Annotated in this window: 52 protein-coding genes (1 of these 52 cut by a window edge); 31 read left to right on the top strand and 21 right to left on the bottom strand. The window is 66.5% G+C overall.

The genetic code is table 11. The features are described from left to right. Both hemF and QX073_RS22130 read left to right on the top strand, forming a co-directional pair. Positions 1-99 carry the 3' end of an oxygen-dependent coproporphyrinogen oxidase gene (hemF, locus tag QX073_RS22135; RefSeq protein WP_316226362.1) on the top strand. Its footprint begins 789 nt before the window's first position, so 99 of the gene's 888 nt are visible here — the last part of the coding sequence; its start codon lies off the left edge, out of view; it ends in the stop codon at positions 97-99. A gap of 31 nt (positions 100-130) precedes the next feature. After that, the gene (locus QX073_RS22130; RefSeq protein ID WP_315750400.1) at positions 131-859 is read left to right on the top strand and encodes an HAD family hydrolase; all 729 of its coding nucleotides are present in this window, start codon (positions 131-133) and stop codon (positions 857-859) included. Positions 860-877: 18 nt separating this feature from the next. Here the strand turns inward: QX073_RS22130 and QX073_RS22125 are convergent, their stop codons facing one another. Beyond that, entirely contained in the window at positions 878-1792 is a 915-nt protein-coding gene (locus tag QX073_RS22125) for a LysR family transcriptional regulator (RefSeq protein WP_316226361.1), read from the bottom strand. A 119-nt stretch (positions 1793-1911) separates the two neighbouring features. Between QX073_RS22125 and QX073_RS22120 the strand changes: the two genes are divergently transcribed. The 4 genes from QX073_RS22120 (at position 1912) to QX073_RS22105 (ending at position 4043) form a co-directional block, all read left to right on the top strand. Continuing rightward, the gene (locus QX073_RS22120) at positions 1912-2076 is read left to right on the top strand and encodes a hypothetical protein (RefSeq protein ID WP_316226360.1); all 165 of its coding nucleotides are present in this window, start codon (positions 1912-1914) and stop codon (positions 2074-2076) included. A gap of 207 nt (positions 2077-2283) precedes the next feature. Then, a complete protein-coding gene (locus tag QX073_RS22115; protein ID WP_316226359.1) occupies positions 2284-2541 on the top strand; it encodes a hypothetical protein in 258 nt (85 codons plus the stop codon). Between the two features lie 108 nt (positions 2542-2649). Next, complete coding sequence (locus QX073_RS22110; RefSeq protein WP_315717291.1) at positions 2650-3549, top strand: MBL fold metallo-hydrolase; 900 nt, start codon at positions 2650-2652, stop codon at positions 3547-3549. Positions 3550-3620: 71 nt separating this feature from the next. Further along, the gene (locus tag QX073_RS22105; protein ID WP_316159420.1) at positions 3621-4043 is read left to right on the top strand and encodes a diguanylate cyclase; all 423 of its coding nucleotides are present in this window, start codon (positions 3621-3623) and stop codon (positions 4041-4043) included. 10 nt (positions 4044-4053) lie between these two features. On the opposite strand, the gene QX073_RS22100 is transcribed toward QX073_RS22105, so the two are convergent. Genes QX073_RS22100 through QX073_RS22080 form a run of 5 tightly spaced genes read right to left on the bottom strand, consistent with a single transcriptional unit; the run spans position 4054 to position 7604 of the window. Then, entirely contained in the window at positions 4054-4830 is a 777-nt protein-coding gene (locus QX073_RS22100; protein WP_315826988.1) for a TSUP family transporter, read from the bottom strand. Further along, positions 4827-6077 carry a CCA tRNA nucleotidyltransferase gene (locus QX073_RS22095; RefSeq protein ID WP_316226358.1) on the bottom strand — a complete coding sequence of 417 codons (1251 nt, stop codon included), beginning with the start codon at positions 6075-6077 and terminating at the stop codon, positions 4827-4829. Before QX073_RS22095 ends, QX073_RS22100 begins: the two co-directional genes overlap by 4 nt. Beyond that, the gene (locus QX073_RS22090) at positions 6074-6337 is read right to left on the bottom strand and encodes a DUF6111 family protein (RefSeq protein WP_315717295.1); all 264 of its coding nucleotides are present in this window, start codon (positions 6335-6337) and stop codon (positions 6074-6076) included. Before QX073_RS22090 ends, QX073_RS22095 begins: the two co-directional genes overlap by 4 nt. Next, positions 6334-6993, bottom strand: coding sequence for a CoA pyrophosphatase (locus tag QX073_RS22085; protein ID WP_409977949.1), 660 nt, complete (start codon positions 6991-6993; stop codon positions 6334-6336). Before QX073_RS22085 ends, QX073_RS22090 begins: the two co-directional genes overlap by 4 nt. An 8-nt stretch (positions 6994-7001) precedes the next feature. Beyond that, a complete protein-coding gene (locus tag QX073_RS22080; protein WP_315717297.1) occupies positions 7002-7604 on the bottom strand; it encodes a DUF1285 domain-containing protein in 603 nt (200 codons plus the stop codon). 264 nt (positions 7605-7868) lie between these two features. Between QX073_RS22080 and QX073_RS22075 the strand changes: the two genes are divergently transcribed. From QX073_RS22075 to QX073_RS22045, 7 genes are all read left to right on the top strand, one after another. Next, positions 7869-8867 (top strand): MoxR family ATPase, encoded by a 999-nt coding sequence (locus QX073_RS22075; protein ID WP_315717298.1) that lies wholly within the window; start codon positions 7869-7871, stop codon positions 8865-8867. Continuing rightward, the gene (locus QX073_RS22070) at positions 8867-9823 is read left to right on the top strand and encodes a DUF58 domain-containing protein (protein WP_316226357.1); all 957 of its coding nucleotides are present in this window, start codon (positions 8867-8869) and stop codon (positions 9821-9823) included. The genes QX073_RS22075 and QX073_RS22070 overlap by 1 nt, the downstream gene beginning before the upstream one ends. After that, complete coding sequence (locus tag QX073_RS22065) at positions 9820-12642, top strand: DUF4159 domain-containing protein (protein WP_315717300.1); 2823 nt, start codon at positions 9820-9822, stop codon at positions 12640-12642. The genes QX073_RS22070 and QX073_RS22065 overlap by 4 nt, the downstream gene beginning before the upstream one ends. A gap of 2 nt (positions 12643-12644) precedes the next feature. Further along, positions 12645-12791, top strand: a complete 147-nt coding sequence (locus tag QX073_RS22060; protein WP_316226356.1) for a hypothetical protein — start codon at positions 12645-12647, stop codon at positions 12789-12791. After that, complete coding sequence (locus QX073_RS22055; protein ID WP_315717302.1) at positions 12788-14851, top strand: hypothetical protein; 2064 nt, start codon at positions 12788-12790, stop codon at positions 14849-14851. The genes QX073_RS22060 and QX073_RS22055 overlap by 4 nt, the downstream gene beginning before the upstream one ends. A gap of 187 nt (positions 14852-15038) precedes the next feature. Next, positions 15039-15410: a DUF2946 family protein gene (locus QX073_RS22050; RefSeq protein WP_316226355.1), complete on the top strand. Its 372-nt coding sequence runs from the start codon at positions 15039-15041 to the stop codon at positions 15408-15410. Positions 15411-15567: 157 nt separating this feature from the next. Next, positions 15568-17895 (top strand): TonB-dependent receptor, encoded by a 2328-nt coding sequence (locus QX073_RS22045; protein ID WP_316226354.1) that lies wholly within the window; start codon positions 15568-15570, stop codon positions 17893-17895. Positions 17896-18032: 137 nt separating this feature from the next. Here QX073_RS22045 and QX073_RS22040 read toward each other — a convergent pair whose 3' ends face one another. Beyond that, positions 18033-18545, bottom strand: coding sequence for an N-acetyltransferase (locus QX073_RS22040; RefSeq protein ID WP_316226353.1), 513 nt, complete (start codon positions 18543-18545; stop codon positions 18033-18035). 249 nt (positions 18546-18794) lie between these two features. Here QX073_RS22040 and QX073_RS22035 point away from each other — a divergent pair, with 249 nt between their 5' ends. The 4 genes from QX073_RS22035 to QX073_RS22020 all read left to right on the top strand — a co-directional run bounded on the left by QX073_RS22035 (position 18795) and on the right by QX073_RS22020 (position 23584). Next, entirely contained in the window at positions 18795-20195 is a 1401-nt protein-coding gene (locus QX073_RS22035) for an ethanolamine ammonia-lyase subunit EutB (protein ID WP_316226352.1), read from the top strand. Continuing rightward, a complete protein-coding gene (eutC, locus tag QX073_RS22030; RefSeq protein ID WP_315826993.1) occupies positions 20192-20974 on the top strand; it encodes an ethanolamine ammonia-lyase subunit EutC in 783 nt (260 codons plus the stop codon). Before QX073_RS22035 ends, eutC begins: the two co-directional genes overlap by 4 nt. Further along, complete coding sequence (gene eat / locus QX073_RS22025) at positions 20967-22373, top strand: ethanolamine permease (protein ID WP_315826994.1); 1407 nt, start codon at positions 20967-20969, stop codon at positions 22371-22373. Before eutC ends, eat begins: the two co-directional genes overlap by 8 nt. A 149-nt stretch (positions 22374-22522) precedes the next feature. Then, complete coding sequence (locus tag QX073_RS22020) at positions 22523-23584, top strand: AraC family transcriptional regulator (protein ID WP_315717308.1); 1062 nt, start codon at positions 22523-22525, stop codon at positions 23582-23584. Positions 23585-23600: 16 nt separating this feature from the next. Here the strand turns inward: QX073_RS22020 and QX073_RS22015 are convergent, their stop codons facing one another. From QX073_RS22015 to QX073_RS22005, 3 genes are all read right to left on the bottom strand, one after another. After that, a complete protein-coding gene (locus QX073_RS22015; RefSeq protein WP_315826995.1) occupies positions 23601-24773 on the bottom strand; it encodes a M20 aminoacylase family protein in 1173 nt (390 codons plus the stop codon). Positions 24774-24851: 78 nt separating this feature from the next. Further along, positions 24852-25784, bottom strand: coding sequence for a glycosyltransferase family 2 protein (locus QX073_RS22010; RefSeq protein ID WP_316226351.1), 933 nt, complete (start codon positions 25782-25784; stop codon positions 24852-24854). A gap of 49 nt (positions 25785-25833) precedes the next feature. Next, on the bottom strand, positions 25834-26355 hold the full coding sequence (locus QX073_RS22005) for an NUDIX domain-containing protein (RefSeq protein WP_315717312.1): 522 nt from the start codon (positions 26353-26355) through the stop codon (positions 25834-25836). Positions 26356-26482: 127 nt separating this feature from the next. Between QX073_RS22005 and QX073_RS22000 the strand changes: the two genes are divergently transcribed. After that, the gene (locus QX073_RS22000; protein ID WP_315826996.1) at positions 26483-27367 is read left to right on the top strand and encodes a metallophosphoesterase; all 885 of its coding nucleotides are present in this window, start codon (positions 26483-26485) and stop codon (positions 27365-27367) included. 15 nt (positions 27368-27382) lie between these two features. On the opposite strand, the gene QX073_RS21995 is transcribed toward QX073_RS22000, so the two are convergent. Together QX073_RS21995 and QX073_RS21990 are read right to left on the bottom strand one after the other, a co-directional pair. Then, positions 27383-27931 carry a hypothetical protein gene (locus tag QX073_RS21995; RefSeq protein WP_315717314.1) on the bottom strand — a complete coding sequence of 183 codons (549 nt, stop codon included), beginning with the start codon at positions 27929-27931 and terminating at the stop codon, positions 27383-27385. Positions 27932-28163: 232 nt separating this feature from the next. Continuing rightward, positions 28164-28370, bottom strand: a complete 207-nt coding sequence (locus QX073_RS21990; protein WP_315717315.1) for a hypothetical protein — start codon at positions 28368-28370, stop codon at positions 28164-28166. Between the two features lie 195 nt (positions 28371-28565). Between QX073_RS21990 and QX073_RS21985 the strand changes: the two genes are divergently transcribed. Next, on the top strand, positions 28566-30011 hold the full coding sequence (locus QX073_RS21985; RefSeq protein WP_316226350.1) for a short-chain fatty acyl-CoA regulator family protein: 1446 nt from the start codon (positions 28566-28568) through the stop codon (positions 30009-30011). Positions 30012-30934: 923 nt separating this feature from the next. Here QX073_RS21985 and arsA read toward each other — a convergent pair. Next, a complete protein-coding gene (arsA, locus tag QX073_RS21980; protein ID WP_316201123.1) occupies positions 30935-32704 on the bottom strand; it encodes an arsenical pump-driving ATPase in 1770 nt (589 codons plus the stop codon). Between the two features lie 587 nt (positions 32705-33291). Between arsA and QX073_RS21975 the strand changes: the two genes are divergently transcribed. Continuing rightward, positions 33292-34797: a glucan biosynthesis protein G gene (locus QX073_RS21975; protein ID WP_410052245.1), complete on the top strand. Its 1506-nt coding sequence runs from the start codon at positions 33292-33294 to the stop codon at positions 34795-34797. Beyond that, the gene (gene mdoH, locus QX073_RS21970) at positions 34785-36914 is read left to right on the top strand and encodes a glucans biosynthesis glucosyltransferase MdoH (RefSeq protein ID WP_316226349.1); all 2130 of its coding nucleotides are present in this window, start codon (positions 34785-34787) and stop codon (positions 36912-36914) included. Before QX073_RS21975 ends, mdoH begins: the two co-directional genes overlap by 13 nt. Before the next feature lie 18 nt (positions 36915-36932). Here the strand turns inward: mdoH and QX073_RS21965 are convergent, their stop codons facing one another. After that, positions 36933-38231, bottom strand: a complete 1299-nt coding sequence (locus tag QX073_RS21965; protein WP_315717320.1) for a TadE/TadG family type IV pilus assembly protein — start codon at positions 38229-38231, stop codon at positions 36933-36935. A 348-nt stretch (positions 38232-38579) separates the two neighbouring features. Between QX073_RS21965 and QX073_RS21960 the strand changes: the two genes are divergently transcribed. The 3 genes from QX073_RS21960 to QX073_RS21950 all read left to right on the top strand — a co-directional run bounded on the left by QX073_RS21960 (position 38580) and on the right by QX073_RS21950 (position 40826). Then, positions 38580-38987 carry a hypothetical protein gene (locus QX073_RS21960; RefSeq protein ID WP_315717321.1) on the top strand — a complete coding sequence of 136 codons (408 nt, stop codon included), beginning with the start codon at positions 38580-38582 and terminating at the stop codon, positions 38985-38987. Positions 38988-39097: 110 nt separating this feature from the next. Next, positions 39098-40273, top strand: coding sequence for a zinc-dependent alcohol dehydrogenase (locus QX073_RS21955; RefSeq protein WP_316167422.1), 1176 nt, complete (start codon positions 39098-39100; stop codon positions 40271-40273). Positions 40274-40286: 13 nt separating this feature from the next. Continuing rightward, positions 40287-40826, top strand: a complete 540-nt coding sequence (locus tag QX073_RS21950; RefSeq protein WP_315717323.1) for a hypothetical protein — start codon at positions 40287-40289, stop codon at positions 40824-40826. Between the two features lie 26 nt (positions 40827-40852). On the opposite strand, the gene QX073_RS21945 is transcribed toward QX073_RS21950, so the two are convergent. Continuing rightward, the gene (locus QX073_RS21945) at positions 40853-41683 is read right to left on the bottom strand and encodes a hypothetical protein (protein ID WP_315750382.1); all 831 of its coding nucleotides are present in this window, start codon (positions 41681-41683) and stop codon (positions 40853-40855) included. 367 nt (positions 41684-42050) lie between these two features. Here QX073_RS21945 and pgm point away from each other — a divergent pair, with 367 nt between their 5' ends. The 4 genes from pgm to QX073_RS21925 all read left to right on the top strand — a co-directional run bounded on the left by pgm (position 42051) and on the right by QX073_RS21925 (position 47357). After that, positions 42051-43691 carry a phosphoglucomutase (alpha-D-glucose-1,6-bisphosphate-dependent) gene (gene pgm, locus QX073_RS21940; protein WP_316171611.1) on the top strand — a complete coding sequence of 547 codons (1641 nt, stop codon included), beginning with the start codon at positions 42051-42053 and terminating at the stop codon, positions 43689-43691. A 231-nt stretch (positions 43692-43922) separates the two neighbouring features. Then, positions 43923-45158, top strand: a complete 1236-nt coding sequence (locus tag QX073_RS21935; protein ID WP_315750451.1) for a lytic murein transglycosylase — start codon at positions 43923-43925, stop codon at positions 45156-45158. 438 nt (positions 45159-45596) lie between these two features. After that, positions 45597-46100: a DUF1993 domain-containing protein gene (locus QX073_RS21930; protein WP_315717326.1), complete on the top strand. Its 504-nt coding sequence runs from the start codon at positions 45597-45599 to the stop codon at positions 46098-46100. A 159-nt stretch (positions 46101-46259) separates the two neighbouring features. Next, positions 46260-47357, top strand: a complete 1098-nt coding sequence (locus QX073_RS21925; RefSeq protein ID WP_316226348.1) for an alkene reductase — start codon at positions 46260-46262, stop codon at positions 47355-47357. A 174-nt stretch (positions 47358-47531) separates the two neighbouring features. On the opposite strand, the gene QX073_RS21920 is transcribed toward QX073_RS21925, so the two are convergent. Further along, the gene (locus QX073_RS21920) at positions 47532-47948 is read right to left on the bottom strand and encodes a hypothetical protein (RefSeq protein ID WP_316171622.1); all 417 of its coding nucleotides are present in this window, start codon (positions 47946-47948) and stop codon (positions 47532-47534) included. Positions 47949-48464: 516 nt separating this feature from the next. Then, the gene (locus QX073_RS21915) at positions 48465-50858 is read right to left on the bottom strand and encodes a TonB-dependent receptor (protein WP_316175829.1); all 2394 of its coding nucleotides are present in this window, start codon (positions 50856-50858) and stop codon (positions 48465-48467) included. A 312-nt stretch (positions 50859-51170) separates the two neighbouring features. Here QX073_RS21915 and QX073_RS21910 point away from each other — a divergent pair, with 312 nt between their 5' ends. Continuing rightward, positions 51171-51806: a response regulator transcription factor gene (locus QX073_RS21910; protein WP_316226347.1), complete on the top strand. Its 636-nt coding sequence runs from the start codon at positions 51171-51173 to the stop codon at positions 51804-51806. A gap of 126 nt (positions 51807-51932) precedes the next feature. Here QX073_RS21910 and QX073_RS21905 read toward each other — a convergent pair whose 3' ends face one another. Next, positions 51933-52289, bottom strand: coding sequence for an EF-hand domain-containing protein (locus QX073_RS21905; protein WP_316201582.1), 357 nt, complete (start codon positions 52287-52289; stop codon positions 51933-51935). Positions 52290-53246: 957 nt separating this feature from the next. On the opposite strand from QX073_RS21905, the gene QX073_RS21900 reads away from it, so the two are divergent. Together QX073_RS21900 and QX073_RS21895 are read left to right on the top strand one after the other, a co-directional pair. Next, positions 53247-54089 carry a hypothetical protein gene (locus QX073_RS21900; protein ID WP_316226346.1) on the top strand — a complete coding sequence of 281 codons (843 nt, stop codon included), beginning with the start codon at positions 53247-53249 and terminating at the stop codon, positions 54087-54089. A gap of 50 nt (positions 54090-54139) precedes the next feature. After that, positions 54140-54481: a hypothetical protein gene (locus QX073_RS21895; protein ID WP_316171607.1), complete on the top strand. Its 342-nt coding sequence runs from the start codon at positions 54140-54142 to the stop codon at positions 54479-54481. A 23-nt stretch (positions 54482-54504) separates the two neighbouring features. Here the strand turns inward: QX073_RS21895 and QX073_RS21890 are convergent, their stop codons facing one another. Genes QX073_RS21890 through exbB form a run of 3 tightly spaced genes read right to left on the bottom strand, consistent with a single transcriptional unit; the run spans position 54505 to position 56633 of the window. Further along, entirely contained in the window at positions 54505-55431 is a 927-nt protein-coding gene (locus QX073_RS21890) for a TonB family protein (RefSeq protein WP_316226345.1), read from the bottom strand. Continuing rightward, positions 55428-55853 (bottom strand): TonB system transport protein ExbD, encoded by a 426-nt coding sequence (gene exbD / locus QX073_RS21885; RefSeq protein WP_316187207.1) that lies wholly within the window; start codon positions 55851-55853, stop codon positions 55428-55430. Before exbD ends, QX073_RS21890 begins: the two co-directional genes overlap by 4 nt. A 3-nt stretch (positions 55854-55856) precedes the next feature. Beyond that, positions 55857-56633 carry a tonB-system energizer ExbB gene (gene exbB, locus QX073_RS21880; protein ID WP_316226344.1) on the bottom strand — a complete coding sequence of 259 codons (777 nt, stop codon included), beginning with the start codon at positions 56631-56633 and terminating at the stop codon, positions 55857-55859. Positions 56634-56724 lie beyond the last annotated feature (91 nt).

Raw genomic sequence — 56724 nt, 5'->3', positions numbered from 1 at the left:
AACCTGCTTTACGACCGCGGCACCACATTTGGGCTTAAAACCGGCGGCAATGTCGACAGCATTCTGTCCTCGATGCCGCCCGAGGTGAAATGGCCCTGAAACTCGATTTGTTGAACCGCGTAGATTGATCATGACCGCCGCCCTGCCCCGCGCCATGCTGATCGACATGGACGACACCATCCTGTCGGCCTATGGCCGTCCCGAGATCGCCTGGAATATCGTCGCCACCGAGTTTGCCGACGAACTCGCGCCGCATACGCCGCAGGCGGTGGCCGCCGCGATCCTGGCCTCGGCACGCAGCTTCTGGTCGGTCGCCGGCGCCGAATGGCGGATGAAGCTGATCCAGGCGCGGCAGGAGGTGGTGAAGGACGGCTTCGCGGCGCTCGCCGGCCACGGTCCTGCTCTACCGACCGAGCTCGCGATCCGCATCGCCGATCGCTTCACCGGCTATCGCGACGAGCAGATGTTCGTCTTCCCCGGGGCGCATGAGGCGATCGACGCATTCAAGGCGCGCGGCGTCAGGCTGGCGCTCGTCACCAACGGCGAGGCCGGCCAGCAGCGCGCCAAGATCGAGCGCTTCGCGCTGGCGCACCGCTTCGACCACATCCAGATCGAGGGCGAGCACGGCTTCGGCAAGCCCGAGGAGCGCGCTTATTGGCACGCGATGGAGCGGCTCGGCGTCGGCCCGGAAGACACCTGGATGATCGGCGACAATCTCGAATGGGAGATCGTCGCGCCGCAGCGGCTCGGCATCTATTCGATCTGGATCGACGTCCATGGCGACGGCCTGCCGGAAGGCACCGACGTCAAGCCCGACCGCATCATCCGCTCGCTGACCGAGCTGGTGCCGGCGGGCTAGGCCCGCGCGGCGCCGGCGTCACTTCGCGCGCCGCGGACCTCCGGCGACTGCGCGCTTGTGCGCCTCCATCAGCATCGCCACGAAGGCCGTCACCTTCGGCGGGCGAAAGCGCGCCGCTGGGAACACGGCGTGGATGCCTCCGGACGGCAGTGTCCAGGACGGCAGGATGGCCACGAGGCGGCCGGCCGCGAGATCGTCCCTGATCAGGAAATCGGGCAGCACCGCCAGGCCGCCGCCGGCCAGCGTCGCGGCGAGCACCGCCGGCGTGGCGTTGATGGTAAGCGTCTGGCTCATCTCGACGCTCTCGCGCTCGACGTCGCCTTTCATGAACTGCCAGGTGAGCGGCTCCCTCAGCGCGGCATTCGCAATGAACGGCAACGCGGCGAGGTCGCGCGGATGCGCGACGCGCCTGACCACGTTCGGCGCGGCCACCAGCTGCTGCCGGAAGCTGCCGACCCGGCGGGTCTGCAGGGTGGAATCGTCGAGCCATCCCACGCGGATCGAGAGATCGATCTGGCTGGCGACGAGGTCGATCTTGCTGTCGGCGAGGATCAGCTCGACCCGGCAGGCCGGATAGGTCCGCGAGAACTCGGTTGCGATCGCGGCGAGCGTGCAGGTGCCGTAGTCGTTCGGCGCGGCGATGCGCAACAGTCCCATCGGCTCGGCGTTGCTCTGCGCCAGCTCGGCCAATGCGCTCTCGGCCTCGCGCAGGATGGCAGCACAGCGGGCATGCAGCAGGCGACCGGCTTCCGTCGGCTCGACCCTGCGCGTGGTCCGCACCAGCAGGTCGGTCCTGAGCTCGCGCTCGAGCTGGGCGACCTGCTGGCTGACCACGGCTTTGGTGATCCCGAGCCGATCGGCCGCGCGGGTAAAGGACGCTGCGTCCACCACGGCCGCGAAATAGACGAGGCGGTTGAGATTGATCGCCTCCATGCCGGCGGCTCCTTCTATTGTCCATTAACAGCATACAGTCTGTCTCATTATGCTGTATTTATGAACAAACGAGAACCCGCTATCTCGGCGCCATGCCGCTCCAAGACAGGGTTCCGGAAATGCGACTGACCTATCTGTTCGACCCGCTCTGCGGATGGTGCTACGGCGCCGGCCCGGCGGTCGAGACGCTCGCCGCCCACGACGCCATCACGCTCGAGCTGCTGCCCACTGGCCTGTTCGCCGGCCGTGGCGCCGGCAGGATGGATGCGCAATTCTCCGAATAGGCCTGGAGCAACGACCAGCGCATCGCCAAGCAGACCGGCCAGCGTTTCACCGACGCGTACCGCACCCGCATTCTCGGCGCGGGCGGCGCCTTCGATTCGACAGCCGCATCGCTCGGCCTGACGGCGGTCCACGTCACCGACCCCGGCCGTGAGCTCACGGTCCTCAAGGAGCTGCAGCTTGCGCGCTACGTACACGGGCAGGACATCGTGAGCGTCGCGGGCGTCGGCGAAGTCCTTCGAGCGCTGGGCCTTGCGAGCGCCGCCGAGCGGATGCTGGCCCGGGATCACGCGCTGGTCGAGGCCTATGGCCGCCGGCTCCAGACCGCGCATAGCTTGATGCGACGCTACGGCTTGTCCGGTGTCCCGGCCCTGCTGGCGGGTGACGGCGAGCGGCAGAGGCCGCTGCCGGGCAACGCTTTGTACGAACCGCTCGACGGCCTGCTCGCACAACTCGGAGCAGCCTGAGCCGCTCCGTACTCGATGCCTGGCACAATCCACCCAGCCGTCGCACACGGCCGGAGCGCCGCCTGCTGCCCGGCCTCATCGTTTTATCACTCCAAGAAAGAGACTGACATGCCGACACGGAGACAGATCATGACGACAGCGATTGCAGGGACCGCCGCAGCCATTCTCGGTGCATCGGACAGCGGCCGTGCCGCTGGCAGCAAGCTGGTCTGGACACACTTTCCCGCCGGTCCGAACGGCTTCTTCCGCGCGCCCGTGCTGCTGAGGGGCCCCACCGAAGCACTGCTGATCGACGGCGGCTTCAACTATCCGGACGGCCGCGCGGTGGCGGCCGCAATCAAGGCGAGCGGCAAGACGCTGACGGCCATCTACATCAGCCAGTCGGACCCGGACTACTACTTCAGCCTCAAGCCGATCCGCGAGGCCTTTCCCGGCGTGAAGGTGATCGCCGCCACGGCGACCATCGAGGCGATCAAGGGCAATGTCGAGAAGAAGCTCGCCGTCTGGGGCCCGCAGCTGAAGGAGAACGGCCCGCAGACGATGGCCGACATCGTTCTGCCCGAACCGTTCGATGGCCCGTCGCTGTCGGTCGATGGCGAGACGATCGAGATCGTCGCCGCCGAGGGGCTGGCCAATCGGCGCTATCTCTGGGTGCCCTCGCTCGCAGCCGTATTCGGCGGCGTCATGATCTTCTCGGGTGTCCATGTCTGGACGGCCGACACCCAGAGCAAGGAGCAGCGCGCAGCCTGGATCGCGACCCTCGACAAGATCGCTGCACGCGCTCCGACGGTGGTGGTCGCCGGCCATGCCGTGGCGGACGCCGCCACCGACCTGTCGGGTGTTCGGCACACCAAGTCCTATCTCATCGCGTTCGAGGAGGAGCTCGCCAAGGCCAAGGACGCCGCAGCCCTGAAGGCCGCAATGGAGGCGAAGTTCCCCGGCCTCGGCATGGGCGTGGCCCTCGACATCGGCGCCAAGGTGGCGAAGGGCGAGATGAAGTGGGGCTGATGCAGGCCGCGGCCACATCAGGCTGACATGACAGAAGCGCCGGCCCGTCAGGACCGGCGCTTCGGCCTTTCGTGGATGGCCGCGTCGTGCCTCAGGCCGGGCGCTCGGCAACGTTGGGACGCCATTTGATCAGGCGGCTCTCGACGAGGTCGAGCAGCGCGTCGATGCGCGCGGAGGAGCTGCGCGCCCGCGTCGAGGCGCTCAACATCAGCTATGGCGTGGGCATGCTGCCGCGGGTGACGATCTCGGTCGGCGTCGCCGCCTATCCCGAGGCCGGCCTCGATCTGACGGAGATCCTGCGCGTCGCCGACGGCGCGCTGTACCGCGCCAAGCACAAGGGCCGCAACCGGGTCGAGCTCGCCTCCGGCGGCATGGTGCCGCCGCTCGACGAGGTGACCACCCGCGCCGTCGCCGCGCTCGATGCCATCGTGGCACGCGCCGAGACCGGCACCATCACGCCATCCGATCGGGACACGGACCAGCAGGTGGCTTGACGCCGGAAGGCTACGCCGCCGGCAGCAGATGCCGCAGCGCTGATGCGATCATCACGCCGCCGCCGGTGATGACGGCGGCGTCGAGGATGGCGGCGTGGATGTGCACCGGCATGCGGGCGACGAAGGCCTTGGCGAGGAACGCGCCGGGCACCGCGACCGCGCCGATCAGCAGTGCGAACGCCAGGACCTGCACGGTGACCACGCCGGCCAAACCAAACACCGAGATCTTGATGACGCCCGTCGCCACCGAGATCATCGCGTCGGTGGCGATGACCGCGGCGCCTTCGAGGCCGGCGGCCATCAGCAGCGACAGCAGGATCACGCCGGAGCCGGAGGTGCCGCCGACCAGCACGCCATAGCCGACCGCTCCGGCAGCAAGCCCGCCATTGCCGATCCTGACCTCGCGCTTGCGCAGGATCCGCCGCAGCGGAACGCTCATGATGAGCATCGTGCCGATCACGAACGCCGCGCCGGCATTGGTCAGTCGCGTGTAGCCGTAGGCGCCGAGCGCGGTCGTGAGCGCGGCTGCCGCGATGACGATTCCGGCGCGCGTACGGTCGGCATGGCTGATATAGGCGACGACACGGCTGAGATTGGTGAGGATCGCCGAGATCGCGATGATCGGCACGACCGGCTCGGCCCCGACCATCGGCACCAGCACGAGCGGCATGAGAGCGCCGGTGCCGTAGCCGGCAAGACCACCGATGATGGAAGCGAATAGAGCGACGGAAGCGACGAGCAGGAGTTGCAGCAGCGAGATGTCGGCAAAACCTGCCAGAAAATTCATGAACGTCCGTCGCGGTTGACACGCGCCGCCGCCTGATCGGCGATCGCATTCAGCGATGCCTCGTCGAGCGGGAAGTCCGCGGCTAACCAGGCATCCTCTGCGAGGGTAAGCACATGACCGAGAAGCGGCCCCTCCGCAACCCCGCGCGCGATGAAATCGGCCGCCTTCAACGGCAATTTCGGCGGCGTGAAGCGCTGCGGCAACAGCGCACGCTCGCGCCAGCGCCGGTCGTCGCGATCGCGCGCCCGCGCCCAGCCGAGCATCAGGCGGTCGCGATAGACGGTCTCGCCGAGACGATACAGCAGACGCCGGACTCGCGCCTCGTCGGCGGAAGCGAACCGCCACCAGCGATGGCCCATGCCGTCGAGCGCCTTGGTCTCGGCGTTGGAGAGCTTCAGCCTGAAGCCGAGACGGCGCGCATCCTCGGTCACGGCGACCGCGAGCGCCGCGAGACGGCGGACCGGGCTCGGCGAAAGCTCCAGCTCGCGCTCGATGCCGATCATCGCGGCGAACGGACCGAGATAGGCGACGCCGCCGAGGATCGCCGTCAGCAACCCGCCATCCGCCATCGCCGTGACCGCGCCGACAGCGCCGTCGGTGACGAGCAGCTTCAGCATCTCCATGCGCACGCGCTCGGCTGACAGCGTGGCGAGCCCGGCACGGCCGGCGATGCAGGCCAGATAGCCCTCGCAATCGGGGGCGCCGTGACCGAACGCCGAATGGATGCGGAAGAAGCGCAGGATGCGCAGATAGTCCTCGGCGATGCGCTGGGCGGGGTCGCCGATGAAGCGCACGCGGCGCTGGGCGATGTCGGCGAGGCCGCCGACGTGATCATGCACCACGCCATCGGGCCCGACGGAGAGCGCGTTGATGGTGAAGTCGCGCCGGTGCGCGTCGCCGACCCAGTCGCGGCCGAACTCGACCTTGGCCTTGCGGCCGAAGGTCTCGGTGTCCTCGCGCAGGGTCGTGACCTCGAACGGATGGCCGTCCAGCACCAGCGTCACGGTGCCGTGGTCGATGCCGGTCGGCACGCTCTTGATCGACGCCGCCTTGGCACGCCGGAGCACCTCCGCCGGCAGCGCCGTGGTCGCGATGTCGATGTCGCCGATGGCGATGCCGAGCAACGCATTGCGCACGGCGCCGCCGACCACCCGTGCTTCCTCGCCATCGCAATTGAGCAGCGCGAGCACGCGCGCGGCGGGACCGGACGAGAGCCAGGGCGCGTGCAGCACCCGCGCGTCGATCATTTCTCGACCCCTGGAACGAGCCTGCCGTTCTCGACATGAGCGGGGACGTAGGTCGAACGCGGCGGCGCGCCGGAGAACTCGGCGAGCAGGACCAGACTTGCAATCACCAGCACCAGCGCCGCCACCGTCAATTTTGTGGTCAGATGAAAGGGCCAGTTGGCCGGCACCAACAGCCCCGATTTGGTCGCGAGCAAGAACAACACATAAACCGCAAAAGGAATGAGGAAAATTCCGATTTCCGTCAATACGCCACGGATCATGGCCGACCGATCCGCTCGTACAACACCCGAAGGATGCCCGCTGTCGCGCCCCATATGTAGCGCTCGGCGAACGGCATCGCGTAATACGAACGCTCCATGCCGCGAAACTCCTTGGAATGCAGCTGGTGATTGGCGGGGTCCATCAGGAAGGCCAGCGGCACCTCGAAGGCGTCGTCGACCTCGCCCTCGTTGATCTTGAGCGTGAATCCCGGCCGCACCCGCGCCACCGTGGGCAGGATGCGGAAGCCGAAGGCGGTGCCGTAGACGTCGAGATAGCCGATCGGGTCGACGAAGCTGCGGTCGAGCCCGATCTCCTCTTCGGCTTCGCGCAGAGCGGCATCGAGCGGAGAGGCATCGGTGACGTCGATCTTGCCGCCGGGAAAGGCGATCTGTCCGGCATGGCTCGAGAGGTTCGGCGAGCGCTGGGTCAGGAGAACGGTCGGCTCGGGGTGGTCGACCACCGGGATCAGCACCGCCGCGGGGCGGATCGGCTGCTCGCGGGAGATGATCTCGAGCATGCGGTCGGTGCCGGAATCTCCACTGGCCGGAATGACGTCCGGATCCAGCAGGGCCTGCGGAACATCGAAGCGCAGCCGCGCGCGGCCCCGCGCGAAGAAATCGGCCGAACTGAGTTCAGCGGTCCTGTTCCTCACCATGGGCTGGTTCAAAGCGCCGCCCTCACCTCTTCTGCGTCGGCCATGGGGAAGAACGCGCCGCCCGACCCCACGCCGAACATCACATGACCATCGATCATCCGCTCCTCACCCATGTCAACAAGCTCGTAGTACAGCGCCCGCGTCACCTTGGCCCAGAGATCGGCTCGCACATGCAGATAGGGCGTCAGGCCGCCGCTCTCGCCGGGCTCGAAGCGCAGCCGGTGCTCGGCATCGCACGCGACCCAGTCGTCGACATTGGTGCGGAAATGCAGCAGCGGCCCGCGCGCATCGCTCTCCGTCCGCATTTCTACGGCCGTGAAGGGGGCATCATCGACGCGGATGCCGACCTTCTCCACCGGCGTGACCAGAAAATAGCGGTCACCCTCGCGCTTGAGGATCGTCGAGAACAGCCGCACCAGCGCCGGCCGCCCGATTGGCGTGCCCATGTAGTACCAGCTACCATCACCGGCGATTCGCATGTCGAGATCGCCGCAGAATGGCGGATTCCACAAATGCACCGGCGGCAGTCCCTTTGCGGATGTGCCAGCCTGCGTTGCCGCCGACGTCAGCCGATCGAGTCCGTTGTCGGTGGTCTGCCCTTGCTTCGCCATGGTTTGCCTTGAGTTTGCGTCCACCTTGGCACGATTGGTGCAAGATTCCATCGCCGTCGTCTGTGCAAAAGTTCCTGGCGGCCCTGCAGGTCATGTAAGGTCGCCATAACGTGATGCCGTCAATACCCCGTAATGCCGATAATATGGGGATAGTTTAACTCAACGAATACAGCGCCTTCGCATAGGTTGGCATCCGCTTCCCGGCAAACTGGAGCGGAACGTCCGTCCGAAAGTTCAAGATGCGGGGCAGAAGGAGCGACGGAAATGGCTGAGAGTGCCGAGAAGCTCGAGGATGCGATCGTCCGGTCGGCCGAACAGGTCTCCGGCCAGATCCGAGCGGCAAAGGATGCGATCTCCGGCGTCATCTTCGGCCAGGACCGCGTGGTGGAAAACACGTTGGTGACCATCCTGTCCGGCGGCCACGCGCTGCTGATCGGCGTCCCCGGCCTCGCCAAGACCAAGCTGGTCGAGACCTTGGGCGTGACGCTCGGCCTCGATGCGAAGCGCATCCAGTTCACGCCGGACCTGATGCCGTCGGACATTCTGGGCGCTGAGGTGCTGGACGAAAGCGCCGGCGGCAAGCGCTCGTTCCGCTTCATCGCCGGCCCGGTGTTTGCGCAACTCCTGATGGCCGACGAGATCAACCGCGCCAGCCCGCGCACGCAGTCGGCGCTGCTGCAAGCCATGCAGGAGCAGCACATCACGGTTGCAGGCGCCCGCCATGACCTGCCGAAGCCCTTCCACGTGCTCGCGACCCAGAATCCGCTGGAGCAGGAAGGAACCTATCCGCTTCCCGAGGCTCAGCTAGACCGCTTCCTGATGGAGATCGACGTCGACTATCCCGATCGAGATGCCGAGCGCCGCATCCTGTTCGAGACCACCGGCGCCGAGGAGAGTGCCGCCAAGGGCGCGATGACGGCCGATGCGTTGATCGCGGCCCAGCGTCTGGTGCGGCGCCTGCCGGTCGGCGATTCCGTGGTCGAGGCGATCCTGTCGCTGGTGCGCTCGGCGCGTCCCGGTCCCGAGGCCGGAGAGGCCGGCAAGCTGATCGCCTGGGGCCCCGGTCCCCGCGCCAGCCAGTCGCTGATGCTCGCGGTGCGCGCCCGCGCGCTGCTCGACGGCCGGCTCGCGCCCTCGATCGACGACGTGCTCGATCTCGCCGAGCCCGTGCTCAAGCACCGCATGGCGCTGACCTTCCCGGCGCGCGCCGAGGGACGCACCATTCCGGACGTGATCCGGCAATTGAAGAGCCGGATTGGCTGATGGCCGCAGCGACAGGGCACGTCGACAAGGAGATTCTCGCGATACGGCGTGCCGATGGCGAAAGCCGGACGCTGGCATCGTCGCTGCCGCGGCTGGTGTTGGAAGCCCGGCAGATTGCCGCCAACGTCATTCATGGCCTGCATGGAAGGCGCCGCGCCGGCTCCGGCGAAAGCTTCTGGCAGTACCGCCGCTTCGTCTCCGGTGAGCCGTCGCAGCGCGTCGACTGGCGCCGCTCCGCGCGCGATGACCATCTCTATGTCCGCGAGCAGGAATGGGAGGCCGCGCACACGGTGTGGATCTGGCCGGACCGCTCGCCGTCGATGGCCTTCGCGTCGAAGGGCGCGCGCGACAGCAAGCTCGAGCGCGCCCTGATCGTGACCTTTGCCCTGGCCGAGCTGCTGGTGGCCGGCGGCGAACGCGTCGGCATTCCCGGCCTGATCAATCCGACCGGGAGCCGCAACGTGATCGACCGCATTGCGCAGGCGATGCTGCATGATGAGACGATCAGGCCGAGCCTGCCGCCGTCCTTCGTCCCCTCGGCGCTCGCCGAGATCGTCGTGCTGTCGGATTTCTGGTCGCCGATCTCCGAGATCAGCACCATGCTGGCCGGCCTGTCCGCGTCCGGTGCACACGGCACGATGGTGCAGGTGGTCGATCCGGCCGAGGAGACCTTCCCCTATTCGGGCCGCGTCGAGTTCGTCGAGCCGGAAGGCGGCGAGGTGATCACGGCTGGCCGCGCCGAGAGCTGGGCACAGGACTACGTCGCCCGCGTGGCGCTGCATCGCGACCAGATCCGCGCCGAGACCGGCAGGCTCGACTGGCTGTTCACAACCCACACCACCAGCCGCTCGGCCGCCGAGCTGCTGCTGTTCCTGCATGCCGGCATGACCACGGCCAAAGGTAGCGCGCGCGGCGGCGTCAAAGTGGGCGCTGGCCCCGGAGGGCTCGGCGCATGATGGGCCTGCCGCTGTCGTTCGCCGAACCGCTGCTGCTGACCGGTCTCGTCAGCCTGCCGGTGCTGTGGTGGCTGCTGCGGGTGATGCCGCCGCGGCCGCGCCGCATCGAGTTTCCGCCGACCCGGCTGTTGTTCGACATCACGCCCAAGGAAGAGACGCCGTCGCGCTCGCCCTGGTGGCTCACCCTGCTGCGGCTGGTGGCGGCGGCGCTGGTGATCTTCGCCGCAGCCGGCCCGATCTGGAATCCGCGCACCGAAGCCGTCGGCAGCAAGGCGCCGCTGGTGCTGCTGCTCGACGACAGTTGGAGCGCGGCCGCAAGCTGGGACACGCGCATCAGGGCCGCCGACGAGATCATCGCCAACGCCGATGCCGACCGCCGCGGCGTCGCGCTGCTGCCGCTGTCGGAGCCCGCGCGTGACCTCACCTTGATGCCGGCCGGTGCTGCGCGCGTCGCGCTGCGCCAGATCGCGCCCAAGGCCTACACGACCGAGCGCGCCGACGCGCTGCCGCAGCTCGATCGCTTCCTGAAAGCGACCGGCGATGCCGAGATCATGTGGTTCTCCGACGGTGTCGATCCCGGCCGCGGCAGCGAGTTCGTGGGGGGTCTCGCCAAGACGATCGGCGACCGCAGCCTGACCGTGTTCGAAGGCGGCACGCCCTCGCCGCTGGCGCTCGCTGGCGCCGAGAACGCGGCCGCCAAGATGACGGTGAAGGTGCTGCGCGCGGATCTCTCCGTTCCGGGCGGCATCGTGCGGGCGCTCGATGCCAAGGGCTCGCCGCTCGGCGAGGCACAGTTCAGCTTTGCCGCCGGCGCGCACGACGCCGAGGCGAGCTTCGACCTGCCGGTCGAGCTGCGGAACGACATCACCCGGCTCGAGATTGCGGGCGAGCGCTCGGCCGGCGCCGTGCAGTTGCTCGACAAGCGCTGGCGCCGCCGCGCCGTCGGCATCGTCTCCGGCGCCACCAGCGATACCGCGCAGCCGCTGCTCGCACCGACCTTCTATCTCACCCGCGCGCTGTCGCCATTCGCCGATCTCAGGCTCGGCGATCGCGGCGCCCCGCAGCAGGTCATCACCCAGTTCCTCGACCAGAAGGTGCCGATGATCGTGATGGCCGACGTCGGCACGCTGTCGCCGGAGCTGCGCGACCGTCTCAACGGCTGGATCGAGAATGGCGGCGTGCTGGTGCGCTTCGCCGGCCCGCGCCTGGCGCAGGGCGACGACGACCTCGTGCCGGTGAAGCTGCGCCGCGGCGGCCGCACCCTGGGCGGCAGCCTGACATGGGAGAAGCCGCAGCACCTGGCCGCGTTCGCCGCCGACGGCCCGTTCGCCGGCATCACTGTCCCGAAGGATGTCACCGTCAATCGCCAGGTTCTCGCCGAGCCCGACGCCGTGCTGGCGACCAAGAGCTGGGCGTCGCTCGAGGACGGCACGCCGCTCGTCACCGGTGAGCATCGCGGCAAAGGCCTGATCGCGCTGTTCCACGTCAGCGCCGACATGCGCTGGTCCGATCTGCCGATGTCCGGCGCCATGGTCGAGATGCTCCGCCGCATCGTCGACATGTCCGGCTACACCTCGACGCCGGGCCCTGGTCCCGCGGGTGAGACCGCCAAGGCCACGCTGGCGCCGCTGCACATCCTCGACGGCTTCGGCGCCTTCGGACCGCCGCCTTCGACCGCCAAGCCGCTACCGGCTGATTTCAACGACCGGGCTTCGCTGGATCATCCGCCCGGATTCTATGGCCCAGCCGAGGGACCTACCGCAGTGAACACGCTCAGCCCCGCCGATCGCATTCTGCAGCTCGACACGGCAGCGCTGCGCGCCAACCGCGCCAGCTACACCACCGCCGAGCCGCGCGATCTCCGGGGCATCCTGCTGTCGACCGCACTGCTGCTGTTCCTGATCGACGCCGTCATTGTCGCCCTGCTCGGCGGCGTGCTGGCCGCGTTGGCAAGACGACGGCGTGCGGCGCCCGCGGCCATCGCGCTTGCGGTGCTGGCAACCGGCGCCCTGCTCGCGGTCGCGATGCCGACGCCCGCACGCGCCGACGCCGCCAGCGATGATTTCGCGATGCGCGCAGTGTCACAGACGCGGCTTGCCTATGTCGTGACCGGCAATGCCGACGTCGATTCCATCGTCAAGGCCGGGCTGACCGGGCTGACCTTGTTCCTGGCGCAGCGGACTGCGCTTGAAGCCGGCGATCCCGTCGGCGTCGATCCCGCCCATGACGAGCTTGCCTTCTTCCCGCTGATCTATTGGCCGATCGTGCCGGGCGTGCCGAAGCCGCCGCAGGACGCGATCAACAAGATCGACGCCTACATGAAGCAGGGCGGCACGGTGATCTTCGATACCCGCGACGCCGTCGAGGCTCCTCCGGGCGAGAACGGCGCGCAGCAGACCCCGGGCATGCAGTCGCTGCGCGAGATCCTGTCGTCGCTCGATGTGCCCGAGCTCGAGCCGGTGCCGCGCGAGCACGTGCTGACCAAGACGTTCTACCTGCTGCGCGACTTCCCCGGCCGCTTCACCGCGGGCCAGACCTGGGTCGAGGCGCTGCCGAAAGATGAGGACGAGGACAGCGCCTCCCGTCCGGCGCGTGGCGGCGACGGCGTCTCACCGATCATCATCACCTCCAACGATCTCGCCGGCGCCTGGGCCATCCGCCCCGACGGCCAGGCCATGCTGCCGATGGTTCCGGGCGAGCCACGGCAGCGCGAATTCGCCTTCCGCGCCGGCGTCAACATCGTGATGTACACGCTGACCGGCAACTACAAGGCCGACCAGGTGCACGCGCCCGCGCTGATCGAACGGCTCGGGCAGTGACAATGCGCGTCGTCGCTCTCGATATCGCAACAACAATGGTTGTCATGGCCGGGCTTGACCCGGCGATCCACGAGCAGCGACGCACGCTGCGCGACGTGGATGCCCGGCACGAGGCCGGGCATGACGACAACTGCGAGTTTGCCTCATGAACTACGGCATCGCGTTCACACCTCTGGTTCCGCCGATCGTGCTGTGGCTTGCGATCGGCGCGATCGTCGTCATCGCCGCGCTCCTGTTGCTCGGCCGCTCGCGTTCGGCCTGGATCCGCGTCACCGCGCTGGCCTTGATCGCGCTCGCGCTGGCCAATCCGCAGTTCACGCGCGAGGACCGCGAGCCGCTGAGCTCGGTCGCCGCCGTCGTGGTCGACAAGAGCCCGAGCCAGAATTTCGGTGACCGCAACAAGCAGACCCAGGCGGCCCAGGAGTCGCTGGTCGACAGCTTGAAGAAGATCAAGGGACTCGAGGTCCGCGTCGTCGATGCCGGCCAGGCGGACGGCGAGACCGACGGCACGCATCTGTTCAGCGCGCTGACCTCGGCGCTGTCGGACGTCCCCGTCGATCGGGTCGCGGGCGCCTTCATGATCACCGACGGCCGCGTTCACGACATTCCCGGCAACGTGGCCGCACTCGGCTTCCAGGCTCCGCTGCAGGCCCTGATCACGGGCCAGAAGGCCGAGCGCGACCGCCGCATCGCGATCACCGCCGCGCCGCGCTTCGGCATCGTCGGCCAGCCGCAGACCATCAGCTTCCGGCTCGACGACCAGGGCGTCAGCGGCGCCAGCGCGAAGGTCGTGATCCGCCGCGACGGCGAGGTCATCAGCGAGCGCACCTTGACCAGCGGCCAGGCCGCCAATGTCGACGTCGACGTCAAGCACGAAGGTCAGAACATCGTCGAGATCGAAGCCTCGCCGCTCGACAACGAGCTGACCCTCGTCAACAACCGCGCGGTGGTCTCGATCGATGGCGTGCGCGACAAGCTGCGCGTGCTCCTGGTGTCGGGCGAGCCGCATTCGGGCGAGCGCACCTGGCGCAACCTGTTGAAGTCGGACGCCAGCATCGATCTCGTCCACTTCACGATCCTGCGGCCGCCGGAGAAGCAGGACGGCACCCCGATCAACGAGCTGTCGCTGATCGCGTTTCCGACCCGTGAGCTGTTCCAGCAGAAGATCAACGAATTCCAGCTGATCATCTTCGACCGCTACGCCCGCCAGGGCGTGTTGCCGATCGCCTATTTCGACAACATCGCGCGCTACGTCCGCAATGGCGGCGCGGTGCTGGTCTCGGCCGGCCCGGACTACGCCTCCAACACCAGCATCTGGCGCACACCGCTCGATTCGGTGCTGCCCGCCGAGCCGGTCGGCGTCACGGAGAAGCCGTTCTATGCGCATCTGTCTGACGCCGGAAAACGCCATCCGGTGACGCGCGGCCTCGAAGGCTCGGGCTCCGAGCCGCCGCGCTGGAGCCGCTTCTTCCGCACCGTGGAGACGCGCAATGCGGTCAGTCCGCCGGTCATGACCGGCGCCGACGGCAAGCCGCTGCTGCTGCTGTCGCGCTTCGGCGCCGGCCGCGTCGCGCTGCTGCTGTCCGACCACATCTGGCTGTGGGCACGGGGCTACGAGGGCGGCGGACCGCATCTCGACCTGCTCCGGCGCATGTCGCACTGGCTGATGCAGCAGCCGGATCTCGACGAGGAAGCGCTGCGGCTGCAGATTCAAGGCAAGGATCTCGCCGTCATCCGGCAGACGATGGGCGACAGCGTCCCGCCGGTGACCGTGACCTCGCCGTCCGGCCAGACGCGTGAGCTCACTCTGAGCCAGGGCGATCCCGGCGAATGGCGCGCGACCCTTCCCGCCAACGAGCTCGGCCTGTGGCAGGCGACCGACGGCACCTTGAAGGCGCTGATCAATGTCGGCCCGACCAATCCCAAGGAATTCTCCGAGGTCACCTCGACCACCGAAACCCTGAAGCCGCTGGCACAGGCGACGGGCGGCGATGCCCGCCGCATCGGCGACGGCTCGGGCATCGACATGCCGCGCATCGTCCCGGTGAGGTCATCGACCTTGTTCAGCGGCGACGGCTGGATGGGCGTGCGCATGCGCGATGCCAGCGTGGTCAAGGGCGTCGGCGTGCTGCCGATGTTCGCCGGCGTGGTCGGCCTCTTGCTGCTGCTCGGCGCGCTCGCCGCGACCTGGGTGCGCGAGGGGCGCTGACACGAAGACACAAGCACGCACCACCGCGGCGCGCCACGTGGCGCGAAGGGCACAGCGACGGGGATTCCGACCACCGTTGCAGTGCACTGATTGACAGCTGTGAAGCTCCCTTGCGATGTTATATTGTAACAAAGGCTGAGCCTCTCAGCCGAACGGGGTGGCCTATTCATATGAGCCAGAGCTGGCGATGAGCTGGTTTCGCGCAAACATCAAGGATGTCTCGCGGCTCGCGCTGCTGGCGCTGGTGCTGCAATTCGCGCTCGCGTTCGGCCATGTGCATTGGCTCGCCGGACAAGCCCGGGACGGCGGTGGCATCTCCATCGCCGAGCGGCACACTGGTCCCTCTCCCGCTGACCAAGATCCCGATCAACAGCCGTCGCCGGATGGCTGTGCCATCTGCGCCGTCATGGCGATGGCGCAGTCGATCCTGCTGTCACCGGCGCCAGTTCTGGCGCCTCCTGAAGCGGTCGCATTCCGTCTGCCCGATGCGATCACCGCCACTGTCGCGGCTGTCGTCGTCGACACCGCCTTCCAGCCACGCGCTCCTCCCACCGCCTGATCTGAGCCGCTCGAAACGCTGCCCTGCGCGCGAGCGCACGGCGGCCGCGTGAAGGAATGGTCCGTCGCACGACGACGGCAGGCGCATCCCGCCGGCAACGAAAGACGTGGGACGCCTGATCAGGATCAGGAAGTGAAAGATGTTGTCGAGAGCCTTGATGTCGGGCTGCAGCGCCGCAGCCATGTTGTGCGTTTTGGGTGCGCCCGCGCGCGCTGACGATCCTGCGAAGCCGGCGGCCGAACTGCCCGAGGTCACAGTGACCGCACCGAGCCCGATCCGTGCCCGCAAGCCGGTGGTGCCGCGGCCCAATCCCACAGCGCGCGTGGCCCGGAGCGGCCCCCGCACGCCGGCGCCCGCGCGCGAGGCACAGACCGCGCCGCCCCCGCCGCAGCAGGGCGTAACGCCCATCATCACCGACCAGTTCGCGACCGTCACGGTGGTGCCGAACGAGGAGCTCCGCCGCTCCGGCGCCGCCACGCTCGGCGACCTTCTCAATTCGAAACCCGGCATCACCGGATCGAGCTTCGCGCCGGGCGCATCGAGCCGGCCGATCATTCGCGGCCTCGACGTCAACCGCGTCGGCATCGTCGAGAACGGGCTCGGCGGCGGCGGCGCCTCGGATCTCGGCGAGGACCATTTCGTGCCGATCGATCCGCTCACCAGCGACCAGATCGAGGTGGTCCGCGGCCCCGCGGCGCTACGCTACGGCTCGACCTCGATCGGCGGCGTCGTCAGCGCCACCAACAACCGCATTCCGCAGGCTTTGCCGACCTGTTCGACCGCGCCGTTCCAGACCTATGGCCTGCCGGCGAGCGCGCCGGCCGCGGGCAGCGCGCCTTGCGTTACCGCGGAAACGCGCACCTCGTTCAGCTCGGTCGACCGCGGCGTCGAGGGCGGCGTGCTGCTCGATGCCGGCGGCGGCAATTTCGCGCTTCATGCCGATGCCTACGGCCGCAAGACCGGCGACTACTCCATTCCCGGCTACCCCTATCTGTTCGACCAGACCCGCCCGGTGAACGGCCGGCAACCGAACTCCGCCGCGCAGAACGATGGCGCCTCGATCGGCGGCAGCTACTTCTTCTCAGGCGGCTTCGTCGGCGCCGCGATCACGCAGACCGATGCGCTCTACCACATCCCCGGCATCGGCGGCGCCGACAGCCGGACCCGGATCGATGCGCACCAGACCAAGATCACCGCGAAGGGCGAGTATCGCCCGGACTCCGCGGCAATCGACGCGATCCGGTTCTGGGCCGGCGCGACAGACTATCGGCACAATGAGCTCGGCCTTGCAGCCGCCACCGACCCGACCACCGATGGCGTGCGCCAGACCTTCACCAATCGCGAGCAGGAAGCCCGCGTCGAGATGCAGATGATGCCCGTCAATCTGCGCTTCGCCACCCTGACGACCGCCTATGGCGTGCAGGCCGGGCACCAGGAGCTGAATGCGCCGAGCCCCGACAACCCCGGCTCGGTGTTCAACGGCCTGTTCGGCCCCAACACCAACAACCGCGTCGCCGGCTATGTCTTCAACGAGTTCGCCTTCTCGCCCTCGACCAAGGCGCAGGTCGCCGGCCGGATCGAGCACATCGCGTTGAACGGCTCCACGCCGAACTTCCCGGCCGACTATCTGCCGGACGGCACGCCGCAGGCCAACATCGCCCGAAATCCGTCATACACGCCGAAGAGCGCGAGCGTCGGCCTGTTGCAGAACCTGCCGGGCGATCTGGTGGCGAGCGTGACCGCGCAATATGTCGAGCGCGCGCCGAAGCCAGCCGAGCTGTTCTCGCGCGGCGGCCATGATGCGACCGCAACCTTCGACATCGGCAATCCGAACCTGACCATCGAGACCGCCAAGACCGTCGAGGCCGGGCTGCGCAAGGCCACCGGCCCGTTCCGCTTCGAAGCCACTGCCTACTACACGCAGTTCAGCAACTTCATCTATCGCCGGCTGACCGGCGTGATGTGCGGCGACGATTTTGCCTCCTGCGGCACCACCGGCACCGAGCTGAATCAGGCGGTCTACTCGCAGCGCAACGCGCTGTTCCGCGGCTTCGAGTTCCAGAGCCAATTCGATGTTGCTCCGCTCGGCAGCGGCATCTGGGGGATCGAGAACCAGTTCGACGTCGTCCGCGCCACCTTCGCGGACGGCACCAACGTGCCGCGGATTCCGCCGATGCGCGTCGGCGGCGGCCTGTTCTGGCGCGATGCCAACTGGCTGACCCGCATCAACCTGCTGCACGCCTTCGCACAGAACGACATCGCGCCGATCGCGGAGACTCCGACGCCGGGCTACAACCTGCTCAAGGCGGAGGTCAGCTACCGGACCAAACTCGATGCGAACATGTTCGGCGCGCGCGAGATGCTGGTCGGCCTCGTCGGCAACAATCTGCTCAACGAGAAGATCCGTAATTCCGTGTCCTACACCAAGGACGAGGTGCTGCTGCCCGGCATCGGCGTGCGGATCTTTGCCAATCTGAAGTTCTGATTCGAGGAGGGCGCAGAACGCGACCAATCTGCGCCCCCTCCTTCGTCATTGCGAGGAGCGAAGCGACGAAGCAATCCAGAGTCGTGGGCGGATCTCTGGATTGCTTCGCTTCGCTCGCAATGACGGAGAGACCGAGATTACTTCGCGTAATCCCAATCGGGCCGGATCGCACCCTCGACGCCCTCGAACGCGCCCTCGATCAGTTCGTTCACCAGCAGCCGGTTGTAATCCACCGGTCCCGGCATGATCGCCCTGCCCTTCGGCACCGGCTTGAAGCCGACGCGCGCGTAGTAGGCCACGTCACCCACCAGCAGTATCAAGCGGTGGCCCTGCGCCCGCGCGTCCACGACCGAGCGCTCCATCAGCATGCGGCCGATGCCGTGCTTGCGGAACGGCGGCTCGACCGTCAGCGGCCCGAGCATCAGCGCCTTGGTGTCGCCGACGCAGATCGGCAGTTGCCGCACCGAGCCGACCAGCAAAGTGCCGATATGGGCGGTGAACGACAGCGCGAGCAGATGATCGACATGCTCGCGTAAGCGATAGGCGCTCAGCACGAAGCGGCCGGGGCCGAAGGTGCGCTCATGCAGCCGCTCGATCGCCTGCGCGTCGCCCGGCTTTTCGGCGGAGATCGTAATGGACAGGTCACTCATGTGGGGTGGCGAGATAGCATTCCGGAGCGGCGCGGTCCATGGCGGGCCGTCCACGTGTTGACAGCATTCGCCCGCCCCCGGGGTCACCAATGCTGGTTTTTTGAGCATTCGCGCGGCGTGACCGAAGATTGTGCTAAGATGTCAAGTTTCCGGAGCCGCCCTCGCTTAACCTGCCCCAGCTCATGAGCGTTGTGGTCGCCATCGCGGCCGCTTGGACCGCTCTGACGCAGCACGAGCGGCAGGTCGAAGATGACGGGTGCGTTCCGGTCGCGCCATCGCGGCGAAACTCATGTGTTCGATGATCTCAAGACGCTGCTGGCCTGCGCCTCGCCGCGCCGGTCCGGCGATGAGCTGGCTGGCATAGCAGCCGACAGCGCCGCGCGGCGGGTGGCGGCGCGGATGGCGCTCGCCGACGTGCCGCTGCGGCGTTTCCTCGACGAGCCGCTGATTCCCTACGAGAGCGACGAGGTCACGCGCCTCATCCTCGACAGCCACGATGCCGCCGCATTCGCGCCCGTCGCGTCGCTGACCGTCGGAGAATTGCGCGAATGGCTGATGTCCTGGGAGGCGGATGCCAACCGGCTGGCCGCCCTCGCGCCGGGCCTGACGCCGGAGATGGTGGCCGCGGTCTCCAAGCTCTGCGGCAATGGCGATCTCGTCGCCGTCGCCGCCAAATGCCGGGTCGTGACCCGCTTCCGCTCCACCATCGGCCTGGAGGGCCGGCTGTCGTCGCGGCTGCAGCCGAATGATCCGACCGACGACCCCCAGGCGATCGCCGCAGGCACGCTCGATGGTCTGCTGTTCGGCATGGGCGATGCGGTGATCGGCGTCAATCCCGCGACCGACAATGTCGAGGCCTGCATCCGCCTGCTCACGATGCTCGATGATCTCAGGCTCAAATTCGAGGTGCCGACGCAGTCCTGCGTGCTGAGCCACGTCACGACCTCGATCCAGGCGATCGAGAAAGGCGCGCCGCTCGATCTCGTCTTCCAGTCGATCGCCGGCACCGAGGCTGCCAATGCCGGCTTCGGCGTGACCCTGGCGCTGCTGGCCGAGGCGCAGGACGCAGCCTCGTCGCTGAAGCGCGGCACGGTCGGCAACAACGTCATGTATTTCGAGACCGGCCAAGGCGCGGCGCTGTCGGCCGACGCCCATCACGGCCTCGATCAGCAGACCGTCGAGGCCCGCGCCTATGCCGTCGCGCGCGTCTTCTCGCCGCTGCTGGTCAACACCGTCGTCGGCTTCATCGGTCCCGAATATCTCTACGACGCGAAGGAGATCATTCGCGCCGGGCTGGAGGATCATTTCTGCGCCAAGCTGCTCGGCGTGCCCATGGGCTGCGATGTCTGCTACACCAACCACGCCGAGGCCGATCAGGACGATACGGACGATCTGGCGCTGCTGCTCGCGGCGGCCAACGTCAACTTCCTGATCGCCGTGCCGGGCGCCGACGACATCATGCTCAACTATCAGAGCCTGTCGCATCACGACGTGATGCGGCTGCGGCATCTGCTCGGCCGCCGCCCGGCGCCGGAGTTCGAGGCCTGGCTGGCGCGGATGGGCCTGCTCGACCAAAGCGGCCGCGTGCCGCCATTGCCGGGCAGCGCGCCTTCCGTAGTCCGGCTGATCGGCCAGGGAGCGCGGGCATGAGGGAAGATCCGTTCGACCTGCTGCGCGGGATGACGCGCGCCCGCGTCGCACTCGGCCGCGCCGGCGACGGGCTTCCGACGGCCGCGAAGCTGGAATTCCAGATGGCGCATGCGCTCGCGCGCGATGCCGTATGGGGCAAGGTCAATTTCGACGGCATCGCCGACGCGCTCGCGCCGCGGGAGGTGATCGAGGTCGCGAGTGCAGCACCGGACCGCGCCAGCTATCTGCGCCGGCCCGACCTCGGGCGCCGCCTCGCCGCGGAGGAAGCCGCCAGGCTGACATCCGGTCCGTACGATCTCGTCTTCATCATTGCCGACGGGCTGTCGGCGGATGCCGTCGAAAACCATGCCGCCGCTGTCGTGATCGCCACCGAGGCGCGTCTGACGGGCCTGTCCATCGGCCCGATCGTGCTGGCTTCGCAGGCGCGTGTGGCGCTGGGTGACGATGTCGGCGCCACGATGCGCGCACGGCTGGTCGCGGTCCTGATCGGCGAGCGTCCGGGTCTGTCGGCCGCGGACTCCCTTGGAGTGTATCTGACGCTGCACCCGGCGCCGGGCCTGCGCGACAGCGCCCGCAACTGCATTTCCAACATTCACGACCACGGGCTCTCGGCCGAGCGCGCCGCCGACAAGCTGGCCTGGCTGGTGCGCGAGGCGCTGCGGATCGGCGTCACCGGCATCGGCCTCAAGGAGGCGGCGCCGGATGCCGCGATCGAGACGACCACATCGTCATCCCAAATCACCCATCACAAGCAGACAGGAGCGACTGGACATGAGTGACGAGGCCAAACCGACCCTTTCGAAGAGCCTGACCGGACTCCATCTGTGGGGCATCGCGGTCGGGCTGGTGATCTCCGGCGAATATTTCGGCTGGAGCTATGGCTGGGACAAGGCCGGCACGCTCGGCTTCCTCGTCACCACGATCTTCATCGCGGTGATGTATACGACCTTCATCTTCTCCTTCACCGAGCTCACCACCGCGATCCCGCATGCCGGAGGTCCTTTCGCCTATTCCTACCGTGCCTTCGGCCCGCTCGGCGGCTTCGTCGCCGGCTTCGCGACGCTGATCGAGTTCGTGTTCGCTCCGCCTGCCATCGCGCTCGCCATCGGCGCCTATCTCAACGTCCAGTTTCCGGCGCTGTCGCCCAAGACCGCCGCGCTCGGCGCCTATCTGGTGTTCATGGCCCTCAACATCGCCGGCGTATCGATCGCCGCGACGTTCGAGCTGTTCGTGACGGTCCTGGCGATTGCCGAACTCCTGGTGTTCATGGGCGTCGTGTCGCCCGGTTTCTCCTTCGCCAACTTCGCCGCCAACGGCTGGGCCGGTGAGAATTCGTTCTCGCTGACGAGCATCGGCGGCATCGTCGCGGCGATCCCGTTCGCAATCTGGTTCTTCCTGGCGATCGAAGGTGCGGCCATGGCCGCGGAGGAGACCAAGAATCCGACCAAGACGATTCCGCTCGCCTACATCGCCGGGATTCTGACGCTCGTCGTGCTCGCCTTCGGCACCATGATCATGGCCGGCGGCGTCGGCGACTGGTCGAAGCTCGCCAACATCAACGATCCGCTGCCGCAGGCGATGAAGATCGTGGTCGGCGAAAACTCCGGCTGGCTGCACATGCTGGTGTGGATCGGCCTGTTCGGACTGATCGCCTCGTTCCACGGCATCATCATGGGCTACTCGCGGCAGATCTTCGCGCTGTCGCGCGCCGGCTTCCTGCCGGCCAAGCTCGCCGCGCTGCACCCGACCTGCCGCACGCCGCATTGGGCGATCTTGGCCGGCGGCGTGATCGGGATCGCCGCGATCTACTCCGACGAGCTCATCCAGTTCGCCGGGCAGACGCTGACGGCGAACATCGTCACCATGAGCGTGTTCGGCGCGCTCGTGATGTACATCATGAGCATGGCCGCGCTGTTCCGCCTGCGCGCCACCGAGCCCGATCTCATCAGGCCGTTCAAGGCGCCGCTCTATCCCGTGCTTCCGGCCGTGGCGCTGGTGTGTGCGACGCTCTCGCTGCTCACGATGATTTGGTTCAACCTGCAGGTGTTCGCGGCCTTCGTGGTGCTGTTCGCCGCCGGTCTGCTGCTCTATCGTCTGACGGCCGGCAAGCGCGGCAACGCGGCGAGTGACAACCTGCTCGACATCGCCTTGACCGAGGCCCGCGCCATGGCCGACTGATCCGCGAGGACTCGCGAGATCCAAGATCAAGGCAAGCCCTCCGCGTCCCTGCGCGGGGGGCTCTATCGATAGCCCGCTTCGGCAGGCACGTGACTTGCATAACTACGAGGTGTCAACCGACGGCGTACGTCCTCAAAGGCGAGGATTTCATGGCACAGCCTCCCGCAGCCGAACACCAGCATCCGCGCGACCGCAGCCGGAACATTCTGGCCGCTGCTGCGACCGGTGTCGCCGATTTCATCGCCCTGACGGGAGGCCGCCCCGAGGCGGTGTTCGAACGGGTGGGCATCGATGCCGAATGCCTCGGCCAGACCCGCCGCGCGCTCGACCTCGCCGACTACGTCGCGATGATGGAAGATGCCGCGCAGGAGACCGGCAACGACAATTTCGGACTGTGGTTCGGCCAGCGCTACCAGCCGCAGATGCTCGGCCTGATCGGCGAGATCGCACTCGCGGCGCCGACGTTGGGCTCTGCGATCGAGCATCTTGCGCTGTGGTTTCCCTGGCATCAGCAGGCGACCGAAACCCGTCTCACGCGCCATGACGGTTTGCTCCGGCTGGAATATCGCATTCTCGACGGCTCGATCGTCGATCGCCGGCAGGACGCCGAATTGACCATGGGCATGTTCGCGAACGTCTTCCGCGCCTGCCTGCCATCGGGCTGGGCGCCCGACATGGTGCTGTTCGAACATGCCCGGCCGGCCGCCTGGCGCGATCATGAGGCAGCCTTCGATGCCGACGTCGGCTGGTCACAAGGCACCAATGCGCTGGTGTTTCGCGACCGCGGCCTGGACCGCGCGATGCCCCAGGCCAATCTGTCGCGCCTGCAGCGGCTGACGACAGATCTTGCCGGTGTCGCCGGCTCCTGCGGCACGCCCGCGTTCCTCGATTTGGTCCGTGGCGAGATCCGGCGGCGGTTGTCGGCCGGCGCGCTTCATCTCGAGGAGGTCGCCGAGGCGCTGTCGACCACGTCGTGGACGTTGCAGCGCCGGCTTGCCGAGTTCGGCGCCACCTTCTCCGACCTCGTCGAGGTGACGCGGCTCGACCTCGCCCGCCACTATCTGCGCCAAGCGCATCTGCCGCTCGGGGACGTCGCCTTCCTGCTCGGCTACTCCGAAGCCTCAGCCTTCTCCCGCGCGTTCTCGCGCTGGAGCGGCTGCAGCCCGCGGCAGTGGCGACAACGGTCATTGCAGGCGACGGCTCGCAGCTAGCGACTCGCCGCCGGCATCAATCAGCCGGCATCGTCTTCTCGACCAGCCGCACCCAATAGGAGGCGCCGTGGCCGAGAATGTTGTCGTTGAAGCGATAGGCCGGGTGGTGGCAGTCCTTGCCGTCGCCCATGCCGAGGAAGACGAAGGCGCCGGGACGGGCCTGCAGCATGAAGGCGAAATCCTCGGCCCCCATCAGCGGCGGCGCATTGTCGACCACCCGCTCCGCGCCGACAACGTCGCGGGCGACGTCAGCGGCGACGCCGGTCTCGCGCGCATGGTTCATCGTGATCGGGTAGAGCCGCGTGTATTTCGTCGTCGCCTCACCGCCATAGGTGCGGGCGATGCCGTCGGCGACCTCGGCAATGCGGCGCTCCACCAGGTCCTGCACCTCGGGATCGAGCGTGCGCACGGTGCCCTTCAATTCGACGGTCTCCGGAATGACGTTCATCGCCTTGCCGGCCTCGACGACGCAGATCGAGATGACCGCCGACTTGATCGGATCGACGTTGCGCGACACGATCGACTGCAGCGCCGTGATGATGTGCGCGGCGATCAGCACGCTGTCGACCGCCTTGTGAACGCCGGCGCCGGCATGACCGCCCTTGCCGCGGACGGTGATCTCGAGCTGGTCCGATGACGCCAGCATCGGACCCGGCCGCAGCGCGAACACGCCTTCGGGCACGCCCGGCGCATTGTGCAGACCGTAGATCTCCTGGATGCCCCAGCGGGTCATCAATCCATCGTCCACCATCGCCTTGCCGCCGGCGCCGCCCTCCTCGGCGGGCTGGAAGATCACGATCGCGGTGCCGTCGAAATTGCGCGTGTCGGCGAGATGCTTGGCGGCACCCAGCAGCATCGCGGTATGGCCGTCATGGCCGCAGGCATGCATCAGGCCCGGCGTCTTCGACGCATAGGGCACGCCCGAGGCTTCCTCGATCGGCAGCGCGTCCATGTCGGCGCGCAGGCCGATGGTGCGACCTGAACTGGTCCGACGGCCGCGGATGACACCGACCACGCCGGTGCGCCCGATGCCCGTCACCACCTCGTCACAACCGAATTCGCGCAAGCGCTCGGCGACGATGCCGGCGGTGCGGTGCACCTCGTACATCAACTCCGGATGTTCATGGAAATCATGGCGCCAGGCGGCCATGTCGTCGGCGAGCGCGGCGATGCTGTTGAGGATGGGCATGGAGGCGGTGTTCTCGTTCAGGACGTTGACGCCCGAACCATGACCGGAACGGCGGACGGACACAAGCTTCCGCCTGCATCAGCCCTCGATCGGGGCGTGTGACAGGTAGGCCAGCAGCTTCATCTCGCGGCGGCCGCGGGTGACGGTGTCGAGCACCAGGCCCGACGAGGCCGACAGCAGCGCCATGATCATCAGGCCCATCGACAACACGGCGGTCGGCAGCCTCGGCACCAGTCCAGTCTCGATATAGGTGACGAAGATGGGAATCGCGAAGCCGATCGAGACCAGCGCGAGGAAGATGCCGATCGCGCTGAAGAAGCGCAGCGGCTTTTCCGAACGATAGAGCTTCAGGATCGTGCCGAGGATGCGGAAGCCGTCGCGCCAGGTGTTGAGCTTGGAGACGGACCCTTCGGGCCGCGCGTAGTATGGCGTCGCGAGCTCGGCGACCGGCAGCGCCAGCTCCAGCGCATGCACGGTCAGCTCGGTCTCGATCTCGAAGCCGTCGGAGAGCACCGGGAAGGATTTGACGAAACGGCGCGAGAATACGCGGTAGCCGGACAGGATGTCCTTGAAGGCCTGGCCGAACACCTCGGCGAGGAAGCTCGTCAGCATCCAGTTGCCGGTGCGATGGCCCATGCGGTAGGCGGCCTGCTCCTGGTCGACGCGCAGACCCACCACCATGTCGAGCCGCTCGCTCACGAGACGCGCAACCATGCCGGGCGCGCTCGGCGCGTCATAGGTCGCGTCACCATCGACCAGCACGTAGATGTCAGCATCGACATCGGCGAACATGCGCCGGACGACGTGACCCTTGCCCTGCCGCCGCTCAGAGCGCACCTCGGCGCCGGCCGTGCGCGCGACCTCGATGGTGCGGTCCTTGGAATTGTTGTCGTAGACGTAGACGGTGGCCGTCGGCAGCGCCTGCTTGAAATCGCGGACCACGGTGGCGACCGCGGCCTCCTCATTGTAGCAGGGCACCAGCACGGCGATCCGCATCGAAGGTGATATCATCGACCCCTCTCCCACGGGACGGGAGACTGCCCTCATTCGGTGCAGAAATTCATAATGATCCGGCGGCAACGTGCTGTTCCGGCCGCCAGGTGGGAATGATCTTAACGCCGTCTAGCACCTCGCGCAGGCGGGACAGCGTGCCGAGCGTGGTTCCCTCCGGCAGCGCGTCGCGGGCGAAGAAGCCGGTCTCCACGATCTCGAGGTTCGGCTCCGGCGGCCGGTCCTGCGTGAACCTTTTGATAACGAAGACGGCGACGTGGTCGCGCGGCGAGACGTGGCCGTTGAGGAAGATGCCGTGCAGCTCTGGCTCGCCTTCCAGCGCGATCCGGCCCTCCTCGAACAGCTCCCGCGTCAGCGCCTCGATGAACGTCTCGCCGACCTCGACGCCGCCGCCCGGCAGGTGCCAACCCGAGACATAGCCGTGCCGGACCAGGAACACGCGGTTCTCGGCATCCAGCACCACGCCGCGGACGCCGAGCGTCATGCCGCGGGCGAAGCGCCAATAGAGGTGGAAGCCGCGCCGGAGCGCGGGCTCGAGCCGGATCCGCAGCCGGCTCAGATATGTCGTCATCGCTGTCGTCGTCCTGGTTGTTCTTGCGCTCGCTGGCAGGGCTTGTCATGAGAGCCGGGCACCACGAGGGATAGCACGAGATGACATCTGGGCGCGCTTGCATCCGCCATCGGCACCGAGGGGCATAATGGCTGCCTTCACGCTCGCCCATCTGTCCGACCCGCATCTCGCGCCACAGCACAAGCCGCGCCTGTCGGAGCTCGCCGGCAAGCGCGCGCTCGGCTATCTCAACTGGACGCGCAATCGCTACAAGTACCATCGCCGCGACATCCTCGATCTGCTGATCTCCGACCTGCACACGCAGATGCCGGACCAGATCGCCGTCACCGGCGATCTGGTCAATTTCGCGCTGGAATCCGAATTCCCCATCGCCCAGGCCTGGCTGCGGACCGTGGGGCCGCCGGACAGGGTCACCGCGATTCCCGGCAATCACGACGCCTATGTGCGCTCCACGCGGCTGCGCTTCGCCGAGAGCTTTGCCGACTATTTCGGCGGCGATGCCGAGGGACCGGCCACGTTTCCGTCGCTGCGCCGGCGCGGGCCGCTCGCGCTGATCAGCCTGTCCTCTGCCGTGCCTTCGGCGCCGTTCATGGCGACGGGACGGCTCGGCAGCGCACAGCTCGCTGCGCTGGAGCAGATGCTCGAATCGCTGGCGCACGAGCAGCTGTTCCGCGTGCTGCTGGTGCATCATCCGCTGCGCTCGACCCACCGGATGAAGCGGCTGACCGACGCCGGGAAGCTGGTCGGCCTGCTCGCCCGCCACGGCGTCGAGCTGATCCTGCACGGCCACGACCACGTGCATTCGACGATCTGGATCGACGGCCCGGAGCGCAAGATCCCGGTCGTCGGCGTGCCCTCGGCCTCCTCGATCGCACATGGCCACTATCCGGCCGCGGCCTACAACATGTTTGCCATCAGCAGCGACGGCAATCACTGGCGCTGCGACATGACCGTGCGCGCGGTCAACGAGGCGCTGCGCGTGCGCGAGATCCGCGAGGTCCGCCTGCTTTGAGTCGCGGCCAGGCCGTCAGATCTGCTGCAGGCTCGCATAGAATGCGACCCCGAACAGCGACAGCGCGCCGAGCACGAAGCCGAGCACGAACGGCCAGATCCCACCGCGCCGGCGCGGCGCCTCGGCGATCGTCCTCGCCTGAGCCCGCGCGACGCTGAAGGCGCGCTCGCGCTCGACCATGCGGCGGGCGACGTAGTCGGTGACGGCTTTCACGATCGCAGCGATGTCGTGCGACTCGGCGAGCACGATGCGGCCGTTGCGGGTGTCCTGCACAAAGCGGTACTGCCGCTTGTCGCGCCCCATCACGACATGGGCGACGACGTCGATCCACAGCCGCGGCGTCTCACCCTGGCTGATGCCGCGATCGAACAGATCGAGCTGGCTCGGGATCTCCGCGAACAGCGGGTCGAGCGCATCGTTGAGGATCTCCAGCCGCGCCACCTCGGCGTCGCGCAGGTCGACCACCACGCCTGTTCGGTCTGCGGCCTCGATCCGGGCCTGGCGCAGCGCTTCGCGCAGGCGCACGGGGCGGGAGTCTGTGCTGCTATCGGCGGCCTCGGACATCGCTCACGCTTTCACGGTTCGGCCCTGGTTTCGCCAGGTTCCCACCGTGTTAACCTAGCAGTAACCCAGTATTCTGCAATCCCCTTTCATCTTCAATGGGTTATAAGCACGCCGTCGTAACCACAAACGGACGTGGGCGGCCCCCTCCGGAATGACCCGGCTGAGACCGCCCCGTCCTTGGGCTCTTCCTCGAGCTTATTCAAATACCCGGCAATGCATTCCTTATCGGCGGTCAGGCCGCCGGAGCGCGCTGCGGCTCCTCGACGATCGAGAAGCGGACGCCAGCCTTGTGGCGGTTCTCCTCAGACACCTCGCGCCAGCAGTCCTCGGCTTCCTTGCGCGACTTGAACGGACCCTTCACCTGGGCCGAGCCTTCCACCAGCTTGTGGAAATTCATCGAGCCGAACTCGCCGCCGATCACCCAGAAATTGCTGCTCATGAGACTCTCCTTGAACCGTCACAACTTTGACAGTGCATTGCGAATTGCGTGACAGGAGATAAACGCGAATCCGGCTGTTTCGTACAGATCCCTTGTTTTCGAATGGTGATGTCATGTAACATCATCACTTGTCATAAATGTCATTTTGTAATAATTGTCACAGCCCAAGGGCCCGGCTGGCCCCAGGGGATCGAGATGCCCGGCGAATCCGGAAAGAAGCTGTTCGTCGGCCCGCGCTTCAGGCGCATCCGCCAGCAATTGGGGCTGTCGCAGACCCAGCTCGCCGAGGGCCTTGGGATCTCGCCGAGCTATGTCAACCTGATCGAGCGCAACCAGCGCCCGGTCTCTGCCCAGATCCTGCTGCGGCTGGCCGAAACCTACGACCTCGACCTGCGCGACCTCGCCAGCGCCGACGAGGACCGCTTCTTCGCCGAGCTCAACGAGATCTTCTCCGATCCGCTGTTCCGCCAGATCGAGCTGCCCAAGCAGGAGCTGCGCGATCTCGCCGAGCTCTGCCCCGGCGTCACCCACGCGCTGCAGCGGCTGTACGCGGCCTACACCGAGGCGCGCCGCGGCGAGACGCTGGTGGCGGCGCAGATGGCCGACCGCAACGAGGGCGCCCGTTTCGAGGCCAACCCGATCGAGCGGGTGCGCGACCTGATCGAAGCCAACCGCAACTATTTCGCCGAGCTCGAGCAGCAGGCCGAAAGCCTGCGCGACGCGCTCGACGTGCCGGCCGAAGGGCTCTATGCGGCGCTCGCCGCCCGTCTGCGCGAAAAGCATTCGGTGCAGACGCGGGTCATGCCGGTCGACGTCATGCGCGAGACCTTGCGCCGTTACGACCGCCATCGCCGCCAGCTCCTGATCTCCGAACTGGTCGACGGGCCCGGACGCACCTTCCAGCTCGCGGTCCAGCTCGGCATGGCCGAATGCGCAGCCCAGTTCGAGCTCATCATCGGCCGCGCCGGCGCCATCGACGACACCTCGCGCCGGCTCTACCGCATGACGCTCGCGAGCTACTTCGCCGCCGCCGTCATGATGCCCTATGCGCCGTTCCTCACTGCTGCGGAGGCGCTGAGCTACGACATCAACGTGCTGGCGCAGCGCTTCAACACCGGCTTCGAACAGGTCTGCCACCGCCTCACGACCCTGTCGCGCCCGAACGCCCGCGGCATCCCGTTCTTCATGCTGCGCGTCGACAATGCCGGCAACGTCTCCAAGCGCTTCTCGTCGGGCACCTTCCCGTTCTCCAAGTTCGGCGGCACCTGCCCGCTGTGGAACGTGCATTCGACCTTCGACACGCCGGACCGCCTCCTTAAGCAGATCATCGAGCTGCCCGATGGTTCGCGCTATTTCTCGATCGCCCAGATGGTCCGCCGCCCGGTCGCGCCGCATCCGCTGCCGCAGCCACGCTTCGCCATCGGCCTCGGCTGCGAGATCAGGCATGCGTCGCGCCTCGTCTACGCCGCCGGCATGGATCTGGAGAAAACCGAGGGCACTCCGATCGGCGTCAACTGCCGGCTCTGCGAACGCGAAAACTGCGCCCAGCGCGCCGAGCCGCCGATCACGCGGACACTGATTTTGGATGAGACGACGCGGCGGGTGAGCTCGTTCGCGTTCAGCAATGCGCGGGAGCTGTAGAGCCAACGCTCTCCTCCGCGTCATTCCGGGGCGTGCGCGAGCCGCGCCCCGGAATGACACCGAGTTTGTAGCTCCTCTCTCTCCGCCTCATTGCGAGCGAAGCGAAGCAATCCAGAGTCGCGCGCTGAACCCTGGATTGCTTCGGCGCAAGGGCGCCTCGCAATGACGTGGAGAGACATACGATCACCTTCTCGCGGCGCATCGGCGCCCGAGCTTTGCTGTTCGTTTGCCCCCTTGAATACAGAGGGCGCAGGGAAGACCGGGAGCTCGCCGCCCCCATGGCCCCCGTGCGAAAGAAATGCACGGGGCAGGAACCACAGGTTCGGCTGGGACATCCCGGCCTTCCCTGCGCGATGGCTTTACGACTTATTCCGCGCTCTCCCCAGGGACCGGCTGTCTTGCCCCTGTCATCAGCGCCATCGCAGGCGCGAACTTGATCTCAGCACCGGGAGATCAGGACCACACGGCTTGACCGTGCGCATCGAGCTGTTCGTCGGCACGATCGCTCGCGCTGCAGCCCGACACGCCCATCGCATCCCGCACCCAACGCTCGTGACGACCGCGATACGCCCCTCAGATCGAGGCGGGACGAGCGGAGTGAACATCAAATTCTGAAAAATGGAAACAGGAATATTTTTGCCGATGGGACTGGACACGAGTGATCCAGCTGAACTGGCTGACGAAATCAGTCCATCGGCGCACATGGAATTGACAGCTCGACAGGGCATGAGAGGAGAGCGCGCGCCGCAAATCCAACAAATCTGAGCGGCCGATTTGCCCGACGGGCGGGCGGGGATTTTCGCCGTCGCTGCGTCGCAACGACCGCAACAGACTCGGCCCCTGATCTCGCCATATCCTGCGATCGGGCAATGAAGACGTGATCCCGATAGGGGGAGACCAGATCGCGATCGAGCTGAACCTGATCAAGAACTCGGCATCGATAACGTCTCCAGCTCCTCGATGCCAACGGGAGGCTTGCTTCGCCACGCCATGATGAAAGCGCGCTTGGCCAGGCCGTCGTGAACACGAGCGATCTGCGTCCGCTCTCTGGCAATCCGCGCCCGCAGCAGGGGATCGCGAGTTCCGGAGGCGGCGAGGCATTTGTTGATCACCCAACCGAACGGCTCGATGCCGGCGCGCCGCAGGTCCTCCTGGAGAGCGGCGGCCTCCGAAACGGGCGTCGTTTCCGGCAGGGTCACCAGGATGATCTGCGTGTAGGTGGAATCCTGCAACCGCATCAGCGGCGTGATCACCCGGCCGGCACCGCCCGGCTCCAATTGGCTCGTCAACTGGCGATGATAGGCCCCGGTCGCATCGAGTAGGAGCAGGGTATGACCGGTCGGCGCCGTATCGAGCACCACAAAGGCGCTCCGAGCCTCCGCAACCACGTGCGAGAAGGCATGGAAAACGGCGACTTCCTCCGTGCAGGGCGAAGCCAAGTCCTCAAGCAGGAGCGCCCTGCCCTGCTCATCCAGGTCGCGGCCACGGCTCCCCAGTATTTTCGCGACATAGCGCTCCGTCTCGCGCCGAGGATCGATCCGATCCACCGTCAGCCCAGGCATCGCGGCGTCAACGACATCCGTCACGTGAGCCGCTGGATCGGTCGTGCTGAGGTGGACGGCATGCCCGCGCCTCGCGAGGCCGACAGCGATGGCAGCCGCAATCGTCGTCTTCCCGACGCCGCCCTTGCCCATGACCATGATGAGGCCGCGATTGCGGTGAGCGATGTCATCGACCAAACGGTCGAGTCCCTGCACGTCAACCGGCACTCCGACTTGTTCGCCAGTCGACGTCTCAAGCCGTGGACTGGACGACGACAACACTGTCCTGAGCGCCGCGAGACCCACAATGTCGAAGCCAAACAATGGGATTTCGTCCCGCGGCAGCTTCCGCAGCGAATCCGGCATCGAGGCGAGAGCCTCATCCTGATCCCGCTCGAGTGCACTTGCGACAGCGTCGGCAGGGTCTGTGGCGTGAAAGCGTCCGTTCACGGCGAGTGTCTGATTGGAGAGATTGAGCGCATCAAGTTCGCTCGACGTTCGCGCCGCCTCCCGGATTGCGCTCCGGTCGGCACGGGTCACCAGGACCACGGTCGTCCGCCTCGGATCGCCCAGCGCTTGAAGCGCTTGTCGGAAACGATCCTCCTGCATCTTCAAACCGGAATGTGGGCCGAGGCAGGAGGCGCCGCGGTTGTTGTCCTTCAGGAAACCGGTCCAAGCCTTCGGCAAGCTCAGGAGCCGCAGGGTGTGGCCGGTCGGGGCGGTATCGAAGATGATATGGTCGTAACCCGCTCTGTCTCCGTCGAGCAATCCGACGAACTCGTCGAATGCGGCAATCTCGGTGGTGCATGCGCCGGAAAGCTGCTCGCGTATGGTCGATCTCTCCTGATCCGTCACCGTGGGCTCGAGCTGTTCGAGCACGCGAGCTCGGTAGCTCTCGGCTGCGGTCTCAGGGTCGATATTCATGGCGAAGAGCCCTGCCGCGTTCGGCACCGGCACTGGACTGTCAGTTAGTTCAACTTCCAACATCTCGTCGAGGTTCGACGCAGGATCGGTGCTGACCAGAAGGACACGCAATCCCCGGTCCGCGAGACTGATGGCAGTCGCACAAGCGAGCGACGTCTTGCCCACACCGCCCTTGCCAGTGAAAAAGAGAAATGGCGTTGGAGCGTTCAGCGTGCGCAATCGAAGCATTCAAATCCCTTCCAAGTGATTGTGTGCAACATTGCCGACCCGGGAGCCGATACGATTTTTGTCGCCGACGTTCGCTCGATCCTGTGCATAAACCTGGAATGCCCGACTGACTTCGACGTCCTTTCGGGTGACCAGTCATCCTCCCTGCCTGGATCGGTTGCTGCAGACCAATCGACTGGTAGAGCCTCGGCCGGATTCCTTAATTGCGATAGGTCAACAATCGTGCCGCGGAGCGCAACAGTCGTCGGCATTGCGGCAGCTGCTGTCTGCGATTCCACGACGTGGAAGACCGGCGGCCCGGCCCCGGATGCAGCCCCAAGCCTTCCAGCGTGAGCCATGAGAAGCGAAATTGCCGTGGCTGGCGAGCAGGTCGAATGTTCACGTCTCGGCTTCAAGTTTGTCGCGCAGGTCCGTCGCTCACATTGCGTTCAGAACGGCGCGCCCATGATCTGCACGCGCCGGCGGGATCGCCGGAGGCGCATTCAACAGGACGGGACTCCAAAGCAGCCCCTCTTGTTGACTTCCGGTGGAACCGCAGGCCTTCAGAAATGTTGCTCCGCAGTTCCATGCAGCAAAGCGAGAATAAGTTGAATCGCCGTCAGTTCATTCAATCTGCGGCTGCGATCCCGGTCGCCGCATCCTTGACGCGGAGCGCATCAGCCGCGCCGCCTGCGGCGCAGCCGTTCAATGCGGCCTATGTGCGCGACCTCGCGCGCAATCTCGCCGCCAAGCCCTACGCTGCGCCGGATGACAAGCTGCCGGACGCGCTGGCGAAGCTGAACTACGACGCCTACCGCTCGATTCGGTTCTTGCCGGACCATGCGCTGTGGCGCAGTGAGAACCTGCCGTTCCAGGCGCAGTTCTTCCATCGCGGCTCGATCTACAAGGACCGGGTCGAGATCTATGAGGTTGCGGACGGCAAAGCCAGCCCCGTGGCCTATCGACCCGAGGACTTTGCATTCGGTCAGCAAGTCCCGGCCTTCCCGGCGGCCGATCTCGGCTTTGCCGGCTTCCGCGTCCACGCGCCGATGAACCGGCCGGACTACTACGACGAGGTCTGTGTGTTCCTCGGCGCGAGCTATTTTCGCGCCGTCGCCAAGGGTGAGATTTACGGACTGTCGGCGCGCGGGCTCTCGATCGACACCGGCGAGGCCAAGGGCGAGGAGTTTCCGGTGTTCAAGGCGTTCTGGCTGGAGAAGCCGACGCCGGGTGCCACGGCGATGGTGGTGCATGCGCTGCTCGACAGCAAGAGCGCGACGGGCTCCTACCGGTTCACGATCCGCCCTGGCGAGACCACCGTATTCGACGTCGAGGCATCGCTGTATCCGCGCGTCGAGATCGCTCACGCCGGACTGGCGCCGATGACCAGCATGTTCTTCTTCGGACCCAACGACCGCAACGACGTCGACGATTTCCGCCCCGCCGTGCACGATTCCGACGGGCTTGCGATGTTCAACGGCAAGGGCGAGCAGTTGTGGCGCCCCCTCAGCAATCCGCGCGACCTGCAGGTCAGCGTGTTCAACGACCTCAATCCGCGCGGCTTCGGCCTGATGCAGCGGGAACGGACATACACCGCCTATCAGGATCTCGAATCGCATTTCGAACGGCGGCCGAGCCTGTGGATCGAGCCGATCGGCGACTGGGGTGACGGCGCCGTGGTGCTGTTCGAGATTCCCACCAACCAGGAAATCCACGACAACATCGCCGCCTTCTGGCGGCCGAAGACGCCGCTCGCGGCCAAGGGCGAGCACAACATGACCTATCGCCTGCACTGGGGGCCCGATGTGCCGAAGCCGAATACGCTGGCGCGCTTCACGCGCACTGGCGTGGCCACCCGCGGCGAAGGCCGGCTGTTCGTTCTCGAGCTCCAAGGCGACGCCTTGAAGAGCCTCGATCCGAACATCGTCAAGGGCGTGGTCAGCGCGGCGAAATCCGAGGTGACGAACATCGTCGCGCAGCCGAACCCGGAGACGCAAGGTTGGCGGCTCAGCTTCCAATGCGCGGTCGGCGATGCGCCGGTCGAGCTCAGGGCCGAACTGGTTGCCAACGACAAGCCCGTATCCGAAACCTGGGTCTATCGATGGACGCCATGACCGCAGCGCAGCCGCGTCCGACCTATGAGGCTAGCGACGCGGGCTTTCTCCCGGCCGAGGCGCCGCTCGCGATGGTGCCGTCGCCACTCAATCATGCCGCGCCCGGCCGACGTGCCATCACGAGCGGCGGCCGCATCGCATTCCGGCGCGCTCTCATCTTCGCCGGCACCGCGGCGCTGACGCTGGCGGGCTGCTACAAGATGTACGAGGTCGTCGAGGTCGGTGGCGTGACCGTGCTGGAAGGCATGGTACTCGTGCTGTTCTCGATCCTGCTCGCGTGGATCGCCTTTGCCTTCGTTTGTGCGCTGGCCGGCTTCTGCGCCCTGCTGGGGCGGCGGCGCGATACGATCGCGATCGACATCGACGGTCCCCTGCCCTCTTTGTCCGGCCGCACAGCCATGCTGCTGCCGACCTACAATGAGGATCCGGACGCGGTGATGGTGCGGCTGCGCGCCATGATCGAATCGGTCGCCGGGACGGGACAGGCCGAGCGCTTCGACTGGTTTCTGCTCAGCGACACCACCGATCCCGACATCTGGATCGGCGAAGAGGCTGCGTTCGTCGATCTGCGCCAATCCTGCGGCAAAGATCGGGTGTTCTACCGCCACCGGGCCGACAATGTCGCCCGCAAGTCCGGCAACATCGCCGACTGGGTGCAGCGCTTCGGCGCGGCCTACGACTATATGATCATTCTCGATGCCGACAGCCTGATGAGCGGCGCGACCGTGGTCCGGCTGGCCCATGCCATGGAGAACGCGCCGCAGGCGGCGCTGATCCAGACCCTGCCCGTGATCGTCAACGGCACCAGCCTGTTCGCGCGGCTGCAGCAGTTCGCGAGCCGGCTGTACGGCCCGATGATCGCGGCCGGCAATGCATGGTGGTATGGCGCGGAAGGCAATTACTGGGGCCACAATGCGATCATCCGGGTCGCGGCCTTCGCGCAAGACGCGGCGCTGCCCGAGCTCCCCGGGCGCAAGCCGTTCGGCGGACATATCCTGAGCCACGATTTCATCGAGGCCGCCCTGATGCGCCGCGCCGGCTGGGGAATCTACATGACGGTCGATCTCGACGGCAGCTTCGAGGAGGTGCCGCCGTCGCTGATCGATCATGCCGCGCGCGACCGGCGCTGGTGCCAGGGCAATCTGCAGCATCTCGCCGTGCTGCCGGCGCGCGGCCTGCACTGGGTGTCGCGGCTGCATCTGCTGATCGGCATCGGCGCCTATGTCACCGCGCCGTTGTGGTTTGCCTTTCTCGTGCTCGGCATCCTCATCTCGTTGCAGGCCAACTTCGTCAGGCCCGAATATTTCCCCAAGGGCTTTGCGCTGTTTCCGACCTGGCCGGCCCAGGACCCGGTGCTCGCCGCCCAGGTCTTCGCGGCGACGCTCGGCCTGCTCATGGTGCCGAAGCTGCTCGCCTGCCTCGTCACGTTGTTCACGCCGACGCGACGCCGAGGCTTTGGCGGCGGGTTGCGCCTCTGCGTCGCCGTGCTGGCGGAAACGCTGCTCGCGGCCCTGATCGCGCCTTCGATGATGATCTTCCAGTCGATCGCGGTGATCGAAATCCTGATGGGGCGCGACGCCGGCTGGCAGGTGCAGCGCCGCAGCGACGGCGGTGTGAGCCGGCAGGAGATCCTTCGCAAATTCGCCCTGCCGACGGTATGCGGCCTGGTCATGGCGGCGAGCGCCTATGCCGTCTCCGTCCCCCTGCTGGCCTGGATGTCGCCGGTCATCGCCGGCCTCGTGCTGTCGATTCCGATCGGTCTGCTCACGGGCGGCCGCAGCACCGGCGCCCGCCTGTTCACGACGCCCGAGGATCGCGCTCCGCCGCCGGTGCTGTTCCGCGCCAAGCAGCTCGCGGAGAATCTGCGGCCGGATCGCCGGGCGGCGCTGGTCGAACTGCGCCAGAACGCCGGTCTCTGCCGCCAGCACGTTGCGTCCCTGCCGCCGCCTCGGCGTCGCGAGCCGGGCGACATCGACGTCGACCTCGCCACCGCCAAAGCGCGGATCGCGGGGGCCGGCTCGTTCACGCAGGCGATCCGCTTCCTGTCGCGCCGTGAGATCCTGGCCGTGCTCAGGGATGGCGCGACGCTGGAGCAGCTCGTCGCACTTCCCGCATGAGCGCCTGGACGACCTGCCCTATTTGGTCAGATGCGCCGATGCGATCGCCTGCTGGAACAGCGCGGTAAGCGCTGCGCCGATGCTGCCGCTCGAATCGACCTCGTAGTAGTAGCCCGGGCTGGCGCACGATTTCATGATGCCGCTGATCGAATCCCGCCATGGCGCGATATAGGTCGTGTACCAGCTGTTGTTGGTGATCGCGAGATAGGTGGTGTAGAGCACGGCGATCTTGATGCCACGAGCCTTCAACGCATCGCAGGTCGTCGTGTTCAGCGGTTCCTGGCAGCGGCCGCCCGAGAGAACTGTCTTGCTGCAGGTGGTCGGATAGGAATAGTCGGCGACGCCATCGGAGACGAAGAACAGCCATTTCTGCGGGCTGGTCGACGAGCCATCGCCCTGGGTCGGGATGACGCCGTTCATCGCGGACATCGCACCGTCGAAATCGCTGCACATGTCGTTGTTGTAGCCGCTGTAGGGGATCGTCATCAGGTCGAGCGAACCGACCGACGATTTCACCGAGGACATGCTCGAGGACAGGCTGGCGATGGTCGTCAGGCCGAGCGAGCCGCAGTCGCTGCCCAGGCTGTACACCGCCATGCGGTACTGGTTGCTGACGACCTGGCTGGCGGTCGCCGTGTCCGTGAGCGACTGCGTCGCGCTCCGGACGACGTCGATGCGCATCGTCACGCCCTTCTTCTTGGCGATGGAATAATAACTGTTGGTCTGCAGCGTCTTCTTCGAGCTGGACGTATAGGTGTCGTGGCAGGCGAAGGCGCACTTGTCGGACGTCGCATTCTGCAGCGTCGTCATGTCGGCCGTGGTCGCGCCGAGACCCTGCGACGGCGAGTTGTCGAGCAGAACGTAAAAGTCCATGTAGGTCGGGAACGAGGCCGAAGCCGACGACGAGGCCGAGACCGTCATGGTCGGGTAGCCGAACATGTGCATGAAGGCCGTCTTGACCACCACGGTGGCGCTGCCGGTCACGGTCCGCGCGGTGACGCTATCGCTGATATCGATGTTCAGCGAGTCCGCCGCCAGATTGTGCGCCGACATCTGGCCGTTGAACATGTTGGTCGCCGCCGTCTTGGCGTCCGACGCGGCGCCGCGCATGGCGGTGTAGCCGGTCGCGGCCAGCATCGCGGCGTCCATCGAAGCCGACAGCTTCGCCTTGGCGCGCACGGCCATCGAATAGTCGATCGCCGAGCCGACGAAGGCGAGGATCGGGAGCAAAGCAAGCGCGAAGATGATCGCGATGTTGCCGCTCTGGTCGCGACGGAACCGCGACAGTAGCCTGAGGTATCTATTTCCGGCCAGCACGGCCACACTCCAACGAACACGGTGATGTTGCCGGGAATGTTGCGGATCAAGCGTTGCATTGGAATTGATGGAATTGCCGAGAATTGGTTACGTTGCGTTTCCGATTGTCGTAAGCGGCCTTCCTGCGGTGCCGTTGCACCACTCGGAGCGACATGACCGCCATGCGGACGCTTTTTTTTGGCGGGCCCCGGCATCGAATGCCGGACGGATCTCATCGGCCCGCCGCCCCTGATCGGCGCGGCCCCCCTCCTCTGGTACCCCGATTGCAAAGCGGCGGCACCGATTGCATAGTCCGCGCGGTTTGCAGCGCCGGGGCGCGCTGATTCTCTGGGGGAGTTGGGGACGACGATGGCGGATGCCGATCTTGATGCCGTGATCCGGCAACTGGCCAAGCAGCAGAACAAGGCCATTCTGGCAGCGGCGAAGAAGCGCAAGGACCGCTTCAACGGCATGGCCGTCAAGGCCAAGGACAAGGACGCCAAGGAGCGCTTCAAGCTGCTCGCCCGCGAGGCGGTCGAGCAGGCCAATGCCGCTGCCCGACGGCTCCTGATCTCCGCCGACAACGTCGCCGACAGCTACGCTCGCGCGATGCGCCAGGCCGCCGCCGCGGAGCTGCCCAGGAAGCCGGAGACCAAGCAGCCGGAGAAGAAGGCCGACGGTGCGGCGGCCAAGCCGCAAGGCGGCAAACAGGCTGGCAAGGCTGCCAGGAGGGATCCTGCGAGGCCCGCGCCGAAGAAGGCCGCCCGGAAGGCCTGAGCCGGCCATCGAGCGCGGGACGCCGCGCCACTCCGGAAAATTCCGCGCTCGATAGCAACCATCGCCGCGCCCTTCGACTTGCCTCCGCAACATTCTGTCCGGAGGACCGTATGAAGGCGCTGGTTTGGCATGGCAAAGAGGACATTCGCTGCGACACCGTCAGCGATCCCGAGATCGAGCATGACAGGGATGCCATCATCAAGGTGACGAGCTGCGCGATCTGCGGCTCCGACCTGCATCTGTTCCACAACTACATCCCGGCGATGATGCCCGGCGATATCATGGGCCACGAGACCATGGGCGAGGTCGTCGAGGTCGGTTCCGGCGTCAACGGCAAGCTCAAGAAGGGCGACCGCATCGTCGTTCCCTTCACCATCATCTGCGGCGAATGCGAGCAGTGCCGGCGCGGCAATTTCTCGGTTTGTGAGACCACCAACCGCAACAAGCATCTTGCCGAGAAGGTGTTCGGACACACCACTGCGGGCCTGTTCGGCTACACGCATCTCACCGGCGGCTATCCGGGAGGCCAGGCCGAATACCTGCGCGTGCCGTTCGCCGACGCCACGCACATCAAGGTTCCCGACGGCATGACGGACGAGCAGGCACTGTTTCTCAGCGACATCTTCCCGACCGGATGGCAGGCAGCCGCGCAATGCGACATCGAGCCGGACGATACGGTCGCTGTGTGGGGCTGCGGCCCGGTGGGACAGATGGCGATCCGCAGCGCCATCCTGCTCGGCGCCTCCCAGGTGATTGCGATCGACCGCATTCCGGAGCGGCTGGCGATGGCCGAGGCCGGCGGCGCCATCCCCATCAATTTCGACAAGGAGAGCGTGGTCGGGCGGCTGAACGAGCTGACCGACAACAAGGGCCCGGAGAAGTGCATCGATTGCGTCGGCTTCGAGAGCCACGTCACCCTTGCGCAGCCCGACAGCGTGATCGATCGCGCCAAGCAGATGTTCATGCTCGAGAACGACCGGCCGCACGTGCTGCGCGAGATCATCTATGTCTGCCGTCCCGGCGGCATCGTCTCGATCCCCGGCGTCTACAGCGGGCTGTCCGACATGGTGCCAATGGGCGCGCTGATGAACAAGGGCCTGACGATCCGCACCGGCCAGACCCACGTCAACCGCTGGACGGACGACCTCGTGCAGCGCATCGAGGATGGCCAGATCGACCCGTCCTTCGTCATCACCCACACCGTGCCGCTCGCGCAGGGACCTGAGATGTACCGCGCCTTCCGCGACAAGCAGGACAGCTGCGTCAAGGTCGTGCTGAAGCCATAAGGGATCGCATCGCATGTTTCATTTCTCGAATCTCGTGAGATCGAAGGGCGACCCCAAGATCATCTCGACCGGCCCCAGCTCGCTGACGCCGGCCGATCGTCTGGCCCGCGGGCTCGGCTGGTTCAGCATCGTGCTCGGCACGCTGGAGCTGCTGGCGCCGCACCGCGTCACGCATGCGCTCGGCATGGAGGGCCGCGAGGGACTGGTGCGGGCCTATGGCGTGCGCGAGCTGTTCGCCGGCGTGCTCACGCTGTCGGTGGAGAAGCGGGCCGGCCTGCTGAGCCGCGTCGCCGGCGACGGGCTGGACATGCTGACGCTGGCCGGTGAGCTCAGGCCGAGCAATCCGCGCGCGGGCAGCGTGCTGGCGGCGCTGGTCATGGTCGGAGGCATCACGGCGCTGGACTACATGTGCGCCCAGGACGTCAAGAGGCAGCACGATCCGCGACGCGGCCGCAAGCGCCTCTATAGCGACCGCAGCGGCTTTCCCAGGGGAATCGCGGCCGTGAAGGGCGCGGCGCTGCCGCGGCCGTCGCGCAGCACCGCCGCGACCTAGCCCGCCTGTGACAAAGCGTCCTGAAGCTACGGCTTCAGGACGACAGAGAACAGGCGAAAGCCCGCGACCTTCGGAAACGCCTCCGCGGCCTCCGGCGAGACCAGGGCCACCACGGCCGCGCTCACCTCGCCATTGTTCAACCGGGTGATCGCGGTGGCCTGCCCTTCCAGCAGCAGCACCTCCGTCGCACCGGCCGCATTCATGGCCGCGGTGATCTTCGCGTTGGACTTGGCGTAGCGCTCGTCGATCGCGATCACCTTGCCGCTGAGATCGCCCAATCCGCGCACGGTGGGACGCGCCAGCAGCACCGCGACGAGATGACTGTCGGCGGGCCCCTCTGGGACACGCAGCGCGGTCATCCGCTCGGCCAGCTCGGCCGCCACCGTCACAGCAGCCACCATGACGTCGCTCTGGACCTTGGCCGGATTCGGCATATCCGTCGTGACGGAGGGGGTCTTGATCACCGGCGCGGGCGCGCCGTCAGCCGGCGCGACCGGATCGGGCCGCGGCGTTCGCGCCGGTGCCGCGAGCGGCTTTTCGATCGGTTTGTCAATCGCCTTTTCAATCGGCTTTTCAATCGTCTTGGCGGTGACGATTGGCGACTTGACCCGGCGCTTTGCGGCGCGGGCGTGCTTGTGCTGCAGAGCCGCGCGGCGCGCGACCGCGGCTGCAGGCTTGTGGATCGTGTCGGCAGGCTCCAATGATTGCGGCGACTGGTCGGCGACGGGACCGTCCACGCAGGGCCTTCCGCTCAGATCGACGCAAGGCGAGGCCACCTGCGGCGTCACCTGGTGGCTGCAGCCGGCCAGGGCCAAGGTTGAAACGACGGCCAACGCGCCGAGACAAAGCGCTCTCACTTTTCCGCTCCTGACGACTCTCCCGCGCACGAGACGCGCCTCTGCTCCGGCCTGCTATTTCAACGGCCATCCGTTAAACTCAGGCTTAAGCGCCGGTCCCGGCACGCGGACTCAGTGAGGCGTGGTTAATGTCGCGCGCACAAGGCGGCGACATTGGCCGGCCTCGACCGCGAGAACCCGGCATTCCCTCAGCGGATATCAAATAGGCTTCACGCCGCCGCGGGGGGCGTGCACGAATTCCGTTGATCGGATCACCGCGCGCCGCCATGTTGCGGCAGGTTCGTCGCGACGCCCCGCGTTCCCTGCGCCCGCCGCGGCGGAACGAAGCGCCGCCGCAGATGTTTCTCGAACTTGCGAAGGATGCTCCATGGCCAAGACAGACCCCGCAGCCGGCAGGCCGATCGCCAATGCCGCGCTCGCCAACATTCCGCGGCTGATCACGGCCTATTATGCGCTGAAGCCCGACCCGCACGAGCCGACCCAGCGCGTCGCTTTCGGCACGTCGGGGCATCGCGGCTCGTCGTTGAAGACCGGCTTCAACGAGAACCACATTCTCGCCACCAGCCAGGCGCTCTGCGACTACCGCCGCCAGCAGGGCCTCGACGGCCCCCTCTTCGTCGGCATCGACACCCACGCGCTGGCCGAGCCGGCGCTTGCCAGCGCGCTCGAAGTGTTCGGCGCCAATGGCGTCGAGGTGATGGTCGACAAGGACGGCGGCTACACACCGACGCCGGTGATCTCGCACGCCATCATCTCCTACAACAAGGGCCGCACGGCGCATCTCGCCGACGGCGTCGTCATCACGCCGTCGCACAATCCGCCGGAGGATGGCGGCTACAAATACAATCCGTTGCATGGCGGCCCCGCCGACACCGACGCGACGGCCGAGATCGAGCGGCAGGCCAATGTGTATCTGGCCAACGACCTCGATGGCGTATCGCGCATCAGCTACAGCCAGGCCAAGCAGCGCGGCTCGTTGCACGCTTACGACTACATCACGCCCTACGTCGCCGATCTCGCCAACACCGTCGATCTCGACGCCGTCAAGGCGGCCGGGATCAAGATCGGCATCGATCCGCTCGGTGGCGCGGCGATCGCCTACTGGGCGCCGATCATCGAGCGCTACGGTCTCAACGCTGAAATCGTCAACGACGTCGTCGATCCCACCTTCCGCTTCATGACCGCGGACTGGGACGGCAAGATCCGCATGGACTGCTCCTCGCCCTACGCGATGGCGAGCCTGATCGGCATGCGCGAGCGCTTCGACGTCGCGTTTGCCAACGACACCGACGCCGACCGCCATGGCATCGTCACCCGCTCGGGCGGGCTGATGAATCCCAACCACTATCTAGCGACGGCGATCTCCTACCTGTTCGCTCACCGGCCCGGTTGGCGAAGCGATGCCGCGATCGGCAAGACCATCGTGTCGAGCTCGATGATCGACCGCGTCGCGCGCAAGCTCGGCCGCAAGCTCGTCGAAACCCCCGTCGGCTTCAAATGGTTCGTCGAGGGCCTCGGCTCCGGCAGTTTCGGCTTCGCCGGCGAGGAGAGCGCAGGCGCCTCGTTCCTGAAGCGCGACGGCACGGTGTGGACCACCGACAAGGACGGCCTGATCCTCGGGCTGCTCGCGGCCGAGATCATGGCCAGGCGCGGCCGTGACCCGAGCGAGCTCTACAAGGAGCTGACGGCCGAGCTCGGCGCGCCGGTCTATGAGCGCATCGACGTGCCGGCGAGCCCGCCGGCAAAGGCGGCGCTGAAGGCGCTGACGCCGGAAATGCTGAACCTGAAGGAGCTCGCCGGCGATCCCGTTCGCATGGTGCATACGAAGGCTCCGGGCAACGGCCAGTCGTTCGGCGGCATCAAGGTCGAGACCGACTACGGCTGGTTCGCGGCGCGACCCTCCGGCACCGAGGACGTCAACAAGCTCTATGCCGAGAGTTTTCGCGACGCCGAGCATCTCAAGCGGATCCAGAGCGAGGCCCAGGCGGCGCTGGCGAAGGTGGGATGAAAGGGCGAGTAGCGAATAGGGCGTAGCGAATAGGGTTCTTGCCGTTTCCCATTCGCCATTCGCTGTTCGCCCCTGCCCCCTTCCCTCCCGCCCCCCGCATCGGATATCGATGGCTGGACAACGACCTGACAGCCATCGGTGAGACCGGATGCGAAGCTCTTCGACTGCCTTGCGCGTCACCTTCAGCGCGCTCGCACCTCGTTCATGCTGGTTGTCAGCGCCGCGGCGCAAATGGCGCCGGAGGCGGCCGCACCACGTCCGAAGCCGGCGCCATCGATGCGCGCCGCGGCCTGCCATAACGGCCAGAGCTTCGACCGGTTTCTCGCCGAGCTGAAGCAACGCGCCATTGCCGAAGGCGTGTCGCAGCGCGCGATCGCGGCCGCCTCGCCGTACCTCACCTACAACCAGGGCATCGTCAATCGCGACCGCGGCCAGCGCGTGTTCGGTCAACTGTTCACCGAGTTCGCCGGCCGGATGGCCGCGCCCTACCGGATGCAGAACGGCCAGCAGCACATCCGGATGCATGCGGCAGCGTTCGCGCGCGCTGAGAAGGAGTATGGCGTGCCCCCGGCGGTCATCGCCGCGTTCTGGGGCCTGGAGAGCGATTTCGGCGCCAACATGGGCAATTTGCCGGTGCTGCCGTCGCTGGTGTCGCTGGCCTATGATTGCCGCCGCAGCGAGCGCTTCCAGAATGAGACCATCGCCGCGCTGAAGGTCATCGACCGCGGCGATCTCGCGCCGGAGGAGATGATCGGTTCCTGGGCCGGCGAGCTCGGTCAGACGCAGTTCCTGCCGACCCACTACGTCACCTATGCCGTCGACTATGACGGCGATGGCCGCCGCGACCTCTTGCGCAGCGCGCCCGACGTGATCGGCTCGACCGCGAACTACATCGCGACCGGACTGAAATGGCGCCGCGGCGAGCCGTGGTTGGAGGAGATCCGCGTGCCCCAGGCGTTTCCGTGGGAGCAGGCCGATCTCACCGTCAAGGCGCCGCGCAGCAAATGGGCCGGCCTCGGCGTGACCTATGCCGACGGCCGGCCGCTGCCGAACGATGCGCTCGAAGCCTCGGTGCTGCTGCCGATGGGCCGCAACGGCCCGGCGTTCCTGGCCTATGCCAATTTCGCCGCCTACACCGAGTGGAACAATTCGCTGATCTATTCGACCACCGCGGCCTATCTCGCCACCCGCATCGCCGGCGCGGCGCCGATGCGCAAAGCCAGCGGCCCCGTGGCGCAACTGCCGTTCAAAGAGATCAAGGAACTGCAGCAGCTCCTGGTGAAGGCCGGTTTCGACGTCGGCAAGGTCGACGGCGTGCTGGGGCAGCAGAGCCGCATCGCGGTCAAAACGATGCAGGTGCGGCTCGGGCTGCCGGCCGATTCCTGGCCGACGGCGGAACTGCTCGTACGCATGCGCGGCACGCCGCGGGCGCAGGCGGCGCCGGCTTCAGCGACAGCGACACGGTAGGTGAGCCGACATCATCGCGCGGCGCTCCTCGTCTCTCAATTGCAGATGACTTATTGTCCGACTTCATGCGACCGTGTCGTCCGCTCTTCGCTATTCCAATTTATCACCTCGGAATTGGACGGCCAGATGATCGCTCAGGACAAAAGCGCGAGCAGACGGGCAATTGAAGCCCGATTTGGCTTGTAGCGCCGATCTTCATCCTGACCCTGTTCGGCCACCCAGGCTCGTCGTTCTCCACGACCTCGATCCGGCATTTCGGCCACGGCTTGGGGAAATCCTCCAGGGGACGCGTCCACAATCGCCGTGACCTCAGCGTGAACGACTGGAATGCACGGCGACCGCAAAAACCAGAAAGATGCAGTTGCATTCTCTTGGACGCCGCCCCATCTCCGAGGGCGCGCGCTTTCGTCGCGACGTCTCCTGCCAAAAGAGAGCATCATGTCCTTTTACGATTCGACCGTGCCGGCCTACCTCCAGATCCTCGGCAGCCTGTCCGGCCTGCTCAGCAAGGCCGAGGCCCATTGCGAAGCCAAAAAGATCGCCCCCGAGGTGCTGCTCGGCGCACGGCTGTATCCGGACATGCTGCCGCTCTCCAAGCAGATCCAGCTCGCCTGCGACTTCGCCGCCAAGGGCTGCGCGCGGCTTTCCCATAGCGAGGTCCCGAGCACGCCCGACACCGAGACGACGTTCGCCGAGCTTCGCCAGCGGCTTGCCAGAACCATCGATTACCTGAAGACGTTCCAGCCGGCGCAGTTCGAAGGGGCCGATAGCCGCGACGTCACCTTTCCAAGCGGGCCCAACACCACGCTGACCCTGAAGGGGCAGGACTTCGTCAACCGCGTCTCGTTTCCGAACTTCTATTTCCACGCCGCGATCGCCCACGGCATCCTCCGCCACAACGGCGTCGAAATCGGCAAGCGGGACTTCCTGGGCGTCGCCTGATCCCTTTCGTCTATTGCAACAGGCTATCCAACGGATGGCCTGTTGCGGCCGCTCCATCGCGCGGCACGTCTGCGCCGGACGGATACCTCGCGGCATTGCGCTGTTCGCGGCAATGCACAACTCACCATGACCCCCCTCCCCTCTCCTGGAAAGATCCCGATGAGTGCATCCAAACTGTTCGCGCCATATCAGCTCGGTCCGGTCACCCTCGCCAATCGCGTCGTGATGGCGCCGTTGACCCGCAACCGCGCGGTGGACGGCCTCGCGCCGGGTCCGCTGACGGCCGAATATTACAGCCAGCGCGCCTCCGCCGGCCTCCTGATCTCCGAGGCCAGCCAGGTCTCGCAGCAGGGCCAGGGCTACCAGGACACGCCTGGCATCTATTCCAAGGAGCAGATCGCCGGCTGGCGCAAGGTGACCGACGCGGTGCATGCCAAGGGCGGGCGCATCTTCATCCAGCTCTGGCATGTCGGCCGTATCTCCCATGTCTCGCTGCAGCCGAATGGCGGTGCGCCGGTCGCGCCCTCGGCGATCGCGGCCAAGACCAAGACCTTCGTCGGCGGCGCGTTCACCGACGTCTCGACGCCACGTGCGCTCGAGCTCGCGGAAATTCCCGGCATCGTCGCGGCGTTCAAGCAGGCCGCGCTGAATGCGATCGAGGCCGGCTTCGACGGCGTCGAGATCCATGGCGCCAACGGCTATCTGCTCGACCAGTTCGCCAAGGACGGCGCCAACAAGCGCACCGACGCCTATGGCGGGTCGATCGAGAACCGCGCAAAGCTGATGCTCGAGGTTGCCAAGGCCGTGTCGGAGGCGATCGGCGCCGACAGGACCGGCATTCGGCTATCTCCGGTGACGCCGGCCAACGACATCTCGGATTCCAATCCGCAGGCGCTGTTCGACTACATCGTCGACCGGCTCGCGGCGCTGAATCTGGTCTACATCCACGTGATCGAGGGGGCGACCGGCGGCCCGCGCGACGTGGCGCCGTTCGACTACGCGTCGCTGCGCAAGCGCTTCAAGGGCACCTACATCGCCAACAACGGCTATGACCTCGCGCTCGCGAACAAACAGCTCGATGCCAACGCGGCCGACCTGATCGCCTTCGGCCGGCCGTTTATCGCCAACCCGGATCTGGTCGAGCGGCTCAAGGTCAGCGCGCCGCTCAACGAGCTCGACCGCGCCACCCTCTATGGCGGCGGCGAGAAGGGCTACACTGACTATCCGACGCTGAAAGCGGCGCAAGCGGCGGAGTAGTCGCCATCACGTAGGGTAGGCAAAGCAGCCGCTCGCAGGGCGGCCGCGTGCCCACCATGCCTCCGCGAGAGCGGAGGGAGCGGTGGGCACGGCGCACGAGAGGCCGCGCCTGTCGCAACATCTCGCCTCGCGCCTTTGCCCACCCTGCGCTTCTGCGATCCGGCACATCCCCACCTACATCATGCTGCCGGGCAGGAAGCACCGCACATCGATGCGCAGGCCCGTATTCAGCTCGCGATAATACACGGGCCATACCATCGTCCGGCCGGCGCGATTGGGCTCGGTCACCACGGCCTCTTCCGGAACGACCCACCATTGGCCTTCAATGCGAACACGGTAGCGGCCATCCTTCGTGTCCCAATCCGTGTCCGAGAGCGCGGTGCCATCCGCATCCGAGCAGCACGGCCCCTTGCCCGAACGCAAACTCTCGAACCAGCCCTTGAGCGGAGAATTGGCGTAACGCCCATCGAGATCGCGCGCCGCCGCATCGCCAAGCAGCAGAGAATGCGTCCCCAGACTGCCAGCGAGAAGCACGACAGAGATTGTCGCTCGTATCCAAGGAGGCACGTGGGGCCGGTGAACGGCATCCATCGATGACGTGATGATCGATACAAGGCTTGAAGATCTACGGCTCATGTGCGCCACCTCGCTGCTCGATACGATGCGCAATAGCTGGTCGGGTTCTGTGGCGGAAGTTCGTAGTTGGCGGAAACCGGTAGCAACTAATCGCGATGCTTCGCAAATTCCACAGGCGCGCAGCGATCTCGTTCACGAGGTCAGCGGGATAATTGCCCAAAATCCATCGTGAGCAGACTCATCGACGATTCATACCGGCTGCGTAGGGTGGGCAAAGCAGCCGCCCGCAGGGCGGTCACGTGCCCGCCGTGCATCCGCGCAAGCGGAAGGAATGGTGGGCACGGCGCGCGGTGGAGTTGAGCTCGCGGCATGCAGTATCGCACGCGCGCCTTTGCCCACCCTACGGCAGCGGAGGCACGTCACGCTTTTAGTCAAGCAAGAAAAAGGCCGGGATTTCTCCCGGCCTTCCTGCCACGGTGGGGGCTGCCGTGGCGCGGCGCGGATGCGCCTATGGTCGTCAGGATGCGAAGCTCAGAACTTCGCCCGGATGCCGGCATAGGCCGCGAGCGGCATCCCCGGAACCATGCTGCGCGGATCGTTAAGCGCGAACGCGGTTCCGCCACCGGCGGTGTTGAAGCCGGCGGGGTCGAACACGGTACCTGCCGAGTAATAGCGCTGATTGAACAGGTTCTGGATCAGGCCGAACACCTCGACGTTCTTGGTCACCTGATAAGATGTGTTGACGTTCACGACCCAGTAGGCCGGGACCTTCGGGTAGACGTTGGTCTCGTCGTGCAGCAGGTACTGGCTGCCGACATAGTTGACGCTCGCCCCGACCTTCCAGGCGTCGGTCACGGCATATTCTGCGCCGAGCTTCAGGCGGTGCGCCGGAATGCCGGGAATGTGGTTGCCGGAGACGACGCCGACCGGCACCCGCAGGAACGGATCGTTGACGTCGAAGGCGCTGCGGAAGGTGGCGTCGATGAAGGTGTAGTTGGCGTAGGCGGTCCACCGGTTCCAGGCCAGGTCGACCTTGGCCTCGACACCCTGGCGCAGCGTGGTGCCGGCGTTCTTGAAATAGCCGCGCACCGGGTTGGCCGGGTCGACGACTTGGATGATGTCGTCGGAATTCTCGGTACGAAACAGGCTGAGGCCCCAGCGCAGCCGCCAGCCATCATCGACCGCCACCGATTTGATCGGGGCCTTGCGGTAGGCCGGCAGGTCGGCGGCGTAGGCCGAGCGGCCGCCGGAAATCTCGCCGCGCAGGCCGCCTTCGACGGTGCGGGACACCACCTGCTTGAGCGGCGGATCGGCGATCAGGAAGTTGTCGATCAGGCAGGGATTGGCCGGATCGGAGCAGCCGAGCTCGAGCGGCGTCGGCGCGCGGTTGGCTTCTGAATAGCCCGCGTAGGCGGTCATGTCAGGCGTGATCTTGTAGGTCAGGCCGACCACCGGGTTGAAGCGCTGGAAATTGTTGTTGCTGTTCAGCAGCGGCGCGAAGCCGGTCTGGTCGCGCAGGTTGATCTGCGCCCAGTTGAAACGGCCGCCGGCCGTCAGCGCCAGCTGCGAGGTGATGTCGAAGGTGTTGGTCGCATAGATGCCGAGATAGGTGTTCTTGGCATTCAGATTGACGGGAGCAAGGCCCGCGTTGGGCTGGTCGATGTAGACGCCGAGGCCGGTGACGAACAGGTTGTTGTCGATGGTGCCGAGCTCGGATGTGGCCTGGAAGTTGGTATTGCCGTGATCGACGCTGGCGCCGACGACGAAATGGTTGTCATGGCCGAAGAGCTGCGTCGTTGAGGTCGCCTGCAGCGAGCCGCCATAGCTGTCGGTCTTGACGGTATTGCGGTCGATCTGACCGAGCGCCGCATCGCCCGCCAGCGTATTGGCGGTCGGACCGTTGCGGTTCATCTGGAACTCGGTGCCGGCGGCATCGCTGAGACAGAATTCTCCGGGGAACGCGCCCGCGGGGTCGCAGGCCGCAACCTCGGTGCTATTGCCATCGACGCGCGCGGATTTGTAGTTGCGGTAATAGCCGTTGGCCTGGATCGACAGCGTGTCGGTCGGCGTCCACTTTGCGCTGGCCTGCACCATCTGCATCTGCAGATGCAGCGACTGCGGCCAGGTATAGACGCTGGACCAGCGCTGGTTCAGCATCTCGATCGGTGTCGCGGCGACCGAGCCGAGCTTGTTGTCGGCACCGGTGAAGGAGAGATGGAATTCGGTATTGTCGCCGCGCGCGCCGAAATCGGCATACATGCGCCGGATCTGCGAGGCCGACGAGTAGTCGCGCCAGCCGCGGTCATAGGCGCCTTCCGCCGCGATATAGGCCGAGTAGGTGCCGTTGTTCCAGCCGTATTGAGCGCCCGACTGGATCCGGCCGAACGAGCCGCCGAACAACTGCGCTTCCCCGCCCTGGTAGTTGAAGCCGTTCTTCATCTCGATCGACAGCGCACCGCCGGTGGCGTTGAGGCCGAACAGCGGATTGTTCGGCATCAGGGTCATGCGTGCGATCGCCATTTCCGGGATCAGGTCCCAGTTCACGACGTCGCCGAAGGCCTCATTGATGCGGGTGCCGTTCTGGTAGACGGCGATGCCCTGCGGCGTCCCGAGCACCGGCGAGGCAGTCTGACCGCGATAATTCAAGTCGCGCTGGAACGCGTTCCCGGTCTGGTCGCTGAGGGAGACCCCGGGCACCGATTGCAGGATGCTGTCGAGCAGCGTCGGCGCGCGGCTGTGGTCGAGCTCCCGCGCCCCGATGGTTTCGACATTGGAAGGAATCTTGTCCTTCGCGATCTCGCTGCCCTGAACGGGCGAGACGCCGACCACCTCGATGGTCTGCAGGGTTTGCTGCGCGAACGCAGCCGCAGGCAGCAACGCACAGGTCGCGAGAAGCGCGCTCTTCAGCGCCGACAGTCTGGTCAAGACGTCCCCCAGTTTCTTGTCGACCGGTTCCGGCAACAGCCCACGCCCCTGAGCCTTTACCCGCACCAGAACTGGCCGATTTACCCGTCTACGAACGTTAACATTCGTAAACAGCCCTCCAGTTCGTCGCAACGGGCAATATTCTTCGGCCCCTAGGGACAATCTTCCCGGATCCGGAAAGTGGCGATCGATTCGCCGAGCTATCTCCCAGCCTCGGCCGCACTGTTGCACCCGATCCTGGTTTGCAAGGGAACTCACATGGTAGAGAAAGCATCGGCGCCGTCGGCGCCATAAGGGCAAGACCTTCATCGGATGTATCGCGTTCTGCTCGTCGATGACCACCCGGTCGTGATCACGGCCTGCCGCTGGCTGCTGAACGAAGCCGGTATCCGCGCGCTGTCCGAGGCACACGATGCCGACAGCGGGTACGACGCCTATGTTCGTGACCGGCCGGACGTCGCGATCGTCGATCTGCGCCTGCACGGGCAGGAGCTTGGCGGCATCAGTCTGATCGAACGCATGCGGTCGCACGATCCCCGCGCCCGGATCCTGGTCTTCAGCATGCATGCCGATCCGCGCATCGTCCGCTCGGCGATCGACGCCGGCGCCAGCGGCTATCTGCTGAAGGACGCGCCGCCGCACGAGCTGCCCAAGGCGTTGGAGCAGGTTCGAGCCGGCGGCACCTATCTCGATCCGCAGCTCGCCACCCGCATCGCCCTGCTCCGCGCCAACCCGGACGGCATGGCGACCCCTGCGCTGACCCCGCGCGAGCGCCAGGCCCTTGCGCTGCTGGCCCAGGCGAAATCCTATCAGGCGATCGCCGACCATCTCGGCATCAGCTACAAGACCGTCATCAACCTGACCTACCGGCTGCGTCAGAAGCTCGGGGCCCGCAGCCTGCCCGATCTGGTTCGTCTCGCAGTGGAAATGTCCCGCCCAAGCATGTGAGGGCCAATCGCCTTCCTGCCGGCCCGCCACGAGCATCTGCCTGAAAGACGAGGGCCTGCGACGGTCTCCCGTCACAGGCCCTCGGGCTCATGTCTATGTCGCGTCGGTCCAGTGCGGACCGATGTCTCACTTCAGCAGCTTGGCCACCGACTTCAGCTCTTTCGAGTCGAGCGTGCCGTCACCGTCCGGATCGGCCGCCTTGAAGCGGCCTTCCACCAGCGCGAGATACTCGTCCTTGGTCAGCGTGCCGTCATTGTCGGGATCAGCGGCCTTGAGATCCTTGGCCGAAACGCGGCCGCGCAGCTCCTTGGCGTCGAGCGTGCCGTCGTGGTCGCGATCGAGACGATCGAACAGCGCGCCGGCGGCGGTGCGGACCTCGTTCATGTCGGCGGTGCCGTCCTTGTCGGGGTCGATCGAGGTCAGCAGCTTGGAAGGGGCCGGTGCACTGACAGCGATCGTCGACGTGCCGACGATCGCGGCGATGCCGACGGCAGCGGCCGTCATCATCAGTTTCCAATTCATCGAATTGATCCTTTGTCTCCGCCGTCCGAGGGGCGGCGATGAAGGGCACGAAAACAACGTATGCGAGCGTCGGCGGTTTCACCGGCAACGCGCCGCATATCGCTTTGACCTATGGGAGGCCTTGTCATTTCGCAAGTGCAAGAACGCGACGCCCGGGAAATTCCCGCAAGAGCGTCGGGACTAGAACCTCGGTCCGTGCAGAAAATATCTCCCCGGACGGTCACGACGCGGACCGCTATCGTGGTCGAAGACACCTCCTCCTGCCTCGGCGCGGGCATTGGCGACGTGGCGTCCGCGCTTGGCGACATGCCTTGCGGTTCTGGCACCGCTCCCCGATGACGCCTGTCGGACTTGCCCAACCGGACCTCTCTTGCCGGCCTGGGTTTGATTCCACCAGGCTTCCAGCTGGTCCCGCAGCGGCTCCTCCGCGAAGGCGCGTCCATCCGGCAGCAGCGTGGACAGAAGCAGTGTGAGCACCAGTCCGAGCCGCATCGGCCGAGCGGACAAGCGGCGACGATGACCGGGTGTGTGAAGCACGGGCGTGTCCATTCTCTGGCTGATCCGGCGATCAGCAATGCATGCTGCAACACATGTTTTCCTCGCTCTATGACCTCAATGTGTTTGCAGCACGCCACATTCATCACCGCGTTGAGATTCACTCGCGAAACGGCCGCCATATTGTCCCGGTCAAAATGTCCCGTTCGACTTGCCAAAACATCCCTATTCCTCATCGAAACAGCAAGGGCCGGAGCAATTGCGGCATTTGACGACTGATCGTTTCCCGATCGCGTCATCTTTCAGCCGACAGGCCCGCATGCTTTCGCCCAGCCGACTCGTTAGCTCATTAGTTGAAGGGAGCGCGGGGACATGCAGCCGAACGGCATCGCCAGGAGTACAAAAAGACGATCGCGATTGTACATGGCTGCCGGTGCTCTCGTGCTCGCGCCGTTCGGTGCAGCGGCCGAGGAGATCCAGGGCAATGACCCCGCCTCGCCCGGACATTTCCAGGTCGAACAGCGCTTCGGCTATCTGACAACCTTCAATCCGCAACAGAACGGCGGACGCCGCGTGCCGCAGCGTGCGGTCACCGGCGAGACCGAGATCGGCTACTCGCCAACCGAATGGTACGAGATCGCGTTGACCTCGCCTTACGCCTTTGCCCGCACCAATGTGCCGATGGCACTGGGCAACGTGATGGACAATGGCGTGCCCGGCTATTCATTCCAGTCCGGCGGCGTCACCATTCGCCAGACCTTCATCCAGGGCGACCGGCTCGAGCGCACGGTGTTCGTCGGCCTGGTCTCGCGCACCATCCTGGCTCCGCAGGGCGGGCTCACCCCGGACCTGTGGGTCGCCAACAAGGCCGGCGCCGGCCAGCCCGGCGCACCGCGCTTCGTGCAGGAGGCGACGCCGCGCGTCGCGCAGATGTTCACGCCGATCATCGGCGTCAACCTGCCCAACGACTATCAGCTGATCTTCAACGCCAACATGACGTTCGGCATCGACGGCGCCGGCTCGGCCTTCGAGCCATCGGTGCGCTTCGTCAAGCGATTGAGCGACCGCTGGACCGTCGGCATCGAGCATTTCTCCAATCTCGGACCGTTCGGCTACATCCTGCCGTGGAATCAGCAGATGCAGACGCTCTATGCCGTCGCCGACACCCGCTTCAAGGGCTTCGAGTTCAGCTTCGGCGTCGGCTATGGCCTGACCAACGCCTCGCGCGGCCTCGCGATCAAGACCAGCATCGGCAAGGATTTCTGAGCCGCAGCCCCCGCCATCCCATGCTCAATGATAAGAAAAGGACACTCGTCATGCGTCGCCTCGTCTCTGCCTGTACGCTGCTCATGCTGGCCGGCTCTGCCGCATCCGCCGACGACGGCCCGCGCTTTCTCAACCGCACCGGCCAGACGATCGTGAAGATGTATCTTGCCGCTGCCGGCACCAAGAACTGGGGCACCGACCAGTGCAAGAACGACGACGAGGGCATGGTCGACCACAACGAGCGCATGACCTTGGTCGGCGTGAAGTCAGGCCGCTACGACATCAAGCTGTCCGAGCAAGGCGGCCGCACCTGCATCGCCAAGAACGTCGAGCTCAAGGAAGGCGCGCAGTTCGTCGTGCGCGATACCGATCTGACCGAGTGCTCGAAATAGGCGACGCGCGCAGGACGCGGCGCTCAACGCTGTCGCAGACGCAGCGGAACGTTGAGCGCTTCCTGCGCCTGCCGCATCACGGGGGGAAAGCGCGGGAACGGCGCGGCGCGTTCCACACTCGACAGCGCCGCGCGATCGAGCGCGGGCGAGCCGGAGCTGCCGACAAGGCGCCGTGACAGAAGTCGACCGTTACGGTCGATCACGACCGTCACGGTCGCCGTGCCACTGGCGCCGTTGCCGTCGGATGGATAGCTCGCGGCGCGGGCGATGCTCGCGCGCACCTGGCTGTTCCAGTCGGCCTGGCCCTCGCGCGCGCCTTGGCTGTCCTCCCCTGCATTGGGCGCCAACGCGACGCGCGACGGTCGGCTGGCCGGTGCCGCTGGCTTCGGCGGCGCGGGCTTCCGCTCGGCCATCTCCTTGGCCTCTTTCTTCTCGGCCGGCTTGCGTTCGACGCGCTCGGGAATGGGAGCTGGCTTCGCCTCGATCGGCTTCGGCGCTGGCGGCGGCGGCAGCACGATGTCGTCGGCGCGCGGCGGCTCGGGCGCCAGCGCGACCTGCGGCAATGGCTCCGGACTCGCGATCACCTCGGGCACCGGCTCGGGCTGCGCCAACACCTGCGGCTCGGGCGGCTGCGGCACCGGCTCGGCCACGGCTTCGCGCGCGACGGCCTCCTCCTTGGCCGGCTCCGGCTTTGGCGGCTCCGCGGGCGGCGTCGGATCGGCCGGCGGCGCCTCCTGGATCGCCGGCGCAGGCTCGCTCACGACCGCCGGCGTGAACACGACGTCGAACGCTTCTGCCTGCGCGCGGCCCTGCGGCGCCGGGCGCAGCAGCCAATAGCCGGCGGCAAGCCCGACATGCAGCGCCGCGACCACGATCGCAGCGATCGTCCACAGCGTCCGCTCGCGGCGAGCCTCGTCATTGTCGAACGGCTCGAGCGTCAGCACGCTCACGGCGCACTCCGGTCTTCGAGCGCGACAAGCGCCACCTTGGTGTAGCCGGCGCGGCGCAGGGTGTTCATCAGCGCCATCACCTCGCCATAGGGCAGCGTCTGGTCGGCGCGCAGCAGCACGCGCTGGCCACGATCGGACTTGGTGGCGGCATCGAGCGAGGCGGCGATGTCGGACTGGGCGACGCTCTGGTCGCCGACGGCGAGCGAGCGGTCGGCCTTGAAGGTCACGAAGACCGGCGTCTCCGCGCGCGGCTGTGGCTCCGCCGATATCGCCGGCAGGTTGACCGGGATGTCGACGGTGGCGAGCGGTGCCGCCACCATGAAGATGATCAGCAGCACCAGCATGACGTCGATGAACGGCGTCACGTTGATGTCGTGCGTTTCCTCGAACTCGTCGGTGCGCCGGGCGAGCTTGACGGCCATGGCTCACTCCGCCGGATTGGCGATCGACAGCAGCGGCGCGTCGACCGCGCGGATCGCGCTCCGCCGGGCTTCGAGGGGACCGGCGTGCTGCCGGTCGAGATCGCGGCTGAGCAGCCGCATCACCGCGACCGACGCATCGGCGATGACGGCGCGATAGCCGCCGGTGGCGCGCGCGAACAGGTTGTAGATCACGACCGCGGGAATCGCGGCAGCAAGGCCGAAGGCGGTAGCGAGCAGCGCCTCCGCGATGCCCGGCGCGACCACCGCAAGGTTGGTCGTATGCGCATGCGAGATGCCGATGAAGCTGTTCATGATGCCCCAGACCGTGCCGAACAGGCCGACGAACGGCCCGACCGCGCCGACGGTGGCGAGAATGCCGATGCCGCGGCCGATGCGCGCCACCGCCGCCGCCTCGATCCGCTCGAACTGCCAGGAGACGCGCTCCTTGATGCCATCGGCGGGGAGGCCACGCGACTTGTCGATTTCGTCATCGGCGACGGCCAGCAGCCGGCCGACCACACCGTCGTCGGCGGAAATGCGCCCCGTCGCATCCGACAGCGCGCGCGCGGTCATCGCGATGCCGAGCGCGCTGCGCGAGGTGCGCAGCGCCGCGCGGAGCTGAATCGTCTTCACCACCAGAACGGTCCAGGTTGCGACTGAAGCCAGCGCCAGCCCGATCATCACCGACTTCACAACGATGTCGGCCTGCATGAACATGGTCCAGGGCGACAACGCCTCCGGCAGCGTGCTCGCGATATTGGCGATGTGCGCCTGATCCATGGCCGTGCTCCCTCGGTGGCCCGAACGTTTGGTGATCGCGATGCCGGCGTGGATCGCATGAGGCCATGCCGGATCGTGTCGAGGCCTTGTT

This window comes from Bradyrhizobium sp. SZCCHNS3052, from assembly GCF_032484495.1.
Lineage (GTDB): Bacteria > Pseudomonadota > Alphaproteobacteria > Rhizobiales > Xanthobacteraceae > Bradyrhizobium.
Note: the sequence above shows the minus strand (reverse complement) of the source record. Positions and strands in the feature narration are given on the sequence as shown.

What these genes read in the sequence shown, in the direction of transcription:
- QX073_RS22130 (WP_315750400.1), top strand. Translation starts at nt 131, where the DNA reads ATGACCGCCGCCCTGCCCCGCGCCATGCTGATCGACATGGACGACACC.
- QX073_RS22125 (WP_316226361.1), bottom strand. Translation starts at nt 1,792, where the DNA reads ATGGAGGCGATCAATCTCAACCGCCTCGTCTATTTCGCGGCCGTGGTG.
- QX073_RS22120 (WP_316226360.1), top strand. Translation starts at nt 1,912, where the DNA reads ATGCGACTGACCTATCTGTTCGACCCGCTCTGCGGATGGTGCTACGGC.
- QX073_RS22110 (WP_315717291.1), top strand. Translation starts at nt 2,650, where the DNA reads ATGCCGACACGGAGACAGATCATGACGACAGCGATTGCAGGGACCGCC.
- QX073_RS22100 (WP_315826988.1), bottom strand. Translation starts at nt 4,830, where the DNA reads ATGAATTTTCTGGCAGGTTTTGCCGACATCTCGCTGCTGCAACTCCTG.
- QX073_RS22095 (WP_316226358.1), bottom strand. Translation starts at nt 6,077, where the DNA reads ATGATCGACGCGCGGGTGCTGCACGCGCCCTGGCTCTCGTCCGGTCCC.
- QX073_RS22090 (WP_315717295.1), bottom strand. Translation starts at nt 6,337, where the DNA reads ATGATCCGTGGCGTATTGACGGAAATCGGAATTTTCCTCATTCCTTTT.
- QX073_RS22085 (WP_409977949.1), bottom strand. Translation starts at nt 6,993, where the DNA reads ATGGTGAGGAACAGGACCGCTGAACTCAGTTCGGCCGATTTCTTCGCG.
- QX073_RS22080 (WP_315717297.1), bottom strand. Translation starts at nt 7,604, where the DNA reads ATGGCGAAGCAAGGGCAGACCACCGACAACGGACTCGATCGGCTGACG.
- QX073_RS22075 (WP_315717298.1), top strand. Translation starts at nt 7,869, where the DNA reads ATGGCTGAGAGTGCCGAGAAGCTCGAGGATGCGATCGTCCGGTCGGCC.
- QX073_RS22070 (WP_316226357.1), top strand. Translation starts at nt 8,867, where the DNA reads ATGGCCGCAGCGACAGGGCACGTCGACAAGGAGATTCTCGCGATACGG.
- QX073_RS22065 (WP_315717300.1), top strand. Translation starts at nt 9,820, where the DNA reads ATGATGGGCCTGCCGCTGTCGTTCGCCGAACCGCTGCTGCTGACCGGT.
- QX073_RS22060 (WP_316226356.1), top strand. Translation starts at nt 12,645, where the DNA reads ATGCGCGTCGTCGCTCTCGATATCGCAACAACAATGGTTGTCATGGCC.
- QX073_RS22055 (WP_315717302.1), top strand. Translation starts at nt 12,788, where the DNA reads ATGAACTACGGCATCGCGTTCACACCTCTGGTTCCGCCGATCGTGCTG.
- QX073_RS22050 (WP_316226355.1), top strand. Translation starts at nt 15,039, where the DNA reads ATGAGCTGGTTTCGCGCAAACATCAAGGATGTCTCGCGGCTCGCGCTG.
- QX073_RS22045 (WP_316226354.1), top strand. Translation starts at nt 15,568, where the DNA reads ATGTCGGGCTGCAGCGCCGCAGCCATGTTGTGCGTTTTGGGTGCGCCC.
- QX073_RS22040 (WP_316226353.1), bottom strand. Translation starts at nt 18,545, where the DNA reads ATGAGTGACCTGTCCATTACGATCTCCGCCGAAAAGCCGGGCGACGCG.
- QX073_RS22035 (WP_316226352.1), top strand. Translation starts at nt 18,795, where the DNA reads ATGACGGGTGCGTTCCGGTCGCGCCATCGCGGCGAAACTCATGTGTTC.
- eutC (WP_315826993.1), top strand. Translation starts at nt 20,192, where the DNA reads ATGAGGGAAGATCCGTTCGACCTGCTGCGCGGGATGACGCGCGCCCGC.
- eat (WP_315826994.1), top strand. Translation starts at nt 20,967, where the DNA reads ATGAGTGACGAGGCCAAACCGACCCTTTCGAAGAGCCTGACCGGACTC.
- QX073_RS22020 (WP_315717308.1), top strand. Translation starts at nt 22,523, where the DNA reads ATGGCACAGCCTCCCGCAGCCGAACACCAGCATCCGCGCGACCGCAGC.
- QX073_RS22015 (WP_315826995.1), bottom strand. Translation starts at nt 24,773, where the DNA reads ATGCCCATCCTCAACAGCATCGCCGCGCTCGCCGACGACATGGCCGCC.
- QX073_RS22010 (WP_316226351.1), bottom strand. Translation starts at nt 25,784, where the DNA reads ATGATATCACCTTCGATGCGGATCGCCGTGCTGGTGCCCTGCTACAAT.
- QX073_RS22005 (WP_315717312.1), bottom strand. Translation starts at nt 26,355, where the DNA reads ATGACGACATATCTGAGCCGGCTGCGGATCCGGCTCGAGCCCGCGCTC.
- QX073_RS22000 (WP_315826996.1), top strand. Translation starts at nt 26,483, where the DNA reads ATGGCTGCCTTCACGCTCGCCCATCTGTCCGACCCGCATCTCGCGCCA.
- QX073_RS21995 (WP_315717314.1), bottom strand. Translation starts at nt 27,931, where the DNA reads ATGTCCGAGGCCGCCGATAGCAGCACAGACTCCCGCCCCGTGCGCCTG.
- QX073_RS21990 (WP_315717315.1), bottom strand. Translation starts at nt 28,370, where the DNA reads ATGAGCAGCAATTTCTGGGTGATCGGCGGCGAGTTCGGCTCGATGAAT.
- QX073_RS21985 (WP_316226350.1), top strand. Translation starts at nt 28,566, where the DNA reads ATGCCCGGCGAATCCGGAAAGAAGCTGTTCGTCGGCCCGCGCTTCAGG.
- arsA (WP_316201123.1), bottom strand. Translation starts at nt 32,704, where the DNA reads ATGCTTCGATTGCGCACGCTGAACGCTCCAACGCCATTTCTCTTTTTC.
- mdoH (WP_316226349.1), top strand. Translation starts at nt 34,785, where the DNA reads ATGGACGCCATGACCGCAGCGCAGCCGCGTCCGACCTATGAGGCTAGC.
- QX073_RS21960 (WP_315717321.1), top strand. Translation starts at nt 38,580, where the DNA reads ATGGCGGATGCCGATCTTGATGCCGTGATCCGGCAACTGGCCAAGCAG.
- QX073_RS21955 (WP_316167422.1), top strand. Translation starts at nt 39,098, where the DNA reads ATGAAGGCGCTGGTTTGGCATGGCAAAGAGGACATTCGCTGCGACACC.
- QX073_RS21950 (WP_315717323.1), top strand. Translation starts at nt 40,287, where the DNA reads ATGTTTCATTTCTCGAATCTCGTGAGATCGAAGGGCGACCCCAAGATC.
- pgm (WP_316171611.1), top strand. Translation starts at nt 42,051, where the DNA reads ATGGCCAAGACAGACCCCGCAGCCGGCAGGCCGATCGCCAATGCCGCG.
- QX073_RS21935 (WP_315750451.1), top strand. Translation starts at nt 43,923, where the DNA reads ATGGCGCCGGAGGCGGCCGCACCACGTCCGAAGCCGGCGCCATCGATG.
- QX073_RS21930 (WP_315717326.1), top strand. Translation starts at nt 45,597, where the DNA reads ATGTCCTTTTACGATTCGACCGTGCCGGCCTACCTCCAGATCCTCGGC.
- QX073_RS21925 (WP_316226348.1), top strand. Translation starts at nt 46,260, where the DNA reads ATGAGTGCATCCAAACTGTTCGCGCCATATCAGCTCGGTCCGGTCACC.
- QX073_RS21920 (WP_316171622.1), bottom strand. Translation starts at nt 47,948, where the DNA reads ATGGATGCCGTTCACCGGCCCCACGTGCCTCCTTGGATACGAGCGACA.
- QX073_RS21910 (WP_316226347.1), top strand. Translation starts at nt 51,171, where the DNA reads ATGTATCGCGTTCTGCTCGTCGATGACCACCCGGTCGTGATCACGGCC.
- QX073_RS21900 (WP_316226346.1), top strand. Translation starts at nt 53,247, where the DNA reads ATGGCTGCCGGTGCTCTCGTGCTCGCGCCGTTCGGTGCAGCGGCCGAG.
- QX073_RS21895 (WP_316171607.1), top strand. Translation starts at nt 54,140, where the DNA reads ATGCGTCGCCTCGTCTCTGCCTGTACGCTGCTCATGCTGGCCGGCTCT.
- exbD (WP_316187207.1), bottom strand. Translation starts at nt 55,853, where the DNA reads ATGGCCGTCAAGCTCGCCCGGCGCACCGACGAGTTCGAGGAAACGCAC.
- exbB (WP_316226344.1), bottom strand. Translation starts at nt 56,633, where the DNA reads ATGGATCAGGCGCACATCGCCAATATCGCGAGCACGCTGCCGGAGGCG.